Raw genomic sequence first — 56343 nt, 5'->3', positions numbered from 1 at the left:
ACGCCCGCGGCTTCGGCCTGGCCGCCGAGGCGGTCGACGCGGTCGCCATCGCGCTGATCCTGGAGCACGGCTTCCAGCGCGTCGAGCTGCGCGTCGCCCCCGGCAACGTCGCCTCCCGCCGGGTGGCGGAGAAGGCCGGCTTCGGCTACGAGGGCCTCCTCCGCAACGCCGGCTTCGTCCGCGGTGCCCGAGTGGACCTGGAACTCTGGTCCTTCGTCTCCGCCGACCTCCGCTGACCCCCAACGAAAGTTGATCAAGAGGTTTGCGTGCGGAATCGCTGATTCCTGACGCAAGCCTCTTGACCAACTAACCCGGGCGCACCCCCGGGCGGTTCGGGGTCGGGGTCAGCCGACGATCTGGTCGGACGGTGGGGTGAACTGGCGGGTGGGCTTGCCCTTGAGCGCGTCGCGCAGGGTCATCGCCACCGCGTTGACGGGCACCTGGGACAACCCGTCACCCACCGCGTTGAACGGGTTGTCCGGGTCGGCGATGAAGCTCGCCGCGGCCAGTTCCGGGGTGTAGCCGGCGAACCAAGCGGACCGGGTGCTGTCCGTGGTACCCGTCTTGCCGGCGACCGGGCGGCCGACCGTGCCCCGGACGCTGTCGGCGGTCGACCAACCGCCGCAGCCGCCCTTGGCCGGGGTGTCGCCGGTCGGGCAGCGGGCCGCGTCGGTGGCCGCCCGGGCCGCGTCGGCGTTGACCACCTGCCGGCAGCGCGGCTTGGCGACCTCCCGCTCCACGCCGCCGGCGGTCTTGTACATCGCCGGCGTGCCGTCCCGGTTCATGATCGAGTTGACCGGGATGGCCTCGCAGTACCGGCCGTCGGCCGCGACCGCGGCGTACGCGTTCGCCACCTCCAGTGGGGTGGCGTCGGAGACGCCCAGGGTGAACGCACCCCACTTGTTCGCCTTGTCCGGCGCGGCGTGCTCGCGGTCCACGTCGGTACGCCAGCGCAGCCCGAGCTGCTCGGCCAGCCGCACCCCCTTCTCCGCGCCGACCCTCTCCTCCAGCTGCACGAAGAAGGTGTTCACCGACTTGCCGAAGCCGGACCACATGGTCTGCACGCCGGTCATCGCGCCGCTGGCGTTGACCGGGGCCCACCCGTCGTAGACGGACGACTGATACTTGAAGGGCGAGTTGATGGTGTCGGAGAGCTTCGTCCCGGAGTTGAGCGCGGCGAGCATCGTGAACATCTTGAACGTCGATCCGGCCTGGTAGCCCGGAAGCGTGCCCCCGCCGAGCAGCGGCGCGACCGTGTTCGGATAGTTCGCCTTGACCGTCGGTCCGGCCTCCGGGTTGGAGCTGTTCGGGTTCTCGCTCAGGTCGAGCGAGTAGGTCCGGTTCACCGCCATGGCCTTGATCCGCCCGGTGCCCGGCTCGGCGACCACGATGCCATTGGCGAACGCGCTGCCCGTGCCGTCCTTGGCACCCACGTTCTTCTCCGCCGCCTCCTGGATCTTCGGGTCGAGGGCGAGCACGATCCGGTAGCCGCCCCGGCGCAGTTTGTCCATCCGCTCCAGCCGGTTCTCCCCGAACGCGGGCTGCGAGCTCCACCAGTTCTTCAGGTAGTCGCAGTAGAAGCCCCATGTCGCCCGGTACTTCTCGAGGAGCGCGGCGCAGTCGTTCGGCGGGTTGGTGAGCCGTAGCTTGATCGGCTCCGCCTTGGCCGCCGCCGCGGCGTCCGGCGAGAGGTAGCCCAGACGGGTCATGTTGTCGAGCACGTAGTTGCGCCGGGCGGTGGCGTCCTTCTGGTCGGAGGTGATCGGGTCGTACTCCGAGGGGGACTTGACCAGGCCGGCCAGGGTGGCCGCCTCGACCGGGCTGAGGGTGGCCGGGGTCTTGGAGAAGAAGATCTGCGAGGCCGCGTAGATCCCGTACGCCCGGTGGCCGAAGTAGGCCGAGTTGAGGTAGCGCTCGAGGATCTGCTCCTTGCTGACGTGCTTCTCGATGTCCAGCGCCATGCGCATCTCCTTGACCTTGCGCAGGCTGGTCTGCTGGGTGGCCTCCTGGACCTCCTTCGGCGTCTTCGCGCTGTCCCGCAGGGCCATCCGGACGTACTGCATGGTGATCGTCGAGGCGCCCTGGGAGACGCCGCCGGACCGGGCGTTGGACACGAAGGCGCGGGCCACGCCCTTCGGGTCGACGCCGTGGTGCTGGTAGAAGCGGTTGTCCTCGGCGGCGACGATCGCCTGCTGGATGTTCGGCGACATCTCTTCGATCTTGGTGTACTGCCGGTACTCCTCGTAGAACATCGTCAGCACGGTCTTGCCGTCCGGCGCGTACAGGTAGGAGGTCTCGGCGGGCAGCGCGGTCTTCAGGATGCTCGTCTTCTGCTCCACTGCGTGTGCGGTGGCCTTGGCGCCGAGGCCGGTGACGGCGGCCAGCGGATAGGCCGCGGCGGCGACCACGATGCCGGCGATGAGCCCGGCGCGGAGAAGGGGCACGGCACGACCAGCGGAGGCAAGGGGTCGGTTGCTCACATGGTCAAGCTATGACATTTCCGATTCGGAAATGAGAAGAATTCATAAACGGGCGAGGGGGTCCAGCAGTGGTGACGCGGCCCACGCCGGGATCCGCTGTCCCGCGCGGCGGCTTCCCGGCAGGATCGCGGACATGCGTGCTCAGCTGATCGGGACCGACGCTCCGGCGGGCGAGCCCGACCTCGGCCACCACGGGGACGCCGAGGCCACGCCCGGCCTGGTCGACCTGGCGGTCAACGTCCGCCGCGCCCCGATGCCGGAGTGGCTGGCCGACCCGTTGGTCGCCGCCCTGGGCGCGCTGGCCGCGTACCCCGACCCCGGCCCGGCCCGGGCCGCCGTCGCCGCCCGGCACGGGCGTCCCCCGGAGGAGGTACTCCTCACCGCCGGCGCCGCCGAGGGCTTCGTGCTGATCGCCCGGGCGCTGCGCGACGCCCGGCGACCGGTGGTGGTGCACCCGCAGTTCACCGAGCCGGAGGCCGCCCTGCGGGCCGCCGGCCACTCCGTCGAACGGGTGCTGCTCGACCCCGCCGACGAGTTCCGCCTCGACCCGGCCCGGGTGCCCGCCGACGCCGACCTGGTGCTGCTCGGCAACCCCACCAACCCCACCTCCGTGCTGCACCCCGCCGAGGCGCTCGCCGCGCTGGCCCGCCCCGGCCGGGTGCTGGTGGTCGACGAGGCGTTCGCCGACACCACCGCGGCCCCCGGCGTCGAGGGCGAGCCCGAGTCCCTCGCCGCCCGCCGCGACCTGCCCGGCCTCGTGGTGGTCCGCAGCCTCACCAAGACCTGGGGGCTGGCCGGGCTGCGGATCGGCTACCTGCTCGGCGACCCGGGGCTGCTCGCCCGGTTCGCCGCCGCCCAGCCGCTCTGGGCGGTGTCCACCCCGGCGCTCGCCGCCGCCACCGCCTGCGCGTCCCCGGCCGCCGTCGCGGCCGAGCGCGCCATCGCCGCCGGGCTCGCCGCCGACCGCGACCACCTGGTGGCCCGCCTGTCCGGCCTGCCCGGTGTACGCGTCGTCGGCCGCCCCGCCAGCGCCTTCGTCCTGGTCCACCTGGCCGGCGCCGCCGCGGTACGGGAGCGGCTGCGCGAGCGCGGCTGGGCGGTCCGCCGCGGCGACACCTTTCCCGGGCTGGGCCCGGACTGGCTCCGGATCGCGGTGCGCGATCCGGCGACGACCGACGCCTTCACCGACGTGCTGGCGGAGATCCTGGAGGCATGATGTTGGAGCCCACCGTCGCGGCGATCCGGCCGCTCGACGAGACCGCCATGGCGGCGGCCCGCGAACTCCAGGGCCGGCTGACCAAGCCCGCCGGCTCCCTCGGCGCCCTGGAGCCGCTCTCCGTACGCCTCGCCGGCCTGGCCGGGACCTGCCCGCCGCCGCTGCCCGAACCGGCGGCGGTGGCGATCTTCGCGGGTGACCACGGCGTGCACGCCCAGGGCGTCACCCCGTGGCCGCAGGAGGTCACCGCCCAGATGATCGCCAACTTCCTGGCCGGCGGCGCGGTGGTCAACGCGTTCGCCCGGCAGGCCGGCGCCTCGGTCACCGTGGTGGACGTCGGCGTGGCCACCCCGCTCCCGGTCGAGCCGTCCGCCGACCCGTCCGCCCCTCGGCTGGTGGCGGCGAACGTGCGGCCCGGCACCCGGGACATGACGGTGACCGCGGCGCTCACCCGCGACGAGGCCCGGGCGGCGGTGGAGACCGGCATCCGGGTCGCCGGGGAACTGGTCGACGCCGGGGCCGGCATCGTGCTCACCGGGGACATGGGCATCGGCAACACCACTCCGGCCGCCGCGCTGATCGCCGCGTTCACCGGGGTCGACCCGGCGGCGGCGACCGGTCGGGGCACCGGGGTGGACGACGAGACGTACGCCCGCAAGGTCGCCGTGGTGCGGGCCGCGCTCGACCGGCACGCGCCCGACCCGGCCGACCCGCTCGGGGTGCTGGCCGCGGTCGGCGGGCTGGAGCACGCCGCGCTGGCCGGGCTGATCCTCGGCGCCGCCGCGCGCCGGGTGCCGGTGCTGCTGGACGGCGTCATCGCGGTCAGCGCCGCGCTGGCGGCCGCCGCGTTCGCGCCGGACGCGGTCGGGGCCATGGTCGCCGGGCACCGCTCGGCCGAGCCGGGCGCCACGGCGGCGCTGCGGCACCTGGGCCTGGACCCGCTGATCGACCTCGGGCTGCGGCTCGGCGAGGGCACCGGCGCGCTGCTCGCGCTCCCCGTCGTCACCGGCGCGGTCCGGGTGCTGCACGAGGTCGCCACCTTCGACTCGGCGGGTGTGGCCGAGAAGTGACCGGAAATCCGTACCCCCTCGGGTTGCGGCTGGCCGGCCGGCGGGTGGTCGTGGTCGGCGGGGGAGCGGTGGCCACCCGGCGGGTGCCCGCGCTGCTCGACGCCGGCGCGGACGTCCTGCTGGTGGCGCCGGAGCTGACCCCGGCGCTGCGGGCGCACGTCGACGCCGGCCGGCTGCGCTGGGAGCCGCGCCGGTTCGCCCCCGACGACCTGGACGGCGCCTGGCTCGTCCAGGTGGCCGTGGACGACCGGCTCGCCGCCGCCGCGGTCAGCGCCGCCGCCGCCGAGCGGCGGATCTTCTGCGTCCGCGCCGACGACCGGGCCGCCGCCACCGCGTGGACGCCGGCGGTGACCCGGCACGGCCCGGTCACCGTGGCCGTGCTCGGCGGGGGCGACCCCCGCCGCGCCATGAGCGTCCGGGACGCGGTGCGGGAACTGCTGGCCGCCCGCACCGGCCGGCCGACCACCGCCGAGTTCGGTGCCGGCGAGCCGGCCACTGCCGAGCAGGGTGCCGCGCTGGAGTCGGCGTCCGTTGAGCCCGGGGCGGCGGGGGCGCCGTCGGTGGGCCGGGTGGCGCTGGTGGGCGCGGGGCCGGGCGATCCCGAGCTGATCACCCTGAAGGGCTGGCGGCTGCTCACCGAGGCGGACGTGGTGGTCGCCGACCGGCTCGTCCCCGGGCTGCTCCTCGACGAACTGCGCCCGGACGTCGAGCTGGTGGACGCCTCCAAGATCCCGTACGGGCCGTCGCGGACCCAGGAGGAGATCAACCGGATCCTGGTCGACCGGGCCCGGGCCGGCAAGGTCGTGGTCCGCCTCAAGGGCGGCGACCCGTACGTCTTCGGCCGCGGCGGCGAGGAGTTGCTGGCCTGCGCCGAGGCGGGCGTCCCGGTGACCGTGGTGCCGGGGGTGACCAGCGCGATCTCGGTGCCCGCGGCGGCCGGGGTGCCGGTCACCCACCGGGCCGTGGCGCACGAGTTCACCGTGGTCTCCGGGCACGTGGCGCCCGACTCACCGGCCTCCCTGGTCCGCTGGGAGTCCCTCGCCGGCCTGCGCGGCACCCTGGTGATCCTGATGGGCCTGAAGAACCTGGCGGCGATCAGCGCCACCCTCGTCGCGCACGGCAGGCCCGCCGGGACCCCGGCCGCGGTGATCCAGGAGGGCACCACCAGCGGGCAGCGGACCCTCCGCTCGACGCTCGGCACGGTGGCCGCCGACGTGGCGGCCGCCGGCCTCCGCCCACCCGCAATCGTCGTCATCGGCGACGTGGTCGGCACCCTCGACACCTGACCCGAAGTGGCAGACGGCCCGGGACCACATGGTCCCGGGCCGCCGCCGTGGCCGCTCAGGTCACTGCTTGAGCATGTTGTCCAGCATCAGGGCGGAGCGGATCAGCCCGAGGTGGCTGTAGGCCTGCGGGTGGTTGCCCAGCCCGCGCTCGGCGAGCGGGTCGTACTGCTCGGGGAGCAGCCCGGTCGGCCCGGCCGTGTCGATCATCTGGGCGAACAGCTCCTCCGCGTCGGACCGCCGGCCCGTGCGCAGGTACGCCTCGATCAGCCACGCCGTGCAGATGTGGAAGCCGCCCTCCCGGCCGGGCAGGCCGTCGTCCCAGTGGTACCGGTAGACGACCGGGCCGCTGCGCAGCTCCGCCTCGATCTTCAGCACGGTGGAGAGGAAGCGCGGGTCGTCCCCGGGGAGCAGCCCGGAGATGCCGATCCAGAGCGACGAGGCGTCCATCTCCTCGTGCCCGTAGGCGACGCTGTACGCCTCCGCCTCCGGGTGCCAGCCGTGCTCCAGCACGTTGTCGGCGATCCGGTCGCGCAGCTCGACCCACTCCGGCCGGTCCTCGCCGCCGTGCTGCCGCACCACGTGCAGCGCCCGGTCGACGGTCATCCAGAGCATGACCTTGGAGAAGACGTGGTGCCGGGGCGGGAGGCGGGCCTCCCAGATGCCGTGGTCGGGCTCGTGCCAGCGGCGGCGGACCGCCTCGACCATGTTCTCCAGCACCCGCCACTCGTCGTCCCGGACCGAGCCCCGGGCGTCTGCCACGGCGGCGATCAGGTCGGCGACCGGACCGAAGACGTCGAGCTGGAGCTGGTGGTTGGCGAGGTTGCCGACCCGGACCGGCCGGGAGCCGGCGTAGCCGGGCAGGGTGTCGATGACCGCCTCGGCGCCCAGCTCGTAGCCGTCGACCGTGTAGAGCGGGTGCAGCCGCTCCGGGTGCCCACCGGTGCGGTCGACGACGCCGTCGACCCAGCGCAGCAGGCCCTCCGCCTCCTCGGTGGAGCCGAGGTCGACCAGCGCGCGGGCGGTCATCGCCGCGTCGCGCAGCCAGCAGTAGCGGTAGTCCCAGTTCCGGACGCCGCCCAGCTCCTCGGGGAGCGAGGTGGTCGCCGCGGCGAGGATCGAGCCGGTCGGCTCGTGGCAGAGCCCGCGCAGGGTGAGCGCGCTGCGGGCGACCAGGTCCCGGGCGGTGGCGGGCAGCCGCAGCGAGGCCACCCAGTCCTTCCAGGGCTGCTCGGCGGCGGCCTGCCGCTCGTGGATCGGCACCCGGTGGTGTTCCAGGCTGTGCGTGCCGAAGCGCAGCTCCAGCACGATCTGACCGCCGGCGGCCGAGAGGTCCACCACCGCCCGGGCGCTCTCGAACCCGGCGTCGTTGGTCACCTCCCACTCGACCCCGGGGGAGTAGAGCGCGGCCGGCTCGTTGGAGCCGAGCACCAGCAGCCCGTCGTCCAGCGGCTGGAGCTGCACGGCGACCTGACCGAACTCGGGACGCGGCGCGAAGTCGATCCGGGCCCGCCCGGTGCCGCTGAGCACCCGGACCAGCGTCGAGTCGCCGGTGACGATCGCCGGGCCGTCCGGCGTGGTCTCCTTCGCCGGCAGGTCGAGCCAGTCGGTCACGGTCAGGCCGGACCAGCGGGTCTCCACCGTCATGGTGTTGCTGCGGTAGCGCTGGCCGAGCGGGATGCCTCCCCGCTGCGGGCCGACGGTGAAGTGCCCGGCCGGGCTGCCGCCGACCAGGTCGGCGAAGATCGCCGCCGAGTCGGGCTTCGGGTGGCACAGCCAGGTGATCTTGGCTTCGGGGGTGACCAGCGCGACCGTGCGGCCGTTGGCCAGCATCGAGTGCCGCTCGATCGGGACGGCCCGCTCGCCGAAGAGCCAGTGCCGCCGCGTCTCCAGCAGCAGGCCCAGGGCCCGGGCCGCCTCGATCGGCTCGGCCACCCGGTACTCGGCCTGGGTGTCGCCCGGGCCGATCTTGATGCCGACGTCCGGGCCGTGCAGGTTGCCGAAGGCGTTCTCGTCGGTGACGTCGTCGCCGATGAACAGCACCGCGCTGGCCGCGAGCTGGGTGCGGAGCTGGTCGACCGCGGTGCCCTTGTGGGTCGCCACCACCGACAGCTCGATGACCTCCTTGCCCTGGGTGACGGTGACGTCCTCCCAGGTGGCGGGGCCGCTGCGGACCGCCTCGATGGCCGCGGCGGCGACCTGCGGGTCCACCCCGCGGGTGTGCACGGCGACGCTGGCCGGCTTGCGCTCCAGGCGTACGCCCGGGTGGGCCGCGGCGATCTCGCGCAGCTCGTCGCGGAGCCGGGTGCGGACCGCGATCAGCTCCGGGGTGAGCCGCTCGACGAAGCCGATGTCGAACTCCGAGCCGTGGCTGCCGACCAGGTGCACCTCGCTGGGCAGCCGGGAGAGCGTGGCCAGGTCCCGCAGCGCCCGGCCGGAGACCACCGCGACGCTGGTCTGCGGCAGGGACGCGAGGGCGCGGACCGCGGCCACCGACTCGGGCAGCGGCACGGCCTTGCTCGGGTCCTCGACGATCGGAGCGAGAGTGCCGTCGTAGTCGCAGGCGACCAGGAGTTGGGGGACCCGGGCGATCCGGCCGATCGCGGCGCGCAGCTCGGGATCCATCACTCCGCCGTGAGCAGTGGTGGGGGCAGGGGAGTTCACGGCATCACCTTTGCTTGCGACTGCGGGGCTCGCAGAATCGGCTCACTCCTCGCGCTCACGCAACCTCCGTATCGGGCACGCCCAGTTCGGTCAGGAAGGACTTGGCCCAGTGGCCCACGTCGTGGCTGCGCAGGTGGCGTTGCATTATCCGCATCCGGCGCCGGGCCTCGGGTTTCTCGACGTGCACGGCGCGCAGCAGCGCGTCCTTGACCGCGTCCGGGTCGTGCGGGTTGCACAGGAAGGCCTGACGCAGCTCGGTGGCGGCGCCGGCGAACTCACTGAGCACGAGCGCGCCGCCCTGGTCGGCGCGCGATGCGACGTACTCCTTGGCCACCAGATTCATTCCGTCTCGCAGCGGGGTCACCATCATCACGTCTGCCGCGACGTACATCGCGGCCAGTTCGGAGCGACTGTACGACTGATGCAGATAATGCACCGCCGGCACGCCGACCCGTCCGAATTCGCCATTAATCCGGCCAACCTCGCGTTCCACCTTCACCCGAAGTGCCTGGTAGTGCTCCACGCGCTCGCGGCTCGGCGTGGCGACCTGCACCATGACGGCGTCGGGGACTGTCAGCTTTCCGTCAGCGAGGAGTTCGCGGAAGGCCTTCAGCCGGAGCTCGATGCCCTTGGTGTAGTCGAGCCGGTCGACGCCCAGGATGATTGTCTTCGGGTTGCCCAGCTCCTCGCGGATCTGCTTGGCCCGCGCCTGGATCGCCGGGTCCTCGGCCAGTCGCTCCATCTCCCGGGTGTCGATCGAGATGGGGAACGCGCCGGCCTTCACCTGGCGGCCGTCGACCTGGATCATCTGCCCCTCGTAGCGGAGGCCGAGCAGGTGCCGGGCCAGCCGGACGAAGTTCTGCGCCGCGAGCCGCTGCTGGAAGCCGACCAGGTCGGCGCCGAGCAGGCCGCGCAGGATCTCGGTGCGGAACGGCATCTGCATGAACAGCTCGATCGGCGGGAACGGGATGTGCAAGAAGAACCCGATCCGCAGGTCCGGCCGCAGCTCGCGGAGCATCGCCGGGACGAGCTGGAGCTGGTAGTCCTGCACCCAGACCGTGGCGCCCTCGGCGGCGACGTCCGCCGCGGCCTCCGCGAAGCGGGCGTTGACCAGGCGGTACGCCTCGCGCCAGCGCCGCTTGTAGGCCGGGGTCTCGACCGCGTCGTGGTAGAGCGGCCAGATCGTCGCGTTCGACTGCCCCTCGTAGTAGCGCTCCAGCTCCTCGGCGCTCAGCGGCACCGGGTGCAGCCGGATCCCCTCCAGGTCGAAGGGCTCGGGAGCGGCGCCCGTGCCGCCGGCCCAGCCCACCCAGGTGCCCTGCTGCTCGGCGAGCACCGGGTGCAGAGCGGTCACCAGCCCGCCCGGGCTGCGTCGCCACTGCCGCCCTTCGGGTGTGCTCACCTCGTCGACCGGCAGTCGGTTCGCCACAACGACAAAGGAGCTACGGACGGTCACGATCGGCCACCTCCGGGTGCTGACGGGTCCACCGCGATGAGCGTACTGAGCGTAGCTGCGGCCTCTGTTGCCCCGTGCCGGAGTTCCCTACCCGTCCCACGGTGGTCGAACCCCCTTCGTGATCTTGTCGACAGTCGGGCCGCCGCAGCGCGCCACGTGCGCCCCGGGGCGGGGTGATGTGGGCGGAGCGGGGCGTACCTGTCAGGATTGACGATGGCGTGCGCGCGGCCGGCCCCGGCCGGCGGCGGCCGGGGGACCTCGCAGCCCGCGCCCGCGCCCGCAAGCTCGCGATCGCAACCGACGGAGGTAGCCCGCACCGTGGCCCAGTTCATCTACGTCCTGGAAAAGGCGCGCAAGGCGCACGGCGACAAGGTCGTGCTCGACAACGTGACGCTGAACTTCCTGCCGGGGGCCAAGATCGGTGTGGTCGGTCCGAACGGCGCCGGTAAGTCCAGCCTCCTCAAGATCATGGCAGGTTGGGACCAGCCGAGCAACGGCGAGGCCCGGCTCATGCCCGGCTACACCGTCGGCATGCTGGCCCAGGAGCCGCCGCTCAACGACAGCAAGACCGTCCTCGGCAACATCGAGGAGGCGGTCGCCGAGACCAAGAACAAGCTGGAGCGGTTCAACAAGATCGCCGAGCAGATGGCGACCGACTACTCCGACGAGCTGATGGAGGAGATGGGCAAGCTCCAGGAGGAGCTTGACCACGCCGACGCGTGGGACATCGACTCCAAGCTCGAGCTGGCCATGGACGCGCTGCGCTGCCCCGCGCCGGACGCCGACGTGACCCAGCTCTCCGGTGGTGAGCGCCGCCGGGTGGCGCTGTGCAAGCTGCTCCTGGAGGCGCCGGACCTGCTGCTGCTCGACGAGCCCACCAACCACCTGGACGCGGAGAGCGTGCAGTGGCTGGAGCAGCACCTGGCCAAGTACGCCGGCACGGTGATCGCGATCACCCACGACCGCTACTTCCTCGACAACGTGGCCGGCTGGATCCTGGAGCTGGACCGCGGCCGGGCCATCGGCTACGAGGGCAACTACTCCACCTACCTGGAGAAGAAGGCCGCGCGGATGGCGGTCGAGGGTCGCCGCGACGCCAAGATGAAGAAGCGCCTCGACGACGAGCTGGAGTGGGTCCGCTCCAACGCGAAGGCCCGGCAGACCAAGTCCAAGGCCCGTCTCGACCGCTACGAGGAGATGGCCACCGCGGCGGAGCAGACCCGCAAGCTGGACTTCGAGGAGATCCAGATCCCGCCGGGCCCGCGCCTGGGCAACACGGTGATCGAGGTCAACCACCTCGTGAAGGCGTTCGGCGACCGGGTGCTGATCGACGACCTGAGCTTCTCCCTGCCGCGCAACGGCATCGTCGGCGTGATCGGCCCGAACGGCGTCGGCAAGACCACCCTGTTCAAGACCATCGTGGGCCTGGAGGAGCCGTCCGACGGCTCGGTCCGGGTCGGCGAGACGGTCTCCCTGTCGTACGTCGACCAGAGCCGGGCCGGCCTGGCGGGGGACAAGACGGTCTGGGAGACGGTCTCCGACGGGCTGGACCACCTCCTCGTGGGCAAGGTCGAGATGCCGTCCCGGGCGTACATCGCCGCGTTCGGCTTCAAGGGTCCGGACCAGCAGAAGCCGACCAAGGTGCTCTCCGGTGGCGAGCGGAATCGGCTCAACCTGGCGCTGACCCTCAAGATCGGCGGCAACGTGATCCTGCTCGACGAGCCGACCAACGACCTCGACGTCGAGACGCTCGGCAGCCTGGAGAACGCGCTGCTGGAGTTCCCCGGTTGCGCCGTGGTCATCTCCCACGACCGGATGTTCCTGGACCGGGTCGCCACGCACATCCTGGCCTGGGAGGGCGACGACCAGAACCCGGCCCGGTGGTTCTGGTTCGAGGGCAACTTCGAGGCGTACGAGAAGAACAAGATCGATCGACTCGGCGCGGAGGCCGCCCGGCCGCACCGGGTGACGTACCGCAAGCTCACCCGTGACTGACAAGTTCGTCTACGACTGCGCACTGCGCTGGTCCGACCTGGACGCGTACGGCCACGTCAACAACGCCCGCTTCCTCACCCTCTACGAGGAGGCGCGGGTGGCGATGATGTTCGCCGGCGGCCGGGCGTGGGGAGTGGGCTCGTTCGCCGACGGGGTGGTCATCCGCCGGCACGAGGTCGACTACCTGCGCCCCGTCGACTACGCGCTGGGCCGGGCCAGCGCGGAGGCGGCCCCGACGGTCCGGATCGAGCTCTGGGTCGAGGAGATCAAGGCGGGCTCGTTCACGGTCGCCTACGAGCTCTACGACCGGGACGTGCTGGCCAGCCGGGCGCGTTCGGTGCTGGTCCCGTTCGACCTGGCCGCGCAGCGGCCGCGCCGGATCTCCGCCGACGAGCGGGCCTTCCTGCTCCGGTACGCGCCCGGGCTGCCGGCGTGACCACGCCGACCACCGGGCACGGGCTGGACGGGGTGGCCGACGCGGGTGCCTTCCTGGCCCGGCTGGTCCGGCTGGACCCGGCCGTCCTGGTCCGGCTCCGGCCGGTGCCGGGGGCCGGGCGTACCGCCCTCTGGGCCCGGCTGCCGTGGGACGTGCTCGTGGTCCGGACCGTCCCCGGCACGGCGCCGGGCGACGTCACGGTCGCGGCGGGGGAGTTGCTCAGGGAGCTGTCGGCCGGCGGTGAGGCGCTGCCCCGGCGCCGGGACGACGGGTGGCGCTGGCCGCTGCCGCCGCCGGCGAGCCGGGCGGTGGAGGCGCTGCCCGCCGGGGAGGTCCGGCGGATCGCCACCGCGGCGGCCGGGACGCTGCGCGAGGCGGCCGCCCACGGGGTGGCGGGCCGGGCCGTGGGCCAGCGGGCGCTGCGGGACGCGTTGCTGGACCACGTCGCGGTGGTGGTGACCCCGGACGACGCGCCGGACGCCCCGGTGGAGGTCCCGCAGCGGTTGGTGCAGGGGCTGGTCCGGATGGGCTTCGTCGGCACCGGCGACGTTCAGGTACGCGTGGCCGGCCGTTGGGTGGGCCTCGTCGGACCGTACGGAGCAGCCTGGTCGCGTAAGGTCGCTGACCTCGCCCTGACGCCCACCCGAGTTCATCCGAACGGATGACCCCGAGTCGTTCTTCCGGTTTGGGGCAGCCGTTGGGGGGATGCCTCAACCCGGCTGTCCGGGTACCGTCCATCCTCGGATCCAACGCACCGTAGGCGATTGGATCCGCTGGGGAGTGAGGTGCGCGAGCGATGCCGTGGTGGTCATGGCGCCCAGGTCCCGCCGGTGGCGGCGACCCGGAAACTCGAAGCGGGATCACAGTGGATGACACCGTCCGGGTCGGGCCACCGACCCCCCGACAGCCGGCGGACGACGCGGCAGCCGCCGAGCGGCCCGTGATCGCCGACATGCCGGCAACCGTCGCCCCGGTCACCCTCCGCCGGGTCTGCGACGCGCTCGACCTGCTCGACGTGCGCTACCTGGCCGACGGCGACGGCAACCTGCTGGCCATGTGGGAGCGGCACGCCGTGCTGGTCACCCTGGAGGGCCCCGAGGACGAGATCCTGGTGATGCGGGCCCGCCCGCACGCGACGGTCCCGCCGGACTGGGCCGACCGCGCCTACCGGGTGGTCAACGAGTGGAACCACACCCGGCGGTTCTGCAAGGCGTACATCGGCGACCCGACCGAGCGCGGCCAGTTGCCCATCTACGCCGAACTCCAGGTCCCGCTCGGTGCCGGCACCCACGACGCGCTGCTGGTCGAGATGCTCGACTGCGGCGCCGCGGTGGCCACCACCTTCGTCGACTGGCTGCACGACGAGGGCGCCCTGCTCTGACGGTCCGGGCGTGTCCGGCGGCCCTGCCGGCCGCCGGTCAGCCCTCGGCCGCCGGGTCCTCCATCACGTTCACCATGAAGTACGCGGCCCGCTCCAGGTAGTCCCAGAGCGCGGCGGCGAGCTGCGGCGGCAGGTCCAGCCGGTCGACCGCCCGGCGCATGTGGCGCAGCCAGGCGTCCCGCTCGACCGCGCCGATCCGGAACGGGGCGTGCCGCATCCGCAGCCGCGGGTGGCCGCGCTGCTCCGAGTAGGTGTGCGGGCCACCCCAGTACTGGACGAGGAAGAGGGTCAGCCGGTCCGCCGCGGGGCCGAGGTCCTCCTCCGGGTACATCGGCCGCAGCAGCGGGTCGGTGGCGACACCGGCGTAGAACTCGTCCACCAGTTTGCGGAAGGTGGGTTCGCCGCCGATTGCCTCGAAGAGGGTCATCGACTCGCCTGGGGAAGTCACGGCACCCATCCTGCCAGGTGCCATTCGGGGGCGGCTCGTGCCCACCTTCTGGCGGGAGTCAGGTCACCGCGTGCCGGCGCCGGCCGCGCTCGCCGGACCGGTCGCCCACCGGCGCGCCCCGGCCGGGGATGTGGGCGCCCCGCCCCGCCGGGGCGGCCGTCGCCGCCGAATCCGCCCGGGCGGCCTCGACGGCGGCCTCGATGGTCGTCGGGCGCGGCCAGGTGAGCACCGCGAGGAGCATCAGCAGCACGCCGGCGGCGCTCCACACACCGACCACCGAGGGGATGCTGAACCGCTCGGCGAGCGCCCCGGTGGCCAGCACGGCGGCGCCCTGGATGATCTGTGTCCCGCTGGCCATCACGCCGAACGCCCGGGCCCGGTAGCCGTCCGGCAGCGCCTGGACGAAGAGGCCGTTGGCGACCGGGATGAGCCCGGCCACCGCGAAGCCGCACGCGGCGGCGAGGAGCGCCACCACGATCGGCGGCGGGTCGAGCAGCGCGGGGACGAGCACCGCCGGGGCGATCACCGCCAGCGGGCGCATCAGCGTCAGCCGGCGGGCCGGGGCGACGAGCCGCCCGACGAGCAGCCCGCCGAGGACGTATCCGACCGGGTTGGCGGCCATGATGACCGCCTGGGCGGTGCCGGTGTCCATGCCGTTCCCGGTCCGCTCGGCGGCCCAGGCCGCGGCGAGCCCCTCGGGGACGATCGAGAAGACCATCGCGCTGAACACCAGCACGGCGATGGCGCGCAGCACCGGCCGGCCGAAGACGAGCCGGAACCCCTCGGCGGTCTCCCGCAGCAGGTGGCTGCGGTGCGCCTCGGTCATGGCGGGCGGCCGGTTGCGCAGGCCGAAGCGGACCAGCGCCGCGGAAAGGCCGAAGGTGGCCGCGTTGATCAGCAGCGCGGCGGCCGGGCTGACCGCGGCCACCGCCGCGCCGAGCAGGTAGCCGAGGACCTGGGCGGCCTGCCCGCTGCTCGCCGAGACCGACAGGCCGACCACCAGCCGGTCGCCGGCGAGGATCTGGGGCATCAGCGCGGACCGGGCGGCCTGGCTCGGGGGATTGGCCAGCGTGGCCGCGAAGATCAGGGCGAGGATCGCCCAGGGTGGCATCCCGGGCAGGGCGACCAGCACCATCAGCGCCATCCGGACCAGGTCGCAGGCCATCATGACCTGCCGGTACCGGTACCGCTCGGCGAGCGCGGAGAGCAGCGGGCCGCCCAACAGCCAGGGCAGGTAGCTGGCCGCGAAGGCGGCGGCGGAGAGCGCCACCGAGTCGGTCTGCCGGTAGACCAGGACGGTGACCGCGGCCTTCGCGACGTAGTCACCGATCCAGGACAGAGCGCTTGCCGTGAAGAGGACTCGGAACTCCGCGAGGCCGAACACGTCGCGGAAGGTGGCCGGGCCCTCCTGGGCGGGTCGCTCGTCGGACACCGTCGCCTCCATCGTTCCCGGGTCGGCCACTCGTGATGGCCTGACCTGGAACCGTCGTCAGATCTACGGATCAGCGAGGACACGAGCACGCTCCCCTGGGGAGCGTGTTCACCGGATTCTGCCCGATCGTCTGACAACTGGCTAGGGTGAACGGATTGATCGTCGCATCTCCGACTGAACGAACGGACGATACCCGAGGGGTCGCGCGGTGCGCGACCCCGGAAAATCGTCCGGCCCGCCGGTCCGACCGGCCGCCCAGGTCAGGTGGGCCCGCCGGTGCCCGTCTCGCCCACGGCCGGGGCGCGGGTAGGCAGCCCGGGATAGAGCCGGGCCGCCGCGATCCGCGCGGTGATGCCCGAGTTCTCCAGCGCCTCGGCGAGCCGCCGGCGCAGCTCGCGGCCCACCGCGAACTGCCCGTCGGCGGTGGTCTTGACGACGGTACGGATCACCGCGCCGTCGACCGTCATCTGCTCGACGCCGAGCACCTCCGGCTCCTCGACAATCTCCTTCGCCAGCTCCGGGTCCAGCGCGACCGAGGCGGCCGCCGTACGGAGCACCGCGGTGGCCTCCTCGGTGCCGGCGAAGCCGATCGGCAGGTCCACCACGACCAGGGCCCAGCCCTGGCTCTTGTTGCCGACCCGGACGATCTCGCCGTTGCGGATGTACCAGAGCACGCCCCGGCCGTCCCGGACCGTGGTGACCCGGAGGCCCACCGCCTCCACCACGCCGGTCGCCTCGCCCAGGTCGACGGTGTCGCCGACGCCGTACTGGTCCTCGATCAGCATGAACAGGCCGGCGATCAGGTCCTTGACCAGGCTCTGCGCGCCGAAGCCGAGGGCCACCCCGGCGATGCCGGCGCTGGCCAGCAGCGGGGCCAGGTCGAAGCTGAACTCCTTGAGCACCATGAGCAGCGCGATGCCGAAGATGAACGCGGTGACCATGCTGCGCAGCACCGAGCCGATTGCCTCGGCGCGCTGCCGCCGCCGCTCCGGCACGAACTGCTCCGGGTCGAGGGTGGCGCTGGGGATCCGCTCCCGCAGCGGGCGGAGCATGGTGGGCACCGCGCCCTCGGTGGTGGTCCGGACCAGCCGGTTGATGGTCCGGTGCAGCGCCCAGCGGGCGGCCACGGCGAGCAGCAGGATCAGCACGACGCGCAGCGGCTTCAGGATGATCCAGTAGCTGCCCTCGGCGAACCAGGCCGAGTTGGTGATCTCGTAGACGTTCTTGCACCAGGGGTCGGTGCGGCAGTCGACGGACGGCGACGGGCTCGGCTCGGCGGCGGACAGGGCGTGGAGCAGCAGGTTGGCGGGACTCACCCTGCTTTCGTACCGCAACGCCGCTGGGCGCCCGCTGGCGACCCGCCCGGCTCCCGCCGGCGGGGCGGCCCGACCGATCATGCGGGGCGGAACCGGTCATCCTGGCACGGGCGGACCAGGCTTCACGGGGGTACCCCGGATTAGTGCGTGCAATCCGGGGCGCGATCAGGGACTATTGGCGCAACGGACGTCGGTGATCCGGCCGGCGTCGGTGTCGTTCCCCGCTGCCCGCGGGGCGGTCCCGGCGCGGCGGCGGCAGGAGCGGCTGGACCGGGAGGGTGAGCGCGATGCCTGACATACGACCCACGGCGGGCTCCGGTGCACTCGTTCTCAACGCCACCTACGAGCCCCTGTGTGTCGTGTCGGTACGGCGCGCCGCGATCCTCGTGCTCTCCGCCAAGGCCGTCTGCGTGGCCGACGGCGAGGGCATCCTGCACAGCGCGCGCAACGCGCTCCCGGTCCCCTCGGTGGTCCGGCTGACCCGCTTCGTCCGGGTCCCCTACCGCACCCACGTCGGGCTCTCCCGGCGCGCGATCTTCGCCCGGGACGGCTGGCGCTGCGCCTACTGCCGCGGTCCGGCGGAGACCATCGACCACGTCTTCCCGCGCAGCCGGGGTGGCCGGCACGCCTGGGAGAACGTGGTCGCCGCCTGCGCCCGCTGCAACCACACCAAAGGCGACAAGACGCCCGCCGAGCTGGGCTGGCGGCTGCACAACCTGCCGGCGGCCCCGAAGGGCACGGCCTGGCGGGTGCTCGGCCACCGCGCGCCGGACCCGCGCTGGGCCGACTGGCTCGACCTGCGCGAGCCGGAGACCGAGGCGGCCTGAGCGGCAGTCACCGCGCCTTCACCAGCGAGGCGTAGACCACCAGGTTGTCGGCGTACCCGGTCTCGCCGCCCACCCACCGGCCGCCGCAGGTGATCAGACGCAGGTTGGGGCGGCTGAAGTCGCCGTAGACCTCCCGCACCGGCAGCCGATCCTTGCCGTACCGCTCGATCGAGGTCACCTCGAAGACGGCCACCGAGCGGTCCTCCCGGGTCACCTCGATCCGGTCGCCGTCGTCGAGGTCCCTGAGGTCGTGGAAGACGGCCGGACCGGTGGTGGTGTCGACGTGCCCGACGATGACCGCCGGGCCGTACTGGCCGGGGGTGGGCCCCTGGTCGTACCAGCCGACCTCGCCGGCCCGGCCGACGTCCGGCACGTCGATGCTGCCGTCCGGGGCGATGCCGACCCGGTGCACCGGCGCCCGCAGGTCGATCTTGCCGATCGCGAGGTCCGTCGGCGGGCTGCCGGACAGCACCGGGAACTTCTTCGGCGGCGGGCGCAGCCCCGCAGTGAGCTGCTCCGGCAGCACACTGATGCCGGTCACCCGTTCCACCCCGAGCATGGCCACGATGATCGCCATCAGCGCCGCGACCACCAGCACCGGAGCACCGGGGCCGCGCTGGACGGCGTACCGCCAGCGGCCGGCGGCCGGAGCGGACCGCGCCGGCGGGACCGGGCGGGCCTGCGGGTCGGCGGTGGTGACGCTGGCCGAGAAGGCGTGCCCGGCGGCGTGGGCGAACCGTCGCGAGGCGCGGGACACCAGTCGCAGTCCGGTCCCGACCCGGGAGCCGGTCCGGTGCCGGCCCGGGCGGGCGGCGCCGGCGTCCCGGCGCGGGTCGGGCCCGGGGCCGGTGCGGTCGTGGCGGCGCGATGAGCGGGCCATGGCCGCACCTCGTCAGACGCGGCTACCGGTCTTGCGGCGGGCGCTCACCCCGGCCACCACCGCCACCGCGACCAGGCCACCGACCAGCAGCAGTGAACCGGGGCCCCGGCCGCCCGCGGTGCCGCCACCGCCGGTCGCCGGGCCCTTGCTCGGCTGGGCCATGTTCAGCACGGTGAGCATGGTGGAGGCCCGCTGGCCGTTGGAGCACTCCAGGTTCACCGGGTAGTCGCCGGGCGCCTTGTTGCCGGGAATGGTGACCGCCCCGGTGAGGAAGCCGTTGTCCGGCCGGAGCATCACCCGGCCGAAGGCGTCCGAGGTGACCTGGGCCTGCCGGTCGTTGTTGTTGTCGCAGCTGGCCCGGATGCTCACCCGGGTGCCGGCCTGGGCGCTGTTCGGCGTCACCTCGACGAAGACGTTCTCCCCGGCGCGGGCCGGGGCGGCCGTGGTCAGGACGATCGCCGCGACAAGGCCTAGCAGGCCCAGAACGGCCCAGAGCGCGCGGTGTGACAGGAGCCCTCGCATGATTCCCCCCTTCCGGTGCGGCGCACCGGAATCCTGCTGACGGGCAGTGCGGGCTGCATTCCCCCTGACGTGGGGGCAAACCCGGGGCGGATCAGGGGGCGAACCCGGGGCGGATCAGCGACGCCGGCCGGCGGGGGGCGCTCCGGCGGGCGGGAGCGGGGTGACCGGGTGCCAGTCCAGCGGGGTGGAGAGAACCATGGTGCTCGACGGCTGGCCGTACGGGGCGAGCCGGTCGATGACCGCCTCGAACTCGCCCATCGTGCCGGCGGCCACCTTGAGCATGCTGCACGCGTCGCCGGTGATCCGGTGGATCTCCATGATCTCGGGCCAGTCGGCCACGTCGGGGTCGTTGAGGATGCAGCGCGACCCGTAACAGGACATCCGGATCAGCGCGAGCACGGTCCGGCCGGCCCGGGTCAGGTCCACGCGCGCGTGGTAGCCGGTGATCACCCCGGACTCCTCCAGCCGGCGCACCCGCTCGGCCACCGCGGGCGGGGAGAGGTGCACCCGGCGGGACAGCTCGCTGTAGGAGAGCCGGGCGTCGGCCTGAAGTTCGCGCAGCAGCGCCCAGTCCATGTCGTCCACGCGGTGACCTTTCTTCCGTGAAGTCGAGGGCCGCAGACGCCTTCGACGCGAGAGGTGAGACCACCGTACCGCCGTTGAACAGGCATTCCATCTGCGGATGGACCAGCGGCATCATGTCGTCTACCCCGGCGTACGGAGGGAGATGACGGTGGAACAGACGACGGCGGTGCGGCCGGCGACCTCGCAACAGCGGGCGGTCCGCGCGGCGCGCAACGGCGGCGAGCCGACCCTGGAGTTCGCCGACCGGGTGCCTTACGACGCGTACGTGCGGGCCAGCACCCTGCACCAGCTCCAGCAGCCGCTGAGCGACGACCCGGGCGAGATGTCCTTCCTGATGGTCAGCCAGATCATGGAGCTGTACTTCAAGCTGACCTGCCACGAGCTGCGGCACGCGCAGCGCGAGCTGCGGGCCAACCGGATCTGGGACGCGCTGCCCCCGCTGCGCCGCGCCGCCCTGCACCTTGAGGGGCTCAACGCCGCCTGGCAGGGGCTGCGCTGGATGACCCCGGCCGACTTCAACCGGTTCCGCGACCGGCTCGGCGAGGGCTCCGGCTTCCAGTCGGCCATGTACCGCCAGCTGGAGTTCCTGCTCGGCCTGCGCGACCCGGCGCTGATCCGCCCGTTCCGCCGGCAGGCCGAGGTGCACGCCGAGCTGACCGCCGCCCTGACCACGCCGAGCCTCTGGGACGACGTGGTGGCGCTGCTCGCCCGACGCGGCTTCGAGCTGCCCGCCGACCTGCTGGAGCGGGACGTGGCGACCGAGCACGAGTCGCACCCCGCCGTCGAGGCGGCCTGGGTGCGGATCTACGCCGACGGCGGCCCCGACAACCACCTGCGCCTGCTCGGCGAGGCGCTGACCGAGGTGGCCGAAGGGTTCAGCGACTGGCGCTGGCACCACATCAAGGCGGTGCAGCGCTCGATGGGCGCCAAGGTCGGCAGCGGCGGCTCCGCCGGGCTGGCCTGGTTGCAGCGGAGCATGGCCCGGGTGGTCTTCCCGGAGCTGTGGTCGGCCCGGACCGCGATGTGACCGGAGGAATCGTGCGGAACACCGAAACTGAGTCGCTGGGCTTCGGCGGTGCCGAAGCCGAAGCCCGGAAGCTCGACGCCGCCGACCCCGGTCACCGGCACCTGTTCCTCGTGCCGCCCGCCGAGGGCGGGCGCTACCCGGAGGTGGCGTACCTGGCCGGCAACTCGCTGGGTCTGCAACCCCGGGCCACCCGGGAGGAACTCCTCGGCGACCTGGACGCCTGGCGGCGGCTGGGCGTGGAGGGGCACCTGGAGGCGGAGCGGCCCTGGCTGCCGTACCACGAACTGCTGACCGCGCCGGCCGCGCGACTGGTCGGCGCCCGGCCCGCGGAGACCGTGGTGATGAACTCCCTCACGGTCAACCTGCACCTGCTGATGGTGAGCTTCTACCGGCCGGCGGGGGAGCGGACCCGGATCGTCATCGAGGACAGCAGCTTCCCCTCGGACAGCTACGCGGTGCGCAGCCAGGCCCGCTTCCACGGCCTCGACCCGGACACCGCCGTCGTCCGGCTCAAGCCGCGCCCGGGCGAGGACACCCTGCGGACCCAGGACGTCCTCGACTTCCTGGCCGCCGAGGGGCACACCGTGGCGCTGCTGCTGCTCGGCGGGGTCAACTACCTGACCGGTGAGCTGATGGACATCCCGGCGATCACCGCCGCGGGGCGGGCCGCCGGCGCGGTGGTCGGCTGGGACCTAGCGCACGCGGCCGGCAACGTGCCGCTGGCGCTGCACGACTGGGACGTGGACTTCGCCGCCTGGTGCTCCTACAAGTACCTGAACTCCGGCCCCGGCGCCCTGGCCGGCGTCTTCGTCCACGAGCGCCACCTCGGCGACCCGGACCTCCCGCGCTTCGAGGGCTGGTGGAGCACCGAGGCGGCCACCCGGTTCGAGATGACCCCGGTCTCCCGGCCGCCGGCCACCGCCGAGGCGTGGCAGATCTCGAATCCGCCGATCTTCGCGATGGGCCCGGTGCGCACCTCGCTGGAGCTGTTCGACTCGGTCGGCATGCCCGCGCTGCGCGAGCGCAGCCTCCGGCTCACCGGCTACCTGGAGCGGCTGCTCGACGAGGTGACCGCCGACCGGCCGCTGACCGTGATCACCCCGCGCGACCCGGCCCGCCGGGGCTGCCAGCTCTCGGTCCGGATCGGCGCCGGCAGCGCCAACGAGTTGACCAAGCGGCTGCGGCACGAGCACGGTGTGATCGCGGACGCCCGGGAGCCGGACGTGGTCCGGTTCGCCCCGGTGCCGCTCTACTCGACGTACCACGACTGCTGGCGGGTCGCCGACGCGCTGGCCGAGGCCGTGCCGGTGAGCGCGAGGAGTGAGCCGGGTCTGCGAGCCCCGCAGTCGCGAACGAAAGGCGGGCATTCCTCATGAGTACGGAACGCGAGGAGATCGCCGTCGTCGGCGCCGGGCTGGCCGGCTGCCTGCTGGCCTGCTTCCTGGCCCGGCGGGGCTACCCGGTCGCCCTCTACGAGCGGCGGCCGGACCCGCGCACCGGCCGGGTCGAGCGGGGCCGCTCGATCAACCTGGCGCTCTCCGAGCGCGGCCTGGACGCGCTGCGCCGGATCGGGCTGGACCAGCAGGTGATGACGGACGCGCTGCCGATGCGCGGCCGGATGATCCACCCGGTGGAGGGGGAGCCGCAGTTCCAGTCGTACAGCGTGTCCGGCGACCGGGCGATCAACTCGATCAGCCGGGGCGCGCTGAACAACGCCCTGCTCGACGCCGCCACCGCGCTGCCCGGCGTGCGGATCGCCTTCGACCACCGGCTCGTCGGGCTCGACCCGGCCACCGGTGAGATGACCTTCGAGACCCCGCAGGGCAAGGCCAGCGAGACCGCGTCGGTGGTGCTCGGCGCCGACGGTGCCGGCTCCGCGGTGCGCGGGCAGTTGCTGGCGTACGGGGCGGTGACCGAGAGCCTGGACTTCCTCGACTACGGCTACAAGGAACTCACCATCCCGCCGATCGGCGGCGAGTTCGCCCTGGACCCGGGCGCTCTGCACATCTGGCCGCGCGGCACCTCGATGATGATCGCGCTGCCCAACCCGGACCGCTCCTTCACCTGCACGCTGTTCTGGCCGACCCACGGCACGCAGAGCTTCGCCTCGCTGGGCAGCCCGGCCGCCATCGAGACCTACTTCGCCACCCACTACCCGGACCTGGTGCCGCTCGCGCCGAACCTGGTCGACGACTACCAGCACAACCCGGTCGGGGTGCTGGGCACGGTCCGCTGCACGCCGTGGCAGGTGGCCGGCAGGGTCGGCCTGCTCGGCGACGCGGCGCACGCCATCGTGCCGTTCTACGGCCAGGGCGCGAACTGCGCGTTCGAGGACGTGGTCGAGCTGGACCGCTGCCTGGACGAGTGCGGCGACCAGTGGGCGTCCGCGCTGCCGCTGTTCCAGCACCGCCGGCAGGCCAACGCCGAGGCGATCGCCCGGATGGCGCTGACCAACTTCGTGGAGATGCGGGACAAGGTCGCCTCCACGGTGTTCCAGACCCGCAAGAAGATCGAGCACGCGCTGGAGCGCGCCCTGCCCGGCCGCTACGTCTCGCAGTACGAGCTGGTCTCCTTCTCCACCACCCCGTACGCCGAGGTGCGCCGCCGGGTGCGCCGGCAGTACGCGGTGGTGGGGGCGGTGGCGGCGGGCGCGGTGGCCGCGCTGGCCGGGGCGACGGTGGCGCTCGGCCGAGGGAGGCGAGGATGACGCTCTGGGATCCCCGGCTGATGGCCGGGCACGCGCCGGACGGACCCGGCCTGTTGCGCAACTTCGTCGGCGGCTCCTTCGTGGACGCCGGACCGAGGTTCACCAAGCGCAGCCCGGTCACCGGCGAGCCGGTCTTCGAGGTGGTCGAGGCGGGCGAGTCCGTCGTGGACGACGCGGTGACCGCGGCCCGGGCGGCCCTGCGCGGCCCGTGGGGCCGGATGGGCGAGCGGGAGCGCGCCGAGGTGCTCCGCCGGGTCGCCGATGAGCTGGAACGCCGCTTCGACGACCTGGTCGCCGCCGAGGTGGCCGACACCGGTAAGGCCATCTCCCAGGCCCGCACGCTGGACATCCCGCGTGGGGCGGCCAACTTCCGGGCGTTCGCCGAGATCGTGGTGACCGCGCCGACGGAGTCCTTCACCACGGTGACCCCGACCGGCGGCCGGGCGCTGAACTACGCGGTCCGCAAGCCGGTCGGCGTGGTGGCGATCATCGTGCCGTGGAACCTGCCGCTGCTCCTGCTCACCTGGAAGGTCGCCCCGGCCCTGGCCTGCGGCAACGCCGTGGTGGTCAAGCCCAGCGAGGAGACCCCGGCTTCGGCGACTCTGCTCGCCGAGGTGATGGCCGCGGCGGGCCTGCCCGAGGGCGTGTTCAACCTGGTGCACGGCTTCGGCCCCGGCTCGGCCGGCGAGCACCTCACCCGGCACCCGGGCGTCGACGCGATCACCTTCACCGGCGAGTCGGCCACCGGCAGCGCCATCATGCGCGCCGCCGCCGACGGGGTGAAGGCGGTCAGCTTCGAGCTGGGCGGCAAGAACGCCGGCCTGGTCTTCGCCGACGCGGACCTGGACGCGGCGGTCGCCGGCTCGGTCCGGTCCAGCTTCACCAACGGCGGCCAGGTGTGCCTCTGCACCGAGCGGATCTACGTGCAGCGTCCGGTCTTCGACGAGTTCACCGCGCGGCTGGCCAAGCGCGCCGACGAGCTGGCGTACGGCTGGCCGGCCGACGAGGCCACGGTGAACATGCCGCTGATCTCGCACGGCCACCGGGACAAGGTGCTCGGCCACTACGAGCTGGCCCGGACCGAGGGCGCCGAGGTGCGCGCCGGGGGTGGGACGCCGCGCTTCGGCGACGCCCGCGACGGCGGCGCGTACGTGCAGCCGACCGTGCTCACCGGGCTGGGGGCGGACGCCCGCACCAACCGGGAGGAGATCTTCGGCCCGGTGGTGCACGTCGCCCCGTTCGACGACGAGGACGAGGCGTACGCCCTGGCCAACGCCACCGACTACGGCCTGGCGGCGACGGTCTGGACCCGGGACGTGGGCCGGGCGCACCGGGCCGGGTCCCGGCTGGACGCCGGCATCGTCTGGGTGAACACCTGGTTCCTGCGCGACCTGCGGACCCCGTTCGGCGGGGTGAAGGCCTCCGGCATCGGCCGGGAGGGCGGGGTGCACTCGCTCGACTTCTACTCCGAACTCACCAACGTCTGCGTGGACCTCTCATGACCGAGCGGAGTGCGCGCCCCGGGCAGAATGGCCGGCGTCCCAAGCGAACGCAGCGAGGAGCCGGCATGACCGTTGACATCGAAGCCGCCAACCGGGAACTGGCCGTGGCCCGGCAGGACGAGAAGCCGTGCCCGCCGCTGCGCGGACGGCTGCTGCCGGAGGGTGACATCGAGGCGGCCTACCAGGTGCAGCAGGTCTACACCCGGCAGCGGCTCGGCAAGGGCCACCGCCGGGTGGGCGCGAAGATCGGCCTCACCTCCCGCGCCGTGCAGGAGAACTTCGGCGTCTTCCAGCCCGACTTCGGGGTGCTCTTCGACGACATGGCGGTCGGCGACGGCGTCGAGGTGCCGATGAGCCGGCTGCTCCAGCCCCGGGTGGAGGCCGAGATCGCCTTCGTGCTCGGCGCCGACCTGCCCGACGAGCGGGTCACCACCGTCGACCTGATCCGGGCCGTCGACCACGTGCTGCCGGCCATCGAGATCGTCGACTCGCGGATCGCCGGCTGGGACATCTCCATCGTGGACACCGTGGCGGACAACGCCTCCAGCGGGCTCTTCGTGCTCGGCACCGCGCCCCGCCGGCTGGCCGACGTGGACCTGCGGCTCTGCGGCATGGTGCTGGAGCACGCCGGCGAGCCGGTCTCGGTCGGCGCCGGGGCGGCCTGCCTCGGCAACCCGTTGCACGCGCTGGAGTGGCTGGCCGGCACCATGGCGCGCGCCGGCGACCCGCTGAAGGCCGGGGACGTGGTGCTCTCCGGGGCGCTCGGCCCGATGGTGCCCGTGACCCCGGGCGCCGCGTACGAGGCGCGCATCTCCGGGCTCGGCTCGGTGCGGACCTGCTTCTCGAAGGAGACCCCGTGAGCGCGAGGAGTGAGCCGGTTCTGCGAGCCCGGCAGTCGAGAACGAAAGGCGGCACAGCATGACCGTCGGCGTGGCGGTGCTCGGGTCGGGCAACATCGGCACCGACCTGATGATCAAGGTGCTGCGGCTCAGCACCGAGCTGCGGATGGTGGCGATGGCCGGCATCGACCCGGCGTCCGACGGTCTCGCCCGGGCCCGGCGGCTCGGCGTGGCGACCACCGCCGAGGGCGTCGACGGACTGGTGGCGCTGCCCGAGTTCGCCGACGTCGAGCTGGTCTTCGACGCCACCTCGGCCGGCGCGCACCGGCACCACGACGCGGTGCTGCGGGCGCACGGCCGGACCGTGGTCGACCTGACGCCGGCCGCCATCGGCCCGTACGTGGTGCCGCCGGTCAACCTCGACGAGCACCTGGACCGGCCCAACGTGAACATGGTGACCTGCGGCGGGCAGGCCACCGTGCCGATCGTGCACGCGGTCGGCCGGGTCACCCCGGTCGCGTACGGGGAGATCGTCGCCTCGATCGCCTCGAAGTCGGCCGGGCCGGGCACCCGCGCCAACATCGACGAGTTCACCGAGACCACCGCCCGGGCCATCGAGGTGGTCGGCGGCGCCGAGCGCGGCAAGGCCATCATCGTGCTGAACCCGGCCGACCCGCCGCTGCTCATGCGGGACACGGTCTACTGCCTCTGCCCGGACGCCGACGCCGACCGTTCCGCCATCGCCGCCTCGGTCTCCGAGATGGTGAAGACCGTGCAGGAGTACGTCCCGGGCTACCGGCTCAAGCAGGACGTGCAGTTCGACCGGGTGGACACCTACGCGCCGGTGCTGGGCCGGCACTTCACCGGGCTCCAGGTCTCGGTCTTCCTGGAGGTCTCCGGCGCCGGACACTACCTGCCCGCGTACGCCGGGAACCTCGACATCATGACGTCGGCCGCGCTGCGCACCGCCGAGCGACTGGTCGCCCTGCGCACCAAGGGGGTCCCGGCATGACCGACCTCTACATCCAGGACGTGACGCTGCGCGACGGCATGCACGCCATCGCGCACCGGTACCCGGTGGACCAGGTGCGGACCATCGCTGCCGCGCTCGACGCGGCCGGGGTGGCCGCCATCGAGGTGGCGCACGGCGACGGGCTGGCCGGCTCCAGCGTCAACTACGGCCATGGCGCGGCCGGCGACGCCGACTGGATCTCCGCCGCCGCCGAGGTGCTGACCAGCGCCCGGCTCACCACCCTGCTGCTGCCCGGCATCGGCACCATCGCCGACCTGAAGGCGGCCAAGGCGCTCGGGGTGACCAGCGTCCGGATCGCTACGCACTGCACCGAGGCGGACATCTCCGCCCAGCACATCTCCTGGGCCCGGGAGAACGGCATGGACGTCTCCGGGTTCCTGATGATGTCGCACATGAACGACCCGGCCGGGCTGGCCGCGCAGGCCAAGCTCATGGAGTCGTACGGGGCGCACTGCGTCTACGTCACCGACTCCGGCGGGCGGCTGCTCATGTCCGACGTGTCCGAGCGGGTCGACGCGTACCGGCAGGTGCTCGAACCGGAGACGCAGATCGGCATCCACGCCCACCACAACCTGTCGCTCGGCGTGGCCAACAGCGTGCTGGCCGTCGAGCACGGCCGGATCCTCGGCGCCGGGCCGCTCGGCTCGCCGCACGGCCGGACCGTCCGGGTGGACGCCTCCCTGGCCGGCATGGGCGCGGGCGCCGGCAACGCCCCGCTGGAGGTCTTCGTCGCGGTCGCCGAACTGCACGGCTGGAAGCACGGCTGCGACGTGTTCGCACTGATGGACGCGGCCGACGATTTGGTCCGCCCGCTCCAGGACCGGCCGGTCCAGGTCGACCGGGAGACGCTCTCCCTCGGCTACGCGGGCGTCTACTCCAGCTTCCTCCGCCACGCCGAGCGCGCCTCCGCGAAGTACGGGGTGGACGTCCGCTCGATCCTGGTCGAGCTGGGCCGGCGCCGGATGGTCGGCGGCCAGGAGGACATGATCGTGGACGTGGCACTCGACCTGGCGAGCAAGGAGCACCCATGATCGGACCGGATATCGCGGGGATCGCCGAGAAGCTGGGCGCGGCCGCCGACACCGCCAGCGCGATCCCGCAACTCGCCGCCGAGGCCGGCCTCGACGTCGACGCCGCGTACGCGGTGCAGACCGCGCTGCTCCAGCGCCGCCTCGACCGGGGCGAGCGGCTGGTCGGGCTGAAGATGGGGCTGACCAGCAAGGCCAAGATGGCCCAGGTCGGCGTCGACGAGGTGATCTGGGGCCGGCTCACCGACGTGATGCGGGTGCCCGACGGCGGCACGGTCGACGTGGCCGACTTCATCCACCCCCGGGTCGAGCCGGAGGTGGCGTTCCTGCTTGACCGCCTCCCCGAGCCCGGTGCGCCGGTCGGCGCGTTCACCGAGGCGGTCCGCGCGGTCGCCCCGGCGATCGAGCTGATCGACTCCCGGTACGCCAACTTCACCTTCTCCCTGCCGGACGTCATCGCCGACAACACCTCGGCAGCGGCCTTCGTGGTCGGGCCCTGGTCGCCGGTGCCGGACGGGCTGGACAACCTCGGCGTGCTGCTGGAGATCGACGGGCGGGTGGCGCAGGTCGGCGCCACGGCCGCGATCCTCGGCGACCCGCGCCGGGCGCTGGACGAGGGCATCCGGCTGGCCGCCCGGCACGGCGTCCGGCTCCGCGAGGGCTGGGTCTTCCTGGCCGGGGCGGCCACCGCCGCCGTGCCGCTGCGCCCCGGCGCGCACGTCCGGGCCGTGGTCGAGAAGCTCGGCACCGCCTCGCTGCGGGCGGGATCATGACGGCCCGGGTGGTGGCCGGGAAGGCCGTGCCGCGTGGCGCCTTCCCGCATGTCAAGGTCGCCGGCGGGTTCGTCTTCGTCTCGGGTACGTCGTCGCGCCGGCCGGACAACACCTTCGCCGGTGTCTCCGTGGACGAGTTCGGCACCACCGACCTCGACATCCGGGCGCAGACCCGGGCCGTGATCGGGAACATCCGCGACCTGCTCCGCTCGGTCGGCGCGGACCTGGGCGACCTGGTGCAGGTCACCAGCTACCTGGTCAACATGAACGACTTCGGTGGCTACAACGAGGTGTGGGCGGAGTTCTTCGACGCCACCGGGCCGACCCGGACCACGGTGGCCGTGCACCAGCTTCCGCATCCGCACCTGCTGATCGAGATGCAGGCCGTGGCCCTACTTCCGTCGGGAGGTCAGTCGTGAGTGAGATCGCCGAGCCGTTCAGCTTCCAGGGTTGGATCGGGGAGAACCAGCACCTGCTCAAGCCGCCGGTGGGCAACAAGGAGATGCTGCCGGGCAGCGACGACTTCATCGTCATGGTGGTGGGCGGCCCGAACCAGCGGACCGACTTCCACGTCGACCCGTACGAGGAGTTCTTCTACCAGGTCAAGGGCAACATGCACATCAACCTGATGCTCCCCGAGGGGCCGCGTACGGTGCACGTGCGCGAGGGGCAGATGTGGATGCTGCCGCGCAACACCCCGCACTCGCCGCAGCGCCCGGAGGCCGGCTCGATCGGCATGGTGATCGAGCGGGTCCGCGAGGAGGGCACGCTGGAGAAGTTCCAGTGGTACTGCCCCGAGTGCCACCACAAGGTGCACGAGGTGGAGCTCCAGGTCCGCGACATCGCCGCCGACCTGCCGCCGGTCTTCGCGGCGTTCTACGCCGACGAGAAGGCCCGCACCTGCACCGCCTGCGGCGCGCTGCACCCGGGCAAGGGCTGATGCCCCGACCCGTCGTCGACGTGCACACGCACGTCGTACCCAAGGGGTGGCCGGACCTCGCCGCAGCCTGCGGCGGGTCCGGCTGGCCCTGGCTGCGGGTGGACTCCGAGCGCGCCGCCATGATCATGGTGGGGGAGACGGAGTTCCGGCCGGTCGGCGCGGAGTGCTGGGACCCGGAGACCCGGCTCGCCGACATGGCCGCCGACGGCGTCGACGTGCAGGTCGTCTCGCCCACCCCGGTCTTCTTCAGCTACGACCGCCCCGCCGACCAGGCGGTCAAGGTGGCCCGCATCTTCAACGACCTCACCCTGGAGGTCACCGCGGCCGGGGGCGACCGGCTGGTGCCCTTCTGCCAGGTGCCGTTGCAGGACCCGGACGCCGCCTGCGCCGAGCTGGACCGCTGCCTGGCCGCCGGGCACGCCGGGGTGGAGATCGGCAACCACGTCGGCGACCGCGACCTCGACGACGCCGGCATCGTGCAGTTCCTGACCCACTGCGCCGAGGTGGGCGCGCCGGTCTTCGTGCACCCGTGGGACATGCCGGGCGGCCCCCGGCTGGACCGGTGGATGGCCCGCTGGCTGACCGGGATGCCGGCCGAGACGCACCTGTCGGTGCTGGCGCTGATCCTCGGCGGGGTCTTCGACCGGGTGCCGGAGACGCTGCGGATCTGCTTCGCGCACGGCGGCGGCAGCTTCCCGTTCTGGCTGGGCCGTGCCGACAACGCCTGGCACCGCCGCGGCGACCTGGTCCGCGGCGCGTCCAGCGCCCCGCCCGGCGCCTACGTCGACCGGTTCTCCGTCGATTCCGTGGTCTTCGAGCCGGCGGCGCTGCGGCTGCTGGTCGACACCATGGGGGAGGACCGGGTGCTGGTCGGCAGCGACTACCCGTACCCGCTGGGGGAGCGGCCGGTCGGGCAGGTGGTCCGCAAGGCCGACTTCCTCACGGCCGACCAGCGCGACAAGCTCCTGTCCCGCAACGCCCTGCGCTTCCTGCACGGCTGACCCCCCGGCAACCGCGGCACCACCTCGCGCCGCCTTTGCTCTGCAGCCGTCGGCGCAGCACCTCGGCGACACGGTGTTGCGTGGGTGGCGGCAGAGCAAACTGACGGGTCACCCCCGGTTGGCCGGCGGGCACGCGGCGGGTGGTGAGTGCGAGGGTCGCTGTGACCAGGCAGGATGGCGGTATGGCCGAGCCGCACGACCTGACCGCGCTGGAGCAGGCCGCCGCGATCCGCCGGGGTGAGCTGTCCAGCGTGGAACTGGTCGAGCACCACCTGCTCCGGGTGGACGCGCTCGGCGACACCCTCGGCGCGTTCGTCACGGTCACCCCGGAACGCGCGCGGGCCGCGGCGGCCGCCGCCGACGCCGCCCCGGCAGAGCGGCGGGGCCCGCTGCACGGGGTGCCGACCGCGATCAAGGACCTGACCCTCACCGCCGGGGTGCGTACCACCTTCGGCTCGGCCGCCTTCGCCGACTTCGTGCCGCCGGTCGACGCCGACGTGGTCCGTCTCATGGCCGCCGCCGGGCTGGTCAGCCTCGGTAAGACCACCACCTCCGAGCTGGGCTGCTCGCTCTACTCCGAGGGGCTCGTCGCGCCGCCGGCCCGCAACCCGTGGGGCCTCGGCTACACGGCGGGCGGGTCCAGCGGCGGGGCGGCGGCCGCGGTGGCCGGCGGGCTGGTGCCGGTGGCGCAGGGTTCCGACGGCGGCGGCTCGCTGCGCATCCCGGCGGCGCTCTGCGGCCTGGTCGGCTACAAGCCCAGCCGGGGACTGGTCTCCGGCGGGCCGCTCGGTTTCGGGGCGTTCGGGCTGCCCATCAACGGCCCGCTCGGCCGCACCGTGGCCGACGTGGCCGCGCTCCTCGACGTGCTGGCGCAACCGGTGCCCGGCGAGCCGTACCTGCCGCCCGTCGCGCCCATCGGCGGCTATCTGGGCGCCGCCCGGGAGGCCGCGCCGGGCCGGCTGCGGATCGGCCGGTTCACCACTCCGATGCTCGCCGACGAACCGGTCCACCCGGACTGCGTGGCCGCCGTCGACCGGGCCGCCGGGCTGCTCGCCGCGGCCGGCCACGAGGTGGTCGACGTCCCCGCGCCGCTCGGCCCCGAGGCGTGGCCGCTCTTCGAGACCATCTGGTACGTGCTGGCGCTCGCTCCCGTGCCGCCCGAGCGGGAGAACGACCTGCTGCCGCTGACCCGGTTCCTGCGGGCCCGGGGCACGGCCGTCGGCGCCGGTCCGCTGATGGCCGCGCTGAGCGAACTCCAGGCCCAGGTACGCCGGGGCGTGCGCCGCACCGCCGGCTGCGACCTGTTGCTCTGCCCCACCCTGGCCGCCCCGCAGGCGTCGGTGGGCGCGTTCGCCAGCCTGGGTCCGGCCGAGGATTTCGACCGGCAGCGCCGGTTTTCGCCGTACTGCGCCATCTTCAACGTCACCGGCGACCCGTCCGTTTCGCTGCCGGTCGGCCGAACGGGCGACGGGCTGCCGGTCGGGGTGCTGCTCACCGGCCGGTACGGCGACGACGCGACATTGATAGCCACTGCCGCGCAACTGGAGCACGGCTGTGGCGGGTGGGATCACCACCCCGCAATCTGGCGGGCGGTCGACTCCGCTAACGTGAACAGCACAAGCGGAGTCGGGCGCGCGTCGTCATGACCGTCCACCCGACCCGGAACATTCCTGGTCTCTCTTTCCGCCTGGGGGCGTTGGGATTGTCTGTTACCGAGACGTTGCTGGTCTTCGTCGGCATCCCGGCGGCCGCCGTGCTGGTGATCGCCGGGCTGGCGGCCGCGGGCAGCCGTGGTGGCGGCGGTGGCGGCGCCAAGCGCTACCGGCCGGGCCGGCCCTTCGACTTCACTCCGGTCTGGTTCCTGGGCCGTCCGGAGCAGCTGGCCGACTCGGCCGGCACCGCACTGACGGCCGGGGCGCAGGCGCCGGCGCTGACCAGCCGCAAGCAGGAGCAGGCCGGCCGGGAGGCACCGGCCGGTGGAACCGGAGGCGCAAGTGACCGTTGGTGAGAAGCAGGCCGCGACGGGGACCGGTAACCCGCCGGAGGTCCTGGACGGGCCGTTCTCGACCCGTCAGCTGCTCCGCATCGACGAGGCGCTCCGCTTGGCCGACAAGGGCACCGGGCTGGTCTTCTCGGTCTACGTGGGCGGCCTCGACGAGCCGATCCGGGAGCACGCCGAGCGGCTGCACCGGCAGCTCGCCGAGCCGGACAAGTCGGTGCTGATCGCCGTGTCGCCCAACCAGCGGCAGCTCGAGATCGTCACCGGCCGATACTCGCGCAAGCGCATCCCGGACACGTACGCCAAGCTGGCCGCGCTCTCCATGGTGGCCTCGTTCGGCGGCGGCGATCTGGCCGGCGGCATCATCCAGGGCCTCGACCAGCTCGCCAGCCACGCCGGCAAGGGCTGAGCCCACCCACTCACGACGAAGCCCGGCCCGCGCGACGCGGGCCGGGCTTTCTCGTGTGCGCCGCCAGGTGGCGGCGTCCGGGCCGTTCTCACTCCGCCGCCCCGCCGACCTGGTGCGGGCGGCCCGGGCCGGGCCCGGGCCGCCCGTGAGGATCAGGCGGTCTGCGCGTCCCGGGCGCGGGCCGCCCGTGAGGATCAGGCGGTCTGCGCGTCCCGGGCGCGGGCCGCCCGTGAGGATCAGGCGGTCTGCGCGTCCCGGGCGCGGGCCTTGAGGGCGCGGGACACGCCGTCGCGGCCCTCGGCCACCAGCCGGCGCAGCGGGGCCGGGTGGCCCTCCTGCGCCAGCCACGCGTCGGTGGCCGCCACCGTGTCGTCCTCGACCAGGTACGCCGGGTAGGCGAGCTGGACGAACTCCTGCGCCGGCTCGCTGTCCCGCTGCGCCCACACCTGCGCCACGGCGGCGAAGTACTTCTCCCGGTAGGGCGCGGTGAGCTCCACCTGCGCCGGGTGGGTGAAGCCCTGCAGCAGCGCCCGGTTGCGCCAGTTCGGCAGCGCCTCCGGGCCGGTGAGCTGCGCCCACACCGTCGCCTTGTTCTCCGCGGTCGGCACCAGCGCGTGCGCGTACGCGGCCTCCCGCTCGCCGCTGGCGGTCCGGTCACCGGCCAGCTCGGCCTCCACGTCGGCGGCCCCGGCCGCGCCGTTGGCCACCAGCGCCTGGAGGACGGTCCAGCGCAGCTCGGTGTCCACGGTCAGCCCGGCCGGCACCTCGGTGCCGTCCAGCCAGCCGCGCAGCGTGGCCAGGTCCTCGCCGGAGCGGGCCGCGGAGGTGTACGCCCGGGCCCAGGCGAGCTGGAAGCCGCTGCCCGGCTCGGCCGCGGCGAGCGCCGTCCTGGCGGTCCGCGCCAGCTCGGCCCAGCCGGTCGGCGCCCAGGCCGGGTCGGCGTAGAAGGTGAGCGTGGTGGTCGCCTGGCGCAGGGTGGCGGTGACCAGGTTGATGTCGGTCTCCGCCGGCAGCCCGGCCAGCACCAGCGCCACGTAGTCCCGGGCCGACAGCTCGGCGTCGCGGGTCATGTCCCAGGCGGCGGTCCAGCAGAGCGCCCGGGCCAGCGACGAGTCGAAGCCGGCGATGTGCTGCACCACGTTGGCCATCGACTGCGCGTCCAGCCGCAGCTTGGTGTACGTCAGGTCGTCGTCGTTGAGCAGCAGCACGTCGGCGGCCGGCTTGCCGTGCAGCACGGACAGCTCGGTCAGCTCGCCGGTCACGTCGACCTCGACCCGCTCCCGGCGGACCAGGCGCCCGTCGGTCAGGTCGTAGAGGCCCACCCCGATCCGGTGGGTCCGCAGGGTGGGGTGCCCGGCCGGCGCCTCCTGCCGGACCAGCACCCGCTCGTACGAGCCGTCGGCGCCGGTGGTCACCTCGGGACGCAGCGTGTTGACCTGCGCGGTCTCCAGCCACTCGGCGGCGAACTTGCGCAGCTCCCGGCCGGAGGCCGCCTCCAGCTCGGAGAGCAGGTCGTCGAAGGTGGCGTTGCCCCAGGCGTGCTTGCCGAAGTAGGCCCGCAGGCCGGCCACGAACGGCTCCTCGCCCACGTACGCGACGAGCTGCTTGAGCACGCTGGCGCCCTTGGCGTAGGTGATGCCGTCGAAGTTGACCTCGACCGCCTCCAGGTCCGGCATCTCGCAGTAGACCGGGTGGGTGGAGGAGAGCTGGTCCTGCCGGTAGCCCCAGTTCTTCCGGATGGACAGGAAGGTCGTCCAGGCGTCGGAGAAGCGGGTGGCGTGGGTGTTGCACCAGTGGCTGGCCCACTCGGCGAACGACTCGTTCAACCACAGGTCGTTCCACCAGCGCATGGTGACAAGGTCACCGAACCACATGTGCGCCAGCTCGTGCAGGATCGTGTTGGCGCGCTGCTCGTACTCGAAGTCGGTGACCTGCGAGCGGAAGATGTAGTGCGACTCGGCGTGCGTGACGCAGCCGAAGTTCTCCATCGCGCCGGCGTTGAAGTCCGGCACCCAGAGCTGGTCGTACTTGGGCAGCGGGTAGCGCACCTGGAACTTCTCGTGGAAGAAGTCGAAGCCCTGCTTGGTGATCAGGAAGAGGTCGTCCGCGTCCATGTACCGCGCCATCGAGGCCCGGCAGTAGACCCCCAGGTCGATGCCGTCGTGGCTGTCCCGCACCTCGTGGTACGGGCCGGCGCAGAGCGCGGTGATGTAGGTGCTCATCCGGGCCGACTCGGCGAAGTGGACGGTCTTCAGCGCCTCGCCGGCCGGCTCCTCGCGCTCCACCGGCATGTTGGACACCACCCGCCAGTGCTCGGGGACGGTGGCGTGCCAGGTGTAGACGCTCTTCAGGTCGGGCTGGTCGAAGCAGGCGAACACCCGCTGCGCGTCGGCCGTCTCGAACTGGCTGTAGAGGTAGGTCTCGCCGTCCACCGGGTCGACGGTGCGGTGCAGGCCCTGCCCGCTGTTGGAGTAGCCGAAGTCGGCGTCGACCACGAGGACGTTCTCGGCGGCCAGGCCGGTGAGGGTGAGGCCCTTCTCGGCGGACCAGCCGGCGAGGTCGACCGGCGTGCCGTTCAGCGTCGCCGACCGCACCGACTCGGCGGCCGTCTCGATGAAGGTGCTCGCGCCCGGCTCGGCGCAGCGGAACCGGACCTCGGTCACCGACCGGAAGGTACGGCCGTCGGCCTGCACCGCGGTCGACAGGTCAAGCTTGATGTCGTACCCGGTGACGTCGAGCAGGCGGGCCCGCTCGGTGGCCTCGACCTGGGTCAGGTTGCGCACTCCCGGCACTGTTCGTCTCCATCCCACTCGTCTCGCCGCGCCCCGCGGCACCGGTCTCCCGGCCCGCTCGTGACGGCCGGTCCGAAACCGAGTCTTCCATGCACGGACACCCTTCGGTGGCCGAGGTCACGCTCTCATTCCGCTACCGGTCGATGCCGCGTGGGGTGAGGATCGGAGGGGAAGGCGCCGGAGCTCCGGCGCGTGGAGTCGTGAAGGGATGACACCGTGACCGAACGTGTCGCTGTGGACATGTGGTTCGACCCGCTGTGCCCATGGGCGTGGATCACCTCCCGCTGGCTGCTGGAGGTCGAGCAGGTTCGGGACGTGGACATCCGGTTCCACGTGATGAGCCTCGCCGTGCTCAACGAGGGCCGGGACCTGCCGGAGCAGTACCAGGAGCTGATGAAGAAGGGCTGGGGCCCGGTGCGGGTCTGCATCGCGGTGGAGCAGGCGCACGGCGGGGAGACGCTGGCGAAGCTCTACACCGCGATGGGCACCCGGATCCACCTCGGCAAGGAGGAACTGGGCCGGGAGATGCTGACCGGCGCGCTCACCGACGTCGGCCTCGACCCGGCGTTCGCCGACGCCGCCGAGTCGACCGAGTACGACGAGGCGCTGCGGGCCAGCCACGAGGCGGGCATGCGGCCGGTGGGCACCGACGTGGGCACCCCGGTGATCCACGCCCCGGGCCCGGACGGCGGGCAGGTCGCCTTCTTCGGCCCGGTGATCACCCCGGCGCCGAAGGGCGAGGCGGCCGGCCGGCTCTGGGACGGCGTCCTGCTGGTGGCCGGCACGCCCGGCTTCTACGAGCTGAAGCGCACCCGGGAGCAGGGCCCGATCTTCGACTGAGGCGTGCCCGACGAGCCCCGCACCGCCCCGTCACCGGGCCGGTGCGGGGCTCGTTTCACCGGGTGTCCCAGCCGGCGGCCCGCCCGGGGCCGCAGCCCGGCAGCTCCTGGAGGCGTTCCCATGGGTAAGCACCGCCGCCTGTCCGACAACGCGCCGGTGACGGCGACCGAGGACTCCGGTGCGACGTACTGGTCGGTGGCCGAGGGCGACTGGCCGGCCGTCCCGGCCGAGATGGCCGACCTGCTGGCCCCGCCGATCGTGGTCGGCGTCGCCCGGGTGGTGGCCACCTCGCGGATGACCCCGCCCACCGACGCGGGCCTGCCGGCCCTGCCCCCCGGCACGGTCCGCACCAGCGCCGCGGCCGGCCGTCCGGCCTCCGCCGCGACGACGACGGTACGGCTCGGCGCGTCCGGCGGCTCCCGTCCGGCCGCCCCGGCAGCGGGTGGGGGCCCGGCCCCCGGCCGGCACCACAACGGCTGACCGGCGCCCTTTCATCTGGTGGACGGCGTGCGGGTCCGCCACCGGGGCTCCGCACGGCGCGGGTAGCGTCAGCGGCCATGACGGTCGTGCATCCGATCGCCCGGGCCTGGATCACCACTGGCGGCACCGGCGCGCAGAACTACGACGAGTTCGCCGACGACGCGGAGATCACCGCCATCGTCGAGGCGAATCCGCACAGTGCCCTCGGCATCGAGATGCCCCACCGGGCCCCGGAGAGCCTTGGGAAGTCCTTCCTCGACGCGCTCCCCGACGCGGTGGCCCGCCTCGCCGAGGCCAAGGCGGACGGCAGCTACACGCCGGCCGAGCAGGTCGTGGTCCTCTACCGGATCAGCGCGCCGGGCGAGGAGAGCGCCTACGGGCTGTTCGCCATGGTCGACACCGATCAGATCTCCACCCGGGCCGACGAGCCCGGTCTGGTGATCCGCAACGAGGACGTGTTCATCGCCAAGGTGCGGGAGCGGGTCGCCCTGGCCGAGGCGCTGGGTCACCTGCTCTCACCCGTACTCCTGCTCCAGACCGGGCGCGGCGACGAGCTGCACGCGGCGCTCGCGGCGGCGACCGAGTCGGCCGGCGCGCCCGCCGCGACCGACGTGGACCAGGCCGGCCGCACGCACGCCATCTGGCTGCTCGGGCCGGGCCCGGCGCAGGACGAGCTGACCGCCCTGGCGAGCGGTGGCGAGCTGGTGGTCGCCGACGGCAACCACCGCAGCCTGGCCGCGCAGAGCGGCGGCTTCCCGCGCTTCCTGTCGGTGATCACCACGCCGGCCTCGGTGGCCATCCAGCCCTACAACCGGCTGGTCAGCGAGCTGACCACCACCCCGGAGGAACTGCTCGACCGGCTCCGCGCCGCCGGCGCGGAGGTCACCCCGACCGTCGGCCCGGTGGACGTCCCGGCGACCGGCGGCACCGTGCACCTCCACCTCGCCGGCCAGGGGTACGCGGTGCGCCTGCCGCACGTCGGCGGCGGCCGGCTGGAGAACCTCGACCATGCGCTGGTGGAGCGGCTGCTGCTGCGCGACGCGCTCGGCCTCGACCCGGGCGACAAGCGGATCACCTACGTGGGCGGCGACTACCCGGCGAGCTGGCTCACCGGTGAGGTCGACGCGGGCCGGGCCGAGCTGGCCGTCCTCGTCGCCCCGGTGACCGTGGACGACTTCGTCGCGGTGAACCTGGCCCGGGAGAAGATGCCGCGCAAGAGCACCTGGTTCACGCCGAAGGCGCGGGCCGGTCTGGTCGTCGCCGAACTTCCCCGCTGAGCGTGTGACGAATCCGCCTCCGTGCCGCCGCCCGCGCGCCGGCCCGGGGGCGGGCCTGTCAGACTGCGCGGTATGCGCGTCTACCTGGGATCCGATCACGCCGGTTTCGAGCTGAAGGTGCACCTCGCCAACCACCTGGCCAAGCAGGGGTACGAGGTGGTCGACGTGGGCCCGCACGCCTTCGACCCGGACGACGACTACCCGGCGTTCTGCCTGCACACCGGGGAGCGCGTGGTCGACGACCAGGGCAGTCTCGGGGTCGTGATCGGCGGGTCCGGCAACGGCGAGCAGATCGCCGCCAACAAGATCGCCGGGGTCCGGGCGGCGCTCGCCTGGAACATCGACACCGCTCAGCTCTCCCGCCAGCACAACGACGCCAACATCGTCGCGATCGGCGCCCGGCAGCACACCCTGGACGAGGCGACCGCCCTGGTCGAGGCGTTCCTCACCACCCCGTTCTCCGGCAACCCGCGGCATGCCCGGCGGATCGCCCAGGTCGCCGACTACGAGCAGAGCCGGGAGCTTCCCGAACTGCCCGCCTGACGCGCGCCGACCGGCGCGGCCGCCGGGTCGCGCCCGTCACCGCCCGGTGCGGGGCAGGTCCTCGCGCGGCACCCAGTTGCGGCGGACGATCACCACCCGGGCCTCGGCCTCGGCCAGGTCCTCGTCGGTCGGCCGGGCGGCGTCCCGCGCCCGCAGCGCGGCGGTCACGCTCACCTGCGACGAGCCCGAGCCGACCAGGCCGCGCAGCCCCCGCTCGCCCTCGTCGGTCGACGGGCCCGGGCGCCTGCCCCGGGGCTCCGACGACTCCAGCTCGGCGCGTCTGACGCCGCGCGGCGACCTGGAGCCTTCGTCGTGCACCCCGGCCGTGCTCGCGCTCTGGCCCTCGGCCTCCGGTGTTCCGCCGTCGCCGTGGTGCCGCAACCGTCGCCGCCGGCGCTCCGCATCACCCATCACCCGACCGTACCGGTCTGCGCGCGGCGCCGGGGAGTCAGAAGACCTCCATGGGGGCTGGGGCGCGGTGCCAGCCGAAGGCGGCGGCCGTGGCCGCCACCGTGGCCGGGACCAGCTCCCGGACCCGGCCGGCGGCAGCGAGCGCGGCCAGGCCGGCGCCACCCAGGTAGAGCTCGCCGAGGGCGCGGACGTCGCAGGCCAGCCCGGCCGGCGCCGAGGTGGCCGTGCACTCCGCCCCGGACGGGCCGCCGACCAGCCGCCACCGGCCGCTGTTCTCCGGCAGCAGGTCGTCGGTGACCTCGACCACCACGTCGACGTCGGTGGCGTAGCGGCGGGCGGCCAGCGCGGCCGGCACGTCGACGACGCGGACCCAGAGGGCGTCGGCGAGCTGGGGGCCGAGCTGCCGCGGCTCGTCCACCAGCCGGAAGAGCGGCTCGTCCACCGCGGCGATCGGGAAGGACACCCGGCGGGTCAGGTCGATCGAGAGCAGCAGCCGCCACAGCGCCAGGTACGCCTCCGGCCGGGCGGCGACCACCTCGCCCACCTGCACCTCGGCCCGCGGCATCGTGCCGGCCCACTCCTCCTTCGTCCGGTAGAGCGCGTACCCGTCGAGGCCGTCCGGCCCCTCGTGCAGCAGCACCCGGCGCTCGGTGGCGCCGCCCCGCAGACCCTTCACGTCGGCGAGCACGTACGCCCACCAGCGCTCGTCCCGGTGCGACCAGCCGGGGCGGTCGGCGCGCACCCGCTCGTACAGCCGGGCCAGCTCGGCCCGGTGCGGCGCCGGCCGGTCCACGCGGAGGGTGCCCTCGGCGGGCGTCGGGTCCGGAAGGCGGAGCCCGAGGGTGTCACCGGCCAGGACGAGCCGCTGCGCGGCCAGGCCGTAGCCGAACCGGGGATAGATCCGGCCCTCGCTGGCCCAGAGCACCGCCAGCGGCTCCCGCCCGGCGTCGCGGACCTCGCGGAGCTGCCGGCGCATCAGCCCGGTGAGCAGCCCGCGCCGGCGGTGGGTCGGGGCGACCGACACCATGGTCACGTGCGCCGCCGGCACGCTGGCCCCGGGCACGGCCAACTCGCGGGTGAACGCCCCGGCGTGCGCGACGGCGGTCCCGCCGTCGCGAATCAGCAGCGACCGGTCCGGTTCGAAGACCTCGCGCTCGACCTCCAGCAGTTCGGGGTCGAGACCGCCGTGAAAGGCCAGCGCCAGCAACGCGGCGATCTCGTCGAAGTTCTCGGCCCGGGGCACCAGCGCGTCGGTCATCGGATGTGTCTAACCCATCACGTTCGGAGTCGGCACCCTATTTGCCGGCTCGCTACCCTCGGAACCGTCGTCGGCGTCGGTCGAGGGGGAGGACACGAGATGGCGGACCAGACACAGCCGTGGGCCGAGCGGACGGTCGAGGTGCCGCCGCAGCCCGGCGTCGTGCCTCCGCAGCGGGACGCGTTCCGGCGCGGGGTGGCCGCGGTCGGCCAGCCGCGCACGCCCCGGACCGAGCAGTTCCCCGCCGTGGACACGAGCGACTGGACCGCCGATTCGGCACCCCGACGCCCGATGGGCTGGCACCTCGCCCAGCTCCGCCGGGGCGGGGAGTGGAGCGCGGCCGGCGCGCTGTTCGCCTTCGTCTGCTGGGGCATCTGGGCGATCTCCGGCAGGGGCGACCTGGGCACGCCGCTGCTCACCTTCGTGCTCAGCCTGCTCACCGCCGTGGGTCTGTTCGCCCTGGCCCGCCTGGTCGGCCGGCTGGTCCTGGAGCGGCAGCTCGGCCGGGTGCGGCGCAGCGCCCGCGGGGCGCACCTGGTGACCGCGCTGTTCCTGGCCGGCGTGGGGGTGGCCTACCTGCAGCAGACCGAGTGGGTGGTCTCCGCCTGGAACTGGGTGACCGGCAACTGACCGTGGCCGCGGGCGGGGCGGCCCCCCGCCGCCCGCCCGCGCGCCCGGTCGCGGAACGCCGCGACGCCGGTCGTCACTCCACCAGGACGGCGCTCGCATTACCCGGCCGGGCCCGGTTCATCCGTCGCCCGGTCGGCTGAGCGGTCACCGCCCCTCGGCGTCGGCCTTCGGGGAGGCGACCCGCGCCGCCGGGTCCTCGACGCCCGGCTCGCCGCCGCCCGGGGCCACCATCCCGTCGTAGTTGTAGACGACGCCCCCGTCGCCGTGCTGTTTCGTGGTCCGGATGTAGCGGTGGATCATGCCGTCGATCTCGATCTCCAACAGGGCCTGGTCACCCGCGTCCTGGCTGTTGCCGTCCCGGGGACCGCCCACCAGGTACGCCTTCGTGTTCGTCTCCATGCGCCAGCCGTACCCCTGGCGGGCCGGACGGAAACGGCGACCACCCGTCGGTGGGACGGGCCGTTCACCGAGCGGGGGCACCCTTCCGGCGCACCGATCCCCGTCGGCCGTCGTGCCGGCGCGGGCCGGCGGCCAGCATGACGGCATGGGCGCGTATCGATCAGCGTACGAGCGGAGCATCGCCGACCCGGCCGGCTTCTGGCGGGAGGCGGCGACGGACCTCGACTGGCACCGGGCGCCGGAGCGGATCCTCGACGACAGGGCGGCGCCGCTGTACCGCTGGTTCCCCGACGGCGTGCTGAACACCTGCCACAACGCGCTCGACCGGCACGTGGCCGCCGGCCGGGGCGACCAGCCCGCGCTGATCCACGACAGCCCGGTCACCGGCACGCTCCGCACCCTCAGCTACGCCGAGCTGCTCGCCGAGACCGCCCGGTTCGCCGGTGCGCTGCGCCGGCTCGGCGTCGGCCAAGGCGACCGGGTGCTGCTCTACCTGGCCATGGTGCCGGAGGCGGTGATCGCCATGCTGGCCTGCGCCCGGATCGGCGCGGTGCACTCGGTGGTCTTCGGCGGCTTCGCCGCCCACGAGCTGGCCGTCCGCATCGACGACGCCCGGCCGGCCGTGGTCGTCGCCACCTCCTGCGGCATCGAGGTGGACCGGGTGGTGCCCTACCACCCGATCCTCGCCGCCGCGCTGGACGAGGCGACCCACTCCCCGGCGCACTGCGTGATCGTGCAGCGCCTCCAGGAGCCCGCTCCGCTGCTCGCCGGTCGGGACCTGACCTGGGACGAGGTGATGGCCGACGCCGAGCCGGTGGAGTGCGTGCCGGTCGCCGCCACCGACCCGCTCTACATCCTCTACACCTCCGGCACCACCGGCCGCCCGAAGGGCGTGGTCCGGGACAACGGCGGGCACGCCGTGGCGCTGCGCTGGTCGATGCGGAACGTCTACGGCATCGAGCCGGGCGAGGTCTTCTGGGCCGCCTCCGACGTGGGCTGGGTGGTCGGCCACTCCTACATCGTGTACGCGCCGCTTCTCACCGGCGCGACCACCGTGCTCTACGAGGGCAAGCCGGTCGGCACGCCGGACGCCGGGGCGTTCTGGCGGGTGGTCGCCCAGCACCGGGTGGCCGCCCTGTTCACCGCGCCCACCGCGATCCGGGCGATCCGCCGGCAGGACCCGGACGGCACCCTCCTGGCCGGGCACGACCTGAGCAGCCTGCGCACCCTCTTCCTGGCCGGTGAGCGGCTCGACCCGGACACCTGGGCGTGGGCGGGGGAGCGGCTCGGCGTGCCGGTGGTGGACAACTGGTGGCAGACCGAGACCGGCTGGCCGGTGGCCGCGAACCCGCGCGGCCTGGAGCCGCTGCCCATCAAGCCCGGCTCCCCGTCGGTGCCCGTCCCCGGCTACGACGTCCGGGTGGTCGACGGCGATGGCCGGGAGGTGCCGCCGGGCACCGACGGCTCGATCGTCATCCGCCTGCCGCTGCCGCCGGGCTGCCTGCCCACCCTCTGGGGCGACGACGAGCGCTACGTCCGCTCCTACCTCGCGGCCTTCCCCGGCTACTACCTGACCGGCGACGGCGGCCGGTTCGACGACGACGGCTACCTCTACGTGATGGGCCGTACCGACGACGTGATCAACGTGGCCGGGCACCGCCTCTCCACCGGCGCCATGGAGGAGGTGCTGGCGGCGCACCCGGCGGTGGCCGAGTGCGCGGTGATCGGCGTGACCGACCCGCTCAAGGGCCAGGTGCCCAGCGGGTACGTGGTGCTCAAGGCCGGCGCCGAGGTGGACCCGGACGCGCTCACCGGTGAGCTGGTCGCCCTGGTCCGGCAGCGGATCGGGCCGGTGGCCGCGTTCCGCCGGGTGACCGTGGTGCCGGCGCTGCCCAAGACCCGCTCCGGCAAGATCCTCCGCCGGACCATGCGGGGGCTGGTCGAGGGGCGGGACGAGGCGGTGCCGCCGACCATCGAGGATCCGGCGGCGCTGGCCGTGTTCCGCGCCCTCGGCGCCGGCTCAAGCTCGGGGGCTACTCCTTGACGAACCGGTGGAGCACGAAGTCCCCCTCGGAGCCGCAGGCGATGACTTCGGTGTTCCACGAGCAGGAGTCGCCCCGGACGTCCTTCAGCTCGCCGAGCTGGGCCACCTTGCCCGACCCGGCGCCCACTCCGGCCACGCTGCGGTCGTCGACCGCGCTGCCCAGCGGGTCGGCGAAGAGCAGCAGGTTGCCGGCGTCCACCCGGACGGCCACCCCCTCCTCGTCGTCGAGCACCCGCTCGCCGTCCGGCCCGAAGAGCGTCGCCGCCGGCTCGGGATAGATCCGCCGGGCCAGCACCCGCTCGCCGATCGGCACCAGCTCCGTCATCCCCGGCGTCGCCCACCGCTTGACGCCCTGACCCTCCCGCGCGGCCACCACCGCGGCGGTCTGGTCGTCGGAGTCGGTCACCTCCAGCAGGCAGGCCCGGTGCTCCCCGCACGGCGCCAGCGCCTTGGCCCGCCGGTCGTCGTCCTCGGCGGTGTAGAGCACGCTCGGCTGCGCCTGCTTCCCCAGGTCGTAGGCGAGCAGCCGGCCGTCGTCGCCGGCCACGTAGAGCCGGTCCTCGTGGGCGGCGACCAGGTCGTCCGGCTCGGCCACGGCCTTCCAGCGGCGGACCTCACCGCCGGTGCCGAGGTCGATCAGCCGGACCGACTTGTCCGCGCTCACCTGCACGAGCTGCTCGACCGGGCCCTGCTCCGGGTCGCGGGGCGAACCGTCGCCGTAGCCCGGGCCGGACACCGCCTCGTCGGTGGTCACCGGGTGCACGCTGTCGCGCGCGTTGCCGTACTCGTCGGTCAGGTCGGCCAGCGACCAGCGTTCGTCCCCGTTGCTCAGCTCGAGCCCGACCAACCGCTTCCGCTCGTGGTCGGTGAGCGCCACCACGTCCTTGCCGACGAACATCTCGTCGTCCCCGTGCACGGTGTGCCGCCAGCGCGGCAAGCCGGATCCGCCGTCGAGCACCTCAAGCTGGCGTGGGGTGCTGCTGCCCGCGGCGTCGGCGAGCAGCGCCACCGCGCCGGGCAGCGCGACCACACCGGCCCACTGGTCGGCCGTGGTGGCGCTCTCCTTGCGCCACAGCACGTCGCCGGTACCCGCCTCGACGGCCACCACCGCCAGCAGGTCGTCCTCGCGCGGATAGGCCAGGTAGGCCCGGTCACCCGCGACCGCCGTGAACATCTCCACCGGCCGCTCTCCGCCCGCGGCGAACCGGACGCCCTTGCCGAACGACTGGAAGTCCAGCTCCGGGTGGCGGTCCCGGGTCAGGTAAAGGGCGGTCGCGGTGGCCACCCCGGCCAGGGCCACCACCGCGCCGACCGAGATCCACAACGCCCGCCGCCGGTGGCCGCCCGGCGCGGCCGGCGACGCGGGCGTCCCGTTCCCGGGTACGCCCGGCCAGCCCGGCCAGGCGCCCGGCTGGTGCGGGATTCCAGGAGCCTGCGGGGGCACGCCGCCGAGCGGCGAGCCGTGCGGGGGCAGCGCATGCGCCGGCGTACCCGGGGCGGGTGAATGCGGGGCCACGGCGGTGCCGTGCGGTCCGGCGGCGAGCCGCGTGCCGTTCGCTCCCGCGGCGACCGTCGTGCCGTCGGCTCCGGCGGCGACGGTCGTGCCGTCCGGGCCCGTGGCGGTGCCGGCCGGGAGGACGGGGGTCCTCGGATCGGCGGCGGCGGTCGGCAGCTCGGCGGGAAGCGGTGGCGTGCCGAGGTCGAGCAGCGTGCCGGCCGGGCCGGCGCCCGGGGTCGCGGCGGCCGGCGAATCGGCGGGGGCCGCGCCGACCGGGGCGAGCGGCAGCGGTGGGGCGGCCGGCCGGTTGCGCCGCAGCGGCAGGTCGGTCAGCGCGCCCTCGGCGACCGGCAGCTCGGGCTGCTCCAGCACGGTCGGCGCGATCCCCAGCTCGGCGTGGAGCAGCCGCGCCACCAGCGGGATCCGGGACGAGCCGCCCACCAGGAACAGCCCGGCGAGCCGCTCCGGGGTCAGCTCGGCTACGGAGATGACCCGCCGGGTCTCGGCGACCGCCCGCCGCAGGAGCGGGGTGGCCACCTCCTCCAGCTCTGCCCGGGTCAGCGACACGGCGGCCGGCACCCCCGGCACCGCCACCGGCGCCGCCGTGGTGCGGGACAGCATCTCCTTCGCGCCCCGGACGTGCTCGACGAACTGGAGCCGCTCTCGCCACTGCGTGGTGTCGGCCGGCTCGCTCAGCCGCGCCCACTGCGCGGGGTGGGTGGCGGCGATCCGGGCGCCGACCAGCGCCAGCAGGGCAGCGTCGAGGTCCAGCCCGCCCAGGTCGTCGAGACCGCCGCAGGAGATCACCCGGAAACCGGAGTCGCCCCACGGATCCGCGCCCTCGTTACGCACCACGGCGACGTCCAGGGTCCCGCCGCCGAAGTCGAAGACCGCCACCGACTCGCCGACCGGGACCGGCCGGCGCAGCACCTCGGTGTAGTAGCGGGCCGCCGCGACCGGCTCGCGCAGCAGCCGGGTGCCGGGCGGGGTCGGGCCGGAGAGGGTGTGCTCGGCCGCCGACGGCCAGCCGGCCAGGGCGAGCGCCTCGGCGAGCACCTGCCGTCGGTGGGCGTCCCAGGTGGCCGGGCAGGTGACCACCGCGGGCGGCAGGAACCCGAGCGCACTCACCGCGGCCTCGCCCACCGCGCGCAGCACCGCGCCGAGCAGTTCGGCCGGGGTGTGCCGGCGGTCGCCGAGCGGCACCTCCGGCTCGTCGACGCGGCGCTTCGGGTTCGGCTCGTAGCGGTCGGGATCGGCGTGGGCCAGCCGCAGCGCGTCCCGCCCGACGTGCAGGCGTCCCTCGGTGTCGGCGTACACACCGGACGGCAGGATGGGCTCGCCCTCCACCAGCAACGGGCGGGTACGCCCGTCCGGCCAGCGCAGCACCGCCACGGTGTTCGAGGTGCCGAGGTCCACGCCGAGGGCGAAACCGTCCTGCTGGCCTGACATCCTTCGCTACCTCCACCCGACGAGGGGATGTCCGGCCCCGCATCGTACGCATCCTCCGCCGCCCGGTGATCTCCGACGCGGCCGTCGCCGGACCGCCGGGACGAACGACCGCGCGGCCGTCAGCCGCCGCTGCGCGCCACCGCATGCTCACCGCGCTCCGAGTGACCCTCCTGCCCTGCCTACCGCCCGGGAAGCCGGCTACTGACGTGGATGGCACGCTCCGATCTGGCAGCTACGGCATCACTAAGATCAGGAGCGTGACCTCCGGCAGATCGCCCTGGCCGGGGTGTGCGTTCGGCATACCTGCCTGATCCTGAGGGCAACCTCGCGAGGTGCAGACCTACTAGGCGGTTCTCCGGTACGGATCTCGCCGGAAACGGAACCTACCTGGCGCCGCATCGCGTTCGACCGTGTCCTCGCCGGCGTCATCACAGGCGCACAGCGTCTGGGTAAGGTCGGCAGCATGGCTGACGCTGTCGTGATTCCCGGCGGTTGGTTCGGACCGAGCGCTCCCCTGCTGATGTATGCCGGCGATGTGGCGGAGCGGCGGGGCGCGACGGTACATCGATACTCGTGGTCCCAGGAGTTTCCGAAGCCTGATCAGCCGGAGATCGAGAGCTGGGTCGGCGGTGAGATCACTCCACTGATCGACACCATCAGCGGTCGCCCACTGCTGATCGGCAAGTCGCTCGGCACGAACGCGGCAGCGATCGCCGCCGAAAGATCCTTGCCCGCCGTGTGGCTCACACCCCTGCTCACCCTGCCGTGGGTGGCTGACGCGTTGGGCCGCGCAACCGCCCCGTTCCTGCTCGTGGGTGGTACTGGCGACAAGCTGTGGGACGGTGACATCGCCCGCCGGCTGTCACCCCATGTGCTGGAGGTGGAAGGCGCGGACCACGGCATGTACGTACCCGGCCCGCTCACCGAGTCGATCGGAGTGCTCAGCCGAGTCGTGGTCGCCGTGGAGGAGTTCCTCGATGCGATTGGCTGGCCGAGCTAGGCACCTGGCCCGCACGGCTGGTGTCACCGGTGAATTGCCGGCCTTCGGACTACAAGAAGATCGCGGATGGCAGGTCAGGCCCGCAAACTCCGCACGAGGAAGACCGCCGGCGCGACCAGCACCACGACCACCCATTGCAGGGCTACGCATATCGCAACCAAGATCTGAATGAGAACGTAGTCGAGTGCCAGCGGAACGTCCGGGCTGGCCGTCGGCCCGGCGATCGGTACCCAGCGGGGCACTCCCGGCCGCCACAGGAGCCAGCGAGACGAACCGTTGCACCTGGTGTCCGCCTCATTCCCAGATCCTTCGCCCACAGGGTGATTGTCTCTGACTTGCATGACAACGTGGCTTGGGCGCTTAGCGGATCTCCCGTAGACCTCCAGCCCCGGACGGGGAGAAGGTGGAGCGCCTTCGCCCCGTTCAGGACGGCTGGTAGCAGCTAATGGCCCACGGATGGCCCGCAAGATCGAAGCGGGGAGTGGCCGACCGGCCCAGGATCGGGGATGCAGCCTCTGACCTGGGCCGGAGGCCGTTGGAGCGGGCGACGGGAATCGAACCCGCACCGTCAGTTTGGAAGACTGAAGCTCTGCCATTGAGCTACGCCCGCGTCCGCCCCGCTCTCGCGGGACGCGCCCGACAGCCTACCCAATCCCGGAACCGGACGCGCAGCCCCGTACGGCGCGGCGCGCCGAGCCAGGTCGCATGCCCCGGTGACCCTCCGGCGGGCCCGGACGGCATACACTCTTCGTCGCCACGGGGTGTGGCGCAGCTTGGTAGCGCACTCGCTTTGGGAGCGAGGGGCCGTGGGTTCAAATCCCGCCACCCCGACTGTCGTTCGCGCCGGGTCGTCCGGGAACCGCCGATTTTTTCCGCGCGGTACCCGGGCGCTGCCGATGCCGCAGGCCGGCTCGCCTACACTCGATGCGCGCAAACACGCCCAGACTCAACTGAGATCCGTCAAGGAGTACGCCTGTGAAGAGCACCGTCGAGACTCTGAGCCCGACGCGCGTGCGGCTCGCCATCGAGGTGCCGTTCGTCGAGCTCGAGCCGAGCCTCAGGAAGGCGTACCGGGAGATCGGCCAGCAGGTCCAGGTTCCCGGCTTCCGCCGGGGCAAGGTTCCCGCCGCCGTGATCGACCAGCGGGTGGGCCGGGGCACCGTCCTCAACGAGGCGGTGCAGGAGGCCATCCCGCAGAACATCCTGGCCGCGGTCCGCGAGCACGACCTGAAGACGCTTGGCCGCCCGGAGGTCGAGATCACCGAGTTCAACGACGGTGACTCGCTCAACTTCACCGCCGAGGTGGACGTCCGCCCAGAGATCATCCTGCCGGACCCGGCCACCATCGAGGTGACCGTGGACGAGATCCAGATCGCCGACAGCGAGATCGACGAGCAGGTCAACAGCCTGCGCGAGCGGTTCGCCACGCTGAAGACCGTGGAGCGGGCCGCCCAGGAGGGCGACTACGTCCAGATCGACCTGAACGCCACCGTCGACGGCGAGGACGTGCCGGGCGGGCAGGCGAGCAACATCTCGCACGAGGTCGGCAGCAAGCAGCTCCTGCCGGGCCTGGACGAGGCGCTGGTCGGCCTGGCCGCCGGCGACAGCACCACCTTCTCCACCCAGCTGGTCGGCGGCGACTACGCCGGCCGGGACGCCGACGTGGCGGTGACCGTCCGCACGGTCAAGGAGAAGGAGCTGCCCGAGCTCAACGACGACTTCGCCCAGCTCGCCAGCGAGTTCGACACCATCGACGAGCTCCGCGCCGACCTGCGCGAGCGGGTCACCCGGGGCAAGCAGGTCGAGCAGATCTACGCCGCCCGGGACAAGGCCCTCGAGCAGATGGTCGCCGCCGCCGAGGTGCCGGCGCCGGAGGGTGTCGTCAAGGAGGAGGTCGAGAGCCGCAAGGCCGCAATGGTCGACCAGCTCGAGCGCATCGGCGCCTCCCTGGAGGAGTACCTCGCCGCGGAGGAGAAGACCGAGGAGCAGATCGACACCGAGCTGACCGAGGCCGCCACCGAGGGCGTCAAGGTCCAGCTCCTGCTGGACACTCTCGCCGACGCCGAGGACGTCCAGGTCTCCGACGACGAGTTCGGTCACGAGATCGTCCACCGCGCCCAGCGCGCCGGGATGGCCCCGCAGCAGTACTACGACCAGCTGGTCCGCTCCGGCGCCGCCCAGGCCGTCTTCGGTGACGTCCGCCGGGGCAAGGCGCTCGCCTCGGTGATGGAGAAGATCAAGATCAAGGACGCGGCGGGCAACGAGGTCACCCTCGACGCGCTGCGGGCCCAGAACGAGGCCGAGCACGACCACCAGCACTGATCGTCGGGTGTCGGCCGCCGTCCCGCGCTGTGCGCCGGGCGGCGGCCGAAACCCTTTTCCGAGTACGCCCCGCGGGTGACTGCGCTGAGAGCGAACAGTGCCCCGACCGGGAGTACGGCCCCCGGCTGAGCGGTTAGTGTCGGGTAGGACGGTACGGAGAGCGAAGGGCTGCCATGACCGACATGCACATCCCCAAGAAGTCGCTCCGGGCGATCGAGGCCCGTGGTGGCGACTCCATTGGCAACCTCGACGACTCGGTCTACAACCGGTTGCTCAAGGAGCGGATCATCTTCCTGGGCAGTGAGGTGACCGACCAGGTCGCCAACCGCATCTGCGCGCAGCTGCTGCTGCTCGCGGCGGAGGACCCGGACCGCGACATCAACCTCTGGATCAACTCGCCGGGTGGCTCGGTCTACTCCGGCATGGCGATCTACGACACCATGCAGTTCATCGACAACGACGTGTCGACGGTGGCCATGGGCATGGCCGCGTCGATGGGCCAGCTCCTGCTCTGCGCCGGCACCAAGGGCAAGCGCTACGCGCTGCCGCACGCGCGGATCATGATGCACCAGCCCTCCGGTGGCCTCGGCGGCACCGCGTCGGACATCGCGATCCAGGCCGAGCAGATGCTCTACACCAAGCGGATGTTCCAGGAGCGGGTCGCGCACCACACCGGCCAGAGCCAGGCGCAGATCGAGGCGGACTCGGACCGGGACCGCTGGTTCACCGCCCAGGAGGCCATGGACTACGGCTTCATCGACAAGGTGATCATCGGGGCCGCGCAGGTTCCGGATGGCGCCGGGACCCTGAGCTGAGGAGCTGACGATGACCGACCTGAGCCTGCCGCCCCAGTTCGCGGCCGTGCACAACCGCTACGTCCTGCCGTCGTTCGTCGAGCGCACGTCGTATGGGATGAAGGAGTCCAACCCGTACAACAAGCTCTTCGAGGACCGGATCATCTTCCTCGGCGTCCAGGTGGACGACGCGTCGGCCAACGACGTGATGGCCCAGCTGCTGACGCTGGAGGGCACCGACCCGGACCGCGACATCATCATGTACATCAACTCGCCGGGTGGCTCGTTCACCGCCATGACGGCGATCTACGACACCATGCAGTACGTCCGCCCGGACATCCAGACCGTCTGCCTGGGCCAGGCGGCCAGCGCGGCGGCGGTGCTGCTCTCGGCGGGCACCCCGGGCAAGCGGATGGCGCTGCCCAACTCCCGGATCATCATCCACCAGCCGGCCACCGAGGGCGGCTACGGCCAGGGGTCGGACATCGAGATCCAGGCCCGGGAGATCCTGCGGATGCGGACGCAGCTCGAGGACATGCTGTCCCGGCACTGCAACCGCCCCATCGAGCAGGTTCGCAAGGACATCGACCGTGACAAGATCATGACGGCTGAGGAGTCCAAGGAGTACGGGCTGGTCGACACGATCCTGACCAGCCGTAAGAAGGGTCTGCTGGCTTCTCACGCCGCAGGCTGAGCAGTGCGAGTTCGGAGGTCGGTCGGGGCAGCGGTCCCGGCCGACCTCTGACACACCCGTTTTGGGGGTCGGAGAAACCTCCGGCAGCGGGTAACGTCGGGTCTGTGCCGCTTCGCTGGGTCGGACCGGCGAGTGGGACGACAGGACGGACGGGCGCGCGGCGCCCGCAGGTCAGGGCCGGCGTACCGGCCGACGAGTGCAGGGAGAACGTAGGTGGCACGGATCGGTGACGGCGGCGACCTACTCAAGTGCTCCTTCTGCGGCAAGTCGCAGAAGCAGGTCAAGAAACTCATTGCGGGCCCCGGGGTCTACATCTGCGACGAGTGCATCGATCTCTGCAACGAGATCATCGAGGAGGAGCTGGCCGAGTCCGGCGAGGTGAAGTGGGAAGAGCTTCCCAAGCCGATGGAGATCTGCCAGTTCCTCGACAACTACGTCGTCGGTCAGGAGCAGGCCAAGAAGGCGCTCGCCGTCGCGGTCTACAACCACTACAAGCGGATCCAGGCTGAGGCCGCCGGCGCTCCGGGTTCGGGCAGTGACGGCGTCGAGCTGGCCAAGTCCAACATCCTGCTGCTCGGCCCGACCGGGTGCGGCAAGACCCACCTGGCGCAGACGCTGGCCCGGATGCTCAACGTCCCGTTCGCGATCGCCGACGCCACCGCGCTCACCGAGGCGGGCTACGTCGGCGAGGACGTGGAGAACATCCTTCTCAAGCTGATCCAGGCCGCCGACTACGACATCAAGCGCGCCGAGACCGGGATCATCTACATCGACGAGGTCGACAAGATCGCCCGGAAGTCGGAGAACCCGTCGATCACCCGGGACGTCTCCGGTGAGGGCGTGCAGCAGGCGCTGCTGAAGATGCTCGAGGGCACGGTGGCCAACGTGCCGCCGCAGGGCGGGCGGAAGCACCCGCACCAGGAGTTCATCCAGATCGACACCACCAACGTGCTGTTCATCTGCGGTGGCGCCTTCGCCGGCCTCGACCAGATCATCGAGGCCCGCACCGGCTCCGGCGGCACCGGCTTCGGCGCCCGGCTCCGGTCGGTCTCCGAGCGGTCGACCGACGACATCTTCAGCCAGGTCATGCCGGAGGACATGCTGAAGTTCGGGCTGATCCCCGAGTTCATCGGCCGGCTCCCGGTGATCACCAACGTGCGCAGCCTCGACCGCAGCGCCCTGGTCCGCATCCTCACCGAGCCGCGCAACGCCCTGGTCCGGCAGTACCAGCGCCTCTTCGAGCTCGACGGCGTCGAGCTGGAGTTCGAGGAGCCCGCGCTGGAGGCCATCGCCGACCAGGCCATGCTCCGCGGCACCGGCGCCCGCGGCCTGCGGGCGATCATGGAAGAGGTCCTGCTCTCCGTGATGTACGAGGTGCCGAGCAACCCCGACGCCGCCCGGGTGCTCATCACCCGCGAGGTCGTCCTGGAGAACGTGAACCCGACCATCGTGCCCCGCGAGTTCACCGGCCGGCGCGCCCGCCGGGACCGCGAGGAGAAGTCGGCCTGACCGCCGTCGCGACCGCGCCCGGGTCAGCTCGGGCGCGGTCCGCGTGACCGGGTCCGCCGGTCCCACTCGCCCGACGGGGTGACCGCCACCATCACCAGCTGCGCCGGCTCGTCGCCCGCGGTGCGGTAGCCGTGCTCGCGGTCGGCGTGGAACTCCACCGTCTCGCCGGCGCGTACCTCGTGGTCGACGCCCTCGACGGTGACCGTGACGGTCCCGGCCAGCACGTGCAGCACCTCCCGCGTGCCGCGCGGGTGGTCGGGGGAGTGGTGCGCCTCGCCGGGCTGCAACCGCCACTCCCAGAGTTCGACCAGGTCGGGCTCGCCCAGACCGCTGAGCAGCCGCGCGGTGCCGCCGTGCTCGCCCCGCCACAGCACCGGGGCGTCGCCCGCCCGGGAGACCCGTACCGTGCTCTCCTCCGCCGGTTCGAGCAGCCGGGCGATGTTGACGCCGAACGCGTCGGCGACCCGGCAGAGGGTGCCGACGCTCGGGTTGGTCCGTGCCCCCTCGATCTGCACGAGCATGCCCTTGCTCACCCCGGACCGGCCGGCCAGTTCCTCGAAGGACCAGCCGCGGGCGGCCCGCAGCTCGCGTACCTGTCGGGCCACCGCGGAGGTCACCGCGCCCACCCGCCCTCCGGCGTCGGTCATCACACTGTCCTTCGCGGTCAATATTGTGCTACGACTGCCTGATGTTCCCCATTGTGCTCGCCGCGGTCTCCGCGGTCGCGTTCGGCACGGCCGACTTCTCCGGCGGTAAGGCGTCCCGGCACGCCGACCCCATCGCGGTGACCGTGGTGTCGCAACTGCTCAGCGTCCCGCTGCTGCTCGCCCTGGTGCTGATCGTGCCCGGCACGCCCGGGCCGCTCGACCTGGCCTGGGGGCTGCTCGCCGGGGTGGCCGGCGCGGCCGGCGTGATGCTGCTCTACAAGGCCCTCGCAGGCGGCGTGATGGCGGTCGTCGCACCGGTCACCGCGATCACCGCCGCGGTCGTGCCGATCGTCGCCGGGCTGGTCACCGCAAACTCCCCGGGCACGCTCGCGCTCGTCGGCGCCGGTCTCGCCGTGGTGGCCATCGCGCTGGTCAGCCTGGGGGAGGGCGGCGCCACGGGGCGGGTGTCCGGCCGGCTGATCGGCATGGCGCTCGGCGCCGGGCTGCTCTTCGGGATCTTCTTCGCGCTGCTCGGCCAGGCCGACGAGGGCGCCGGCATGTGGCCCGTCGTCGCGGTACGGGTCAGCTCCATCGCCTTCGGCCTCGCCCTCGCCGTGCGCACCGGCGTACGCCTGCGGCTCGAACCGCGGGTGCTCCGCTGGGCCGCGGCGGCCGGTCTGCTGGACTCGGCGGCCAACGCGCTCTTCCTGGCCGCCGCCGGCCGGGGCCACCTCAGCGTGGTGGCCGCCATCGCCGCGCTCTACCCGGCGAGCACCGTGCTGCTCGCGCTCGCGGTCGACCGGGAACGGCTCCGCCCGGTGCAACTGGCCGGGCTGGGCTTCGCCGCCGGCGCGCTCGTGCTGGCGAGCGTCTGAGCCCTGTCGCCGCCCGCCGTCCGCCCGTACGCTGAGCGTCATGCGCGTCGCCGTCTGTCAGCTCAACGCCCGTGACGACCGGACCGCCAACCTCGCCGCCGCCGAGGCCCTGCTGGCCCGGGCCGCGGCGGCCGGCGCGGATCTCGCCGTCCTCCCGGAGTACGTCGACTACCTCGGCCTCGCCGCCAGCATGCCCCCCGCCGAACCGGTCGACGGCACGGTGGGGCGGTTCTTCGCCAACGCCGCCCGCCGGCTCGGCATGTGGGTGATCGCCGGCTCGTTCCACGAGGCCGGGCCGGACCCCGAGCACACCTGGAACACCTCGCTGGTCTTCGACCGCGACGGCGCGCTCGCCGCCAGCTACCGCAAGATCCACCTGTACGACGTCGAGATCCCCGGCCGCGTCTCCTACCAGGAGTCGGCCACCGTGGCGCCGGGTGAGAAGCCCGTGGTGGTCGACGTGGAAGGGCTCCGGGTCGGCCTGTCGATCTGCTACGACCTCCGGTTCCCCGAGCTCTACCGGCAACTGGCCGGCGACGGCGACGCGGAGCTTCTGGTGGTGCCGGCCGCGTTCATGATGCACACGGGGCGCGACCACTGGGAGGTGCTGCTCCGGGCCCGGGCGATCGAGAATCAGTGCTACGTGGCGGCCGCCGGCCAGACCGGCGACCACGAGCCGGGGCGGACCTGCTTCGGGCGCAGCATGGTGGTGGACCCGTGGGGGACAGTGGTCAGCCAGGTTCCCGACGGCCCGGGTGTCGCGGTCACCGACCTGGACCTGGACCGGCTGCGAACGATCCGCGTCGAGGTGCCGAGCCTCGCCAACCGGCGGCTCTGAGCCCCCGCTCAGCTCTCCAGGAGCACGCCGATCACGGTGAAGCCGGCGATCGCTGCCGCGGTGACGAGCAGGGCCGTGGTCATCCGGGAGGGACCGCGCCGGACGAGGCGTCCCACCGACGCCAGGACGACGACGAGCACGAAGGCGCCGATGACCAGCTGCCAGAACGGCAGCAGGAGCCCGAGCAGGGCCTCCTCGGCGAGCGTCGCCGCCGGGAACCGGGACACGTCATCCATGCCAGCCACTCTGGCACGGATGAGCCCGTGGTGGCCCCGTCCGATCCCCGCTTTCCGCCGGCAGGGTCCCGCGGACACCCCGCTGGCGGGCACTGACGATCATTGATTTGCCTTCTCGGGGCCGTCCGCGTAACTTTCTCTCTGCACGCGGGAGGCCGGACAAACCGGCCGAGAACGGGCGCCAGGCTGGTGGCGGTGACGCCGAGCCAGACTGAGGATCCGGGCGGTGCGAGCGACTCCGGGAAACACGGGGTTGCGATCGCGAAGCCGACCGGGTAGAGTTCGAAAGCCGGCAGGGAGCCGGGCGGGTGGCCGCGAAAGCGGCGATCGGCCGGTCCGCCGGAACCCACGACAGCAACGACCGCCAGTTACGGCGTGCGTCAGCGTGGATCGGACCGAACCAAGTTGATCACCTCAAACACGAGGTTGACAGCGAGGAGCGGGCCGGGTAAGTTAGAGAGGTTGCCCCGGATGGGGGTCCTACGGTGTAGGGCTTTCGGATGGTGTGTGGTTGTTCTTTGAGAACTCAACAGGGTGCTTGTTAAGCCAGTGCCAAAT

52 protein-coding genes and 2 tRNA genes (1 of these 54 only partly in view) are annotated in these 56343 nt (G+C 73.1%); 37 read left to right on the top strand and 17 right to left on the bottom strand.

Going from position 1 to position 56343, the window contains the following annotated elements; all coding sequences use genetic code 11:
• A protein-coding gene (locus AB0F68_RS29060) for a GNAT family protein (protein WP_357343952.1) crosses the window boundary here: on the top strand, positions 1-236 show its end. It extends 334 nt beyond the left edge of the window; the window shows 236 of its 570 coding nt (coding positions 335-570); its start codon lies beyond the left edge, outside the window; its stop codon occupies positions 234-236.
• Positions 237-344: 108 nt separating this feature from the next.
• Here the strand turns inward: AB0F68_RS29060 and AB0F68_RS29055 are convergent, their stop codons facing one another.
• The gene (locus tag AB0F68_RS29055; RefSeq protein WP_357343949.1) at positions 345-2480 is read right to left on the bottom strand and encodes a transglycosylase domain-containing protein; all 2136 of its coding nucleotides are present in this window, start codon (positions 2478-2480) and stop codon (positions 345-347) included.
• 133 nt (positions 2481-2613) lie between these two features.
• On the opposite strand from AB0F68_RS29055, the gene cobC reads away from it, so the two are divergent.
• The 3 genes from cobC to cobA are packed head-to-tail and all read left to right on the top strand — an operon-like array spanning position 2614 to position 6052.
• The gene (cobC, locus tag AB0F68_RS29050; protein ID WP_357343947.1) at positions 2614-3696 is read left to right on the top strand and encodes an Rv2231c family pyridoxal phosphate-dependent protein CobC; all 1083 of its coding nucleotides are present in this window, start codon (positions 2614-2616) and stop codon (positions 3694-3696) included.
• Positions 3696-4766, top strand: a complete 1071-nt coding sequence (cobT, locus tag AB0F68_RS29045) for a nicotinate-nucleotide--dimethylbenzimidazole phosphoribosyltransferase (RefSeq protein ID WP_357343975.1) — start codon at positions 3696-3698, stop codon at positions 4764-4766. The genes cobC and cobT overlap by 1 nt, the downstream gene beginning before the upstream one ends.
• Positions 4763-6052 carry a uroporphyrinogen-III C-methyltransferase gene (gene cobA, locus AB0F68_RS29040; protein ID WP_357343945.1) on the top strand — a complete coding sequence of 430 codons (1290 nt, stop codon included), beginning with the start codon at positions 4763-4765 and terminating at the stop codon, positions 6050-6052. The genes cobT and cobA overlap by 4 nt, the downstream gene beginning before the upstream one ends.
• A gap of 60 nt (positions 6053-6112) precedes the next feature.
• On the opposite strand, the gene otsB is transcribed toward cobA, so the two are convergent.
• Together otsB and AB0F68_RS29030 are read right to left on the bottom strand one after the other, a co-directional pair.
• Positions 6113-8674: a trehalose-phosphatase gene (gene otsB / locus AB0F68_RS29035; protein ID WP_357343973.1), complete on the bottom strand. Its 2562-nt coding sequence runs from the start codon at positions 8672-8674 to the stop codon at positions 6113-6115.
• Between the two features lie 94 nt (positions 8675-8768).
• Positions 8769-10169, bottom strand: coding sequence for a trehalose-6-phosphate synthase (locus AB0F68_RS29030; protein ID WP_357343943.1), 1401 nt, complete (start codon positions 10167-10169; stop codon positions 8769-8771).
• A 318-nt stretch (positions 10170-10487) separates the two neighbouring features.
• On the opposite strand from AB0F68_RS29030, the gene ettA reads away from it, so the two are divergent.
• The 4 genes from ettA to AB0F68_RS29010 all read left to right on the top strand — a co-directional run bounded on the left by ettA (position 10488) and on the right by AB0F68_RS29010 (position 13981).
• Positions 10488-12164 (top strand): energy-dependent translational throttle protein EttA, encoded by a 1677-nt coding sequence (gene ettA / locus AB0F68_RS29025; RefSeq protein WP_357343941.1) that lies wholly within the window; start codon positions 10488-10490, stop codon positions 12162-12164.
• Positions 12157-12600 (top strand): thioesterase family protein, encoded by a 444-nt coding sequence (locus AB0F68_RS29020; RefSeq protein ID WP_357343939.1) that lies wholly within the window; start codon positions 12157-12159, stop codon positions 12598-12600. The genes ettA and AB0F68_RS29020 overlap by 8 nt, the downstream gene beginning before the upstream one ends.
• Positions 12597-13265, top strand: coding sequence for a hypothetical protein (locus tag AB0F68_RS29015; RefSeq protein ID WP_357343937.1), 669 nt, complete (start codon positions 12597-12599; stop codon positions 13263-13265). The genes AB0F68_RS29020 and AB0F68_RS29015 overlap by 4 nt, the downstream gene beginning before the upstream one ends.
• Positions 13266-13396: 131 nt before the next feature.
• Positions 13397-13981 carry a YbjN domain-containing protein gene (locus AB0F68_RS29010; RefSeq protein ID WP_313718602.1) on the top strand — a complete coding sequence of 195 codons (585 nt, stop codon included), beginning with the start codon at positions 13397-13399 and terminating at the stop codon, positions 13979-13981.
• A gap of 37 nt (positions 13982-14018) precedes the next feature.
• Here AB0F68_RS29010 and AB0F68_RS29005 read toward each other — a convergent pair whose 3' ends face one another.
• The 3 genes from AB0F68_RS29005 to AB0F68_RS28995 form a co-directional block, all read right to left on the bottom strand.
• Positions 14019-14438 (bottom strand): globin, encoded by a 420-nt coding sequence (locus AB0F68_RS29005; RefSeq protein WP_357343935.1) that lies wholly within the window; start codon positions 14436-14438, stop codon positions 14019-14021.
• A 49-nt stretch (positions 14439-14487) separates the two neighbouring features.
• Positions 14488-15873 carry an MFS transporter gene (locus AB0F68_RS29000; RefSeq protein ID WP_357343933.1) on the bottom strand — a complete coding sequence of 462 codons (1386 nt, stop codon included), beginning with the start codon at positions 15871-15873 and terminating at the stop codon, positions 14488-14490.
• Positions 15874-16121: 248 nt separating this feature from the next.
• On the bottom strand, positions 16122-17195 hold the full coding sequence (locus AB0F68_RS28995; RefSeq protein WP_357343931.1) for a mechanosensitive ion channel family protein: 1074 nt from the start codon (positions 17193-17195) through the stop codon (positions 16122-16124).
• 269 nt (positions 17196-17464) lie between these two features.
• Between AB0F68_RS28995 and AB0F68_RS28990 the strand changes: the two genes are divergently transcribed.
• The gene (locus tag AB0F68_RS28990; RefSeq protein WP_357343930.1) at positions 17465-18004 is read left to right on the top strand and encodes an HNH endonuclease; all 540 of its coding nucleotides are present in this window, start codon (positions 17465-17467) and stop codon (positions 18002-18004) included.
• Between the two features lie 7 nt (positions 18005-18011).
• Here the strand turns inward: AB0F68_RS28990 and AB0F68_RS28985 are convergent, their stop codons facing one another.
• From AB0F68_RS28985 to AB0F68_RS28975, 3 genes are all read right to left on the bottom strand, one after another.
• Entirely contained in the window at positions 18012-18884 is an 873-nt protein-coding gene (locus AB0F68_RS28985) for a class F sortase (RefSeq protein WP_357343928.1), read from the bottom strand.
• Between the two features lie 12 nt (positions 18885-18896).
• A complete protein-coding gene (locus tag AB0F68_RS28980; RefSeq protein WP_357343926.1) occupies positions 18897-19406 on the bottom strand; it encodes a hypothetical protein in 510 nt (169 codons plus the stop codon).
• Positions 19407-19520: 114 nt separating this feature from the next.
• Complete coding sequence (locus tag AB0F68_RS28975; protein WP_357343924.1) at positions 19521-19991, bottom strand: Lrp/AsnC family transcriptional regulator; 471 nt, start codon at positions 19989-19991, stop codon at positions 19521-19523.
• A gap of 142 nt (positions 19992-20133) precedes the next feature.
• Here AB0F68_RS28975 and AB0F68_RS28970 point away from each other — a divergent pair, with 142 nt between their 5' ends.
• The 14 genes from AB0F68_RS28970 to AB0F68_RS28905 all read left to right on the top strand — a co-directional run bounded on the left by AB0F68_RS28970 (position 20134) and on the right by AB0F68_RS28905 (position 33249).
• Positions 20134-21018, top strand: a complete 885-nt coding sequence (locus AB0F68_RS28970) for a tryptophan 2,3-dioxygenase family protein (protein ID WP_357343971.1) — start codon at positions 20134-20136, stop codon at positions 21016-21018.
• Positions 21019-21029: 11 nt separating this feature from the next.
• Positions 21030-22394, top strand: coding sequence for a kynureninase (gene kynU, locus AB0F68_RS28965; protein WP_357343922.1), 1365 nt, complete (start codon positions 21030-21032; stop codon positions 22392-22394).
• Positions 22391-23725 carry an NAD(P)/FAD-dependent oxidoreductase gene (locus AB0F68_RS28960; protein WP_357343920.1) on the top strand — a complete coding sequence of 445 codons (1335 nt, stop codon included), beginning with the start codon at positions 22391-22393 and terminating at the stop codon, positions 23723-23725. The genes kynU and AB0F68_RS28960 overlap by 4 nt, the downstream gene beginning before the upstream one ends.
• Positions 23726-23745: 20 nt before the next feature.
• On the top strand, positions 23746-25227 hold the full coding sequence (locus tag AB0F68_RS28955; RefSeq protein ID WP_357343970.1) for a 2-hydroxymuconic semialdehyde dehydrogenase: 1482 nt from the start codon (positions 23746-23748) through the stop codon (positions 25225-25227).
• Positions 25228-25292: 65 nt separating this feature from the next.
• A complete protein-coding gene (locus AB0F68_RS28950; protein WP_357343918.1) occupies positions 25293-26087 on the top strand; it encodes a fumarylacetoacetate hydrolase family protein in 795 nt (264 codons plus the stop codon).
• A 58-nt stretch (positions 26088-26145) separates the two neighbouring features.
• Complete coding sequence (locus AB0F68_RS28945) at positions 26146-27078, top strand: acetaldehyde dehydrogenase (acetylating) (protein ID WP_357343916.1); 933 nt, start codon at positions 26146-26148, stop codon at positions 27076-27078.
• Entirely contained in the window at positions 27075-28130 is a 1056-nt protein-coding gene (gene dmpG, locus AB0F68_RS28940; RefSeq protein ID WP_357343913.1) for a 4-hydroxy-2-oxovalerate aldolase, read from the top strand. Before AB0F68_RS28945 ends, dmpG begins: the two co-directional genes overlap by 4 nt.
• Positions 28127-28900 (top strand): fumarylacetoacetate hydrolase family protein, encoded by a 774-nt coding sequence (locus AB0F68_RS28935; RefSeq protein ID WP_357343911.1) that lies wholly within the window; start codon positions 28127-28129, stop codon positions 28898-28900. The genes dmpG and AB0F68_RS28935 overlap by 4 nt, the downstream gene beginning before the upstream one ends.
• Positions 28897-29319, top strand: coding sequence for a RidA family protein (locus AB0F68_RS28930; RefSeq protein ID WP_107076371.1), 423 nt, complete (start codon positions 28897-28899; stop codon positions 29317-29319). The genes AB0F68_RS28935 and AB0F68_RS28930 overlap by 4 nt, the downstream gene beginning before the upstream one ends.
• Entirely contained in the window at positions 29316-29840 is a 525-nt protein-coding gene (locus AB0F68_RS28925) for a 3-hydroxyanthranilate 3,4-dioxygenase (RefSeq protein WP_357343909.1), read from the top strand. Before AB0F68_RS28930 ends, AB0F68_RS28925 begins: the two co-directional genes overlap by 4 nt.
• Entirely contained in the window at positions 29840-30841 is a 1002-nt protein-coding gene (locus AB0F68_RS28920; protein ID WP_357343907.1) for an amidohydrolase family protein, read from the top strand. Before AB0F68_RS28925 ends, AB0F68_RS28920 begins: the two co-directional genes overlap by 1 nt.
• A gap of 182 nt (positions 30842-31023) precedes the next feature.
• A complete protein-coding gene (locus tag AB0F68_RS28915) occupies positions 31024-32487 on the top strand; it encodes an amidase (protein WP_357343905.1) in 1464 nt (487 codons plus the stop codon).
• 74 nt (positions 32488-32561) lie between these two features.
• The gene (locus AB0F68_RS28910; protein WP_357343968.1) at positions 32562-32849 is read left to right on the top strand and encodes a hypothetical protein; all 288 of its coding nucleotides are present in this window, start codon (positions 32562-32564) and stop codon (positions 32847-32849) included.
• Positions 32836-33249: a DUF5130 family protein gene (locus tag AB0F68_RS28905; protein ID WP_357343903.1), complete on the top strand. Its 414-nt coding sequence runs from the start codon at positions 32836-32838 to the stop codon at positions 33247-33249. The genes AB0F68_RS28910 and AB0F68_RS28905 overlap by 14 nt, the downstream gene beginning before the upstream one ends.
• 236 nt (positions 33250-33485) lie before the next feature.
• Here the strand turns inward: AB0F68_RS28905 and pepN are convergent, their stop codons facing one another.
• Entirely contained in the window at positions 33486-36032 is a 2547-nt protein-coding gene (pepN, locus tag AB0F68_RS28900; protein WP_357343901.1) for an aminopeptidase N, read from the bottom strand.
• 225 nt (positions 36033-36257) lie between these two features.
• On the opposite strand from pepN, the gene AB0F68_RS28895 reads away from it, so the two are divergent.
• From AB0F68_RS28895 to AB0F68_RS28880, 4 genes are all read left to right on the top strand, one after another.
• Entirely contained in the window at positions 36258-36881 is a 624-nt protein-coding gene (locus AB0F68_RS28895; protein ID WP_357343899.1) for a DsbA family protein, read from the top strand.
• 120 nt (positions 36882-37001) lie between these two features.
• Positions 37002-37361, top strand: coding sequence for a hypothetical protein (locus AB0F68_RS28890; RefSeq protein ID WP_357343897.1), 360 nt, complete (start codon positions 37002-37004; stop codon positions 37359-37361).
• A 77-nt stretch (positions 37362-37438) separates the two neighbouring features.
• Entirely contained in the window at positions 37439-38638 is a 1200-nt protein-coding gene (locus AB0F68_RS28885) for a DUF1015 family protein (protein WP_357343895.1), read from the top strand.
• A gap of 72 nt (positions 38639-38710) precedes the next feature.
• Positions 38711-39181 (top strand): ribose-5-phosphate isomerase, encoded by a 471-nt coding sequence (locus AB0F68_RS28880; RefSeq protein ID WP_357343893.1) that lies wholly within the window; start codon positions 38711-38713, stop codon positions 39179-39181.
• Positions 39182-39217: 36 nt separating this feature from the next.
• Here the strand turns inward: AB0F68_RS28880 and AB0F68_RS28875 are convergent, their stop codons facing one another.
• Both AB0F68_RS28875 and AB0F68_RS28870 read right to left on the bottom strand, forming a co-directional pair.
• A complete protein-coding gene (locus AB0F68_RS28875; protein WP_357343891.1) occupies positions 39218-39592 on the bottom strand; it encodes a hypothetical protein in 375 nt (124 codons plus the stop codon).
• Positions 39593-39629: 37 nt separating this feature from the next.
• Complete coding sequence (locus AB0F68_RS28870; RefSeq protein ID WP_357343889.1) at positions 39630-40850, bottom strand: GNAT family N-acetyltransferase; 1221 nt, start codon at positions 40848-40850, stop codon at positions 39630-39632.
• A 99-nt stretch (positions 40851-40949) separates the two neighbouring features.
• On the opposite strand from AB0F68_RS28870, the gene AB0F68_RS28865 reads away from it, so the two are divergent.
• The gene (locus AB0F68_RS28865) at positions 40950-41480 is read left to right on the top strand and encodes a hypothetical protein (RefSeq protein WP_357343887.1); all 531 of its coding nucleotides are present in this window, start codon (positions 40950-40952) and stop codon (positions 41478-41480) included.
• Positions 41481-41624: 144 nt separating this feature from the next.
• Here the strand turns inward: AB0F68_RS28865 and AB0F68_RS28860 are convergent, their stop codons facing one another.
• Complete coding sequence (locus AB0F68_RS28860; RefSeq protein ID WP_357343885.1) at positions 41625-41879, bottom strand: hypothetical protein; 255 nt, start codon at positions 41877-41879, stop codon at positions 41625-41627.
• Between the two features lie 145 nt (positions 41880-42024).
• Between AB0F68_RS28860 and AB0F68_RS28855 the strand changes: the two genes are divergently transcribed.
• A complete protein-coding gene (locus AB0F68_RS28855; protein WP_357343883.1) occupies positions 42025-43923 on the top strand; it encodes a propionyl-CoA synthetase in 1899 nt (632 codons plus the stop codon).
• On the opposite strand, the gene AB0F68_RS28850 is transcribed toward AB0F68_RS28855, so the two are convergent.
• A complete protein-coding gene (locus AB0F68_RS28850) occupies positions 43913-46870 on the bottom strand; it encodes an Hsp70 family protein (protein WP_357343881.1) in 2958 nt (985 codons plus the stop codon). The genes AB0F68_RS28855 and AB0F68_RS28850 overlap by 11 nt on opposite strands.
• 463 nt (positions 46871-47333) lie before the next feature.
• Between AB0F68_RS28850 and AB0F68_RS28845 the strand changes: the two genes are divergently transcribed.
• Positions 47334-47870 (top strand): alpha/beta hydrolase, encoded by a 537-nt coding sequence (locus AB0F68_RS28845; RefSeq protein ID WP_357343879.1) that lies wholly within the window; start codon positions 47334-47336, stop codon positions 47868-47870.
• Between the two features lie 536 nt (positions 47871-48406).
• Here AB0F68_RS28845 and AB0F68_RS28840 read toward each other — a convergent pair.
• Positions 48407-48480: transfer RNA gene (locus AB0F68_RS28840), tRNA-Gly, on the bottom strand.
• A gap of 147 nt (positions 48481-48627) precedes the next feature.
• On the opposite strand from AB0F68_RS28840, the gene AB0F68_RS28835 reads away from it, so the two are divergent.
• The 5 genes from AB0F68_RS28835 to clpX all read left to right on the top strand — a co-directional run bounded on the left by AB0F68_RS28835 (position 48628) and on the right by clpX (position 53189).
• A tRNA-Pro gene (locus tag AB0F68_RS28835) sits at positions 48628-48701 on the top strand.
• A gap of 144 nt (positions 48702-48845) precedes the next feature.
• Positions 48846-50192 carry a trigger factor gene (tig, locus tag AB0F68_RS28830; protein WP_357343877.1) on the top strand — a complete coding sequence of 449 codons (1347 nt, stop codon included), beginning with the start codon at positions 48846-48848 and terminating at the stop codon, positions 50190-50192.
• 173 nt (positions 50193-50365) lie between these two features.
• A complete protein-coding gene (locus tag AB0F68_RS28825) occupies positions 50366-51007 on the top strand; it encodes an ATP-dependent Clp protease proteolytic subunit (RefSeq protein WP_088960728.1) in 642 nt (213 codons plus the stop codon).
• A gap of 10 nt (positions 51008-51017) precedes the next feature.
• A complete protein-coding gene (locus AB0F68_RS28820; RefSeq protein WP_013288034.1) occupies positions 51018-51680 on the top strand; it encodes an ATP-dependent Clp protease proteolytic subunit in 663 nt (220 codons plus the stop codon).
• 213 nt (positions 51681-51893) lie between these two features.
• Positions 51894-53189: an ATP-dependent Clp protease ATP-binding subunit ClpX gene (clpX, locus tag AB0F68_RS28815; protein WP_357343875.1), complete on the top strand. Its 1296-nt coding sequence runs from the start codon at positions 51894-51896 to the stop codon at positions 53187-53189.
• Positions 53190-53212: 23 nt separating this feature from the next.
• Here the strand turns inward: clpX and AB0F68_RS28810 are convergent, their stop codons facing one another.
• Entirely contained in the window at positions 53213-53836 is a 624-nt protein-coding gene (locus tag AB0F68_RS28810) for an XRE family transcriptional regulator (protein WP_357343873.1), read from the bottom strand.
• A gap of 41 nt (positions 53837-53877) precedes the next feature.
• On the opposite strand from AB0F68_RS28810, the gene AB0F68_RS28805 reads away from it, so the two are divergent.
• Both AB0F68_RS28805 and AB0F68_RS28800 read left to right on the top strand, forming a co-directional pair.
• Complete coding sequence (locus AB0F68_RS28805) at positions 53878-54711, top strand: DMT family transporter (protein WP_357343871.1); 834 nt, start codon at positions 53878-53880, stop codon at positions 54709-54711.
• 40 nt (positions 54712-54751) lie between these two features.
• Positions 54752-55549, top strand: coding sequence for a carbon-nitrogen hydrolase family protein (locus tag AB0F68_RS28800; protein WP_357343869.1), 798 nt, complete (start codon positions 54752-54754; stop codon positions 55547-55549).
• Positions 55550-55557: 8 nt separating this feature from the next.
• Here AB0F68_RS28800 and AB0F68_RS28795 read toward each other — a convergent pair whose 3' ends face one another.
• Positions 55558-55785, bottom strand: coding sequence for a hypothetical protein (locus tag AB0F68_RS28795; RefSeq protein WP_357343867.1), 228 nt, complete (start codon positions 55783-55785; stop codon positions 55558-55560).
• Between the last annotated feature and the right edge of the window lie 558 nt (positions 55786-56343).

The organism is Micromonospora sp. NPDC023966 (assembly GCF_040639095.1).
In the GTDB taxonomy this organism is placed as follows: domain Bacteria; phylum Actinomycetota; class Actinomycetes; order Mycobacteriales; family Micromonosporaceae; genus Micromonospora.
The sequence above is the reverse complement of the archived record's forward strand: the minus strand, read 5'-3'. Positions and strand labels throughout refer to the sequence as shown.

Bases quoted from the DNA above. Each gene is read 5' to 3' on its own strand.
- cobC (WP_357343947.1), top strand. From the start codon at position 2,614: ATGCGTGCTCAGCTGATCGGGACCGACGCTCCGGCGGGCGAGCCCGAC.
- cobT (WP_357343975.1), top strand. From the start codon at position 3,696: ATGTTGGAGCCCACCGTCGCGGCGATCCGGCCGCTCGACGAGACCGCC.
- otsB (WP_357343973.1), bottom strand. From the start codon at position 8,674: ATGGATCCCGAGCTGCGCGCCGCGATCGGCCGGATCGCCCGGGTCCCC.
- AB0F68_RS29010 (WP_313718602.1), top strand. From the start codon at position 13,397: ATGCCGTGGTGGTCATGGCGCCCAGGTCCCGCCGGTGGCGGCGACCCG.
- AB0F68_RS29005 (WP_357343935.1), bottom strand. From the start codon at position 14,438: ATGGGTGCCGTGACTTCCCCAGGCGAGTCGATGACCCTCTTCGAGGCA.
- AB0F68_RS29000 (WP_357343933.1), bottom strand. From the start codon at position 15,873: ATGGAGGCGACGGTGTCCGACGAGCGACCCGCCCAGGAGGGCCCGGCC.
- AB0F68_RS28990 (WP_357343930.1), top strand. From the start codon at position 17,465: ATGCCTGACATACGACCCACGGCGGGCTCCGGTGCACTCGTTCTCAAC.
- AB0F68_RS28985 (WP_357343928.1), bottom strand. From the start codon at position 18,884: ATGGCCCGCTCATCGCGCCGCCACGACCGCACCGGCCCCGGGCCCGAC.
- AB0F68_RS28980 (WP_357343926.1), bottom strand. From the start codon at position 19,406: ATGCGAGGGCTCCTGTCACACCGCGCGCTCTGGGCCGTTCTGGGCCTG.
- AB0F68_RS28970 (WP_357343971.1), top strand. From the start codon at position 20,134: ATGACGGTGGAACAGACGACGGCGGTGCGGCCGGCGACCTCGCAACAG.
- AB0F68_RS28960 (WP_357343920.1), top strand. From the start codon at position 22,391: ATGAGTACGGAACGCGAGGAGATCGCCGTCGTCGGCGCCGGGCTGGCC.
- AB0F68_RS28955 (WP_357343970.1), top strand. From the start codon at position 23,746: ATGGCCGGGCACGCGCCGGACGGACCCGGCCTGTTGCGCAACTTCGTC.
- AB0F68_RS28950 (WP_357343918.1), top strand. From the start codon at position 25,293: ATGACCGTTGACATCGAAGCCGCCAACCGGGAACTGGCCGTGGCCCGG.
- AB0F68_RS28945 (WP_357343916.1), top strand. From the start codon at position 26,146: ATGACCGTCGGCGTGGCGGTGCTCGGGTCGGGCAACATCGGCACCGAC.
- dmpG (WP_357343913.1), top strand. From the start codon at position 27,075: ATGACCGACCTCTACATCCAGGACGTGACGCTGCGCGACGGCATGCAC.
- AB0F68_RS28935 (WP_357343911.1), top strand. From the start codon at position 28,127: ATGATCGGACCGGATATCGCGGGGATCGCCGAGAAGCTGGGCGCGGCC.
- AB0F68_RS28930 (WP_107076371.1), top strand. From the start codon at position 28,897: ATGACGGCCCGGGTGGTGGCCGGGAAGGCCGTGCCGCGTGGCGCCTTC.
- AB0F68_RS28920 (WP_357343907.1), top strand. From the start codon at position 29,840: ATGCCCCGACCCGTCGTCGACGTGCACACGCACGTCGTACCCAAGGGG.
- AB0F68_RS28915 (WP_357343905.1), top strand. From the start codon at position 31,024: ATGGCCGAGCCGCACGACCTGACCGCGCTGGAGCAGGCCGCCGCGATC.
- AB0F68_RS28890 (WP_357343897.1), top strand. From the start codon at position 37,002: ATGGGTAAGCACCGCCGCCTGTCCGACAACGCGCCGGTGACGGCGACC.
- AB0F68_RS28885 (WP_357343895.1), top strand. From the start codon at position 37,439: ATGACGGTCGTGCATCCGATCGCCCGGGCCTGGATCACCACTGGCGGC.
- AB0F68_RS28880 (WP_357343893.1), top strand. From the start codon at position 38,711: ATGCGCGTCTACCTGGGATCCGATCACGCCGGTTTCGAGCTGAAGGTG.
- AB0F68_RS28875 (WP_357343891.1), bottom strand. From the start codon at position 39,592: ATGGGTGATGCGGAGCGCCGGCGGCGACGGTTGCGGCACCACGGCGAC.
- AB0F68_RS28870 (WP_357343889.1), bottom strand. From the start codon at position 40,850: ATGACCGACGCGCTGGTGCCCCGGGCCGAGAACTTCGACGAGATCGCC.
- AB0F68_RS28865 (WP_357343887.1), top strand. From the start codon at position 40,950: ATGGCGGACCAGACACAGCCGTGGGCCGAGCGGACGGTCGAGGTGCCG.
- AB0F68_RS28860 (WP_357343885.1), bottom strand. From the start codon at position 41,879: ATGGAGACGAACACGAAGGCGTACCTGGTGGGCGGTCCCCGGGACGGC.
- AB0F68_RS28855 (WP_357343883.1), top strand. From the start codon at position 42,025: ATGGGCGCGTATCGATCAGCGTACGAGCGGAGCATCGCCGACCCGGCC.
- AB0F68_RS28850 (WP_357343881.1), bottom strand. From the start codon at position 46,870: ATGTCAGGCCAGCAGGACGGTTTCGCCCTCGGCGTGGACCTCGGCACC.
- AB0F68_RS28845 (WP_357343879.1), top strand. From the start codon at position 47,334: ATGGCTGACGCTGTCGTGATTCCCGGCGGTTGGTTCGGACCGAGCGCT.
- AB0F68_RS28825 (WP_088960728.1), top strand. From the start codon at position 50,366: ATGACCGACATGCACATCCCCAAGAAGTCGCTCCGGGCGATCGAGGCC.
- AB0F68_RS28820 (WP_013288034.1), top strand. From the start codon at position 51,018: ATGACCGACCTGAGCCTGCCGCCCCAGTTCGCGGCCGTGCACAACCGC.
- AB0F68_RS28810 (WP_357343873.1), bottom strand. From the start codon at position 53,836: ATGACCGACGCCGGAGGGCGGGTGGGCGCGGTGACCTCCGCGGTGGCC.
- AB0F68_RS28805 (WP_357343871.1), top strand. From the start codon at position 53,878: ATGTTCCCCATTGTGCTCGCCGCGGTCTCCGCGGTCGCGTTCGGCACG.
- AB0F68_RS28800 (WP_357343869.1), top strand. From the start codon at position 54,752: ATGCGCGTCGCCGTCTGTCAGCTCAACGCCCGTGACGACCGGACCGCC.
- AB0F68_RS28795 (WP_357343867.1), bottom strand. From the start codon at position 55,785: ATGGATGACGTGTCCCGGTTCCCGGCGGCGACGCTCGCCGAGGAGGCC.